Here is a 57,671-nt window from a genome sequence, read left to right on the forward strand (position 1 = left end):
AAATATAGAAATCTCAAAATAAATTAGTTATTTTGCAGAAAACAAAAAGTTGCGGTATGAAGTCACTGTGCATCAAGAACTACAAGAATTTTAAGTAAAAAAATAAGCCTCATTGGGGATAAAGACTGCATGGGAAAGTATTCTTTGTGCAGTCTTTTTTCATGATTTGTGATTGCATGTGAGCCTCAGAGGTAGGGTTCCTTTTCTGCATAAGCAAGCGGAGAATGACGGAATGATGAAGTGAGAAAAGAAATTAAGTGAAAAAATAGATAGGGTTCATCAGTTTGTACTATCTTTGCTCAATAGAACCAAAATATGTATTGATGATATTCGTAAATCATCCCGTGTGCGTCAGCATGTCAAGCAGATGGATGATGCAGAGTTGGCAGAGAACTATCCTAAAGAGCTGCTTCTTGATATAGAACAGAAGGCTGTTGAGTTGACTTATTCGTATGAGTTTCCGAATGGTTTGTTTCGTAAACAAATACGGCAATGTGCTGAGAACTCTAATCATGGAAGACTTGAGAGCACATCCTAAAAGTAAGATTTAGGAGATTGCGGGTCGGTTACCGGAAGTCGATTTACAGGAGTTGAGGAAGATGGTTTATTCGATGGTGGATGTGGAATTGATAACAGAAGGGGTTCGTACTGATAGACGTTATGTACTGAAATAAGTGGTAAAAAGAAAAAAATAAAAAAGAAATAGAAAAAGAAAAGGTTTAAGTGGCTGATTGTCAGCTTTGATTTTGTTTTCTATTCTTTTTATAAAAGATAAGAAAAGAAGTAAATATAGAATGGAACGAGAAGATTTTGATATACGCGATAATCAGTTGACCAGTAGGGAGCGCGATTTCGAAAACGCACTTCGTCCGTTATCCTTTGAAGACTTCAGCGGACAGGATAAGGTGGTGGATAATCTGCGTATCTTCGTTAAAGCGGCTCGTCTGCGTGGCGAAGCACTGGATCATGTTTTGTTGCATGGACCTCCGGGATTGGGTAAAACGACACTTTCCAATATTATTGCGAATGAGCTGGGAGTGGGCTTTAAGGTAACTTCCGGTCCGGTGCTTGATAAGCCGGGCGATTTGGCGGGGGTGCTTACCAGTCTGGAACCGAATGATGTGCTGTTTATCGATGAAATTCATCGTCTTTCTCCGGTGGTGGAGGAGTATCTGTACTCCGCAATGGAGGATTACCGCATTGATATTATGATAGATAAAGGCCCGTCTGCACGGAGTATTCAGATTGATCTGAGCCCGTTTACGCTGGTGGGAGCTACTACCCGTAGCGGTTTGCTGACTGCGCCTTTGCGTGCCCGCTTTGGTATTAATCTGCATTTGGAATATTACGATGATGATGTGCTGAGCGGTATCATCCGCCGTTCGGCAGGAATCCTGAATGTTCCTTGTTCTACAAGGGCTGCGTCAGAGATTGCTTCCCGTAGCCGTGGAACGCCGCGTATTGCAAATGCGTTGTTGCGTCGTGTACGGGATTTTGCACAGGTGAAAGGTTCGGGGAGCATTGATACGGAGATTGCCAACTTCGCTTTGGAAGCACTGAACATTGATAAATACGGTCTCGATGAAATCGACAATAAGATACTCTGTACCATTATCGATAAGTTCAAGGGCGGTCCGGTAGGGCTTACTACTATTGCTACGGCTTTGGGCGAGGATGCCGGAACCGTAGAAGAGGTGTACGAACCGTTCCTGATAAAAGAAGGCTTCCTGAAGCGTACTCCGCGCGGACGTGAAGTAACTGAATTGGCTTATAAACATTTAGGACGTAGTCTTTACGATAGTCAGCGTACGTTATTTAATGAATAACGAATAAAAATGAGTGGATTAAAAAGTTTAGCAAAAGAGACAGCTATTTACGGGGTAAGTAGTATTGTAGGACGTTTCCTCAATTATCTGCTGGTACCTGTATATACGATAGCTTTGCCTGCATCATCGGGTGGTTATGGTGTGGTTACGAATATATATGCCTGGGTGGCATTGATGCTGGTATTACTGACGTGCGGCATGGAAACGGGATTCTTCCGTTTTGCCAATAAAGGGCAAGATGATCCGATGCGGGTATATTCCACCACCTTGTTGAGCGTAAGTATCGGCTCAGTGGTATTCGTTGTTTTGGGATTGTTGTTTTTAGAACCTATTGCCGGATGGTTAGAATACGGAGAGCACCCTTGGTATATAGGTATGATGATGATTGTGGTGGCAATGGATGCTATTCAAAGTATTCCGTTCGCTTATCTGCGTTATAAGAAACGTCCCATTAAGTTTGCTGCATTGAAGTTGCTGTTTATCTTTCTCAATATTGCTCTCAATCTTTTCTATTACGTTGTTCTGAAAGGAAATGATGTAGGTTATGCTTTCCTTTTCAATCTGGTATGTACCTCTGTTGTCATGTTGTGCATGATACCGGAACTGAGAGGATTTACCTATGTGCTGGATAGAGAGTTATTGAAACGGATGCTTCGTTACTCCCTGCCATTGGTGATATTGGGTGTGGCAGGTATCTTGAATCAGGTGGCTGATAAGATTATTTTTCCTTTCGTTTATCCCGATGAGGCTGAGGCTACCGTACAACTCGGTATCTACGGAGCTGCCAGTAAGATTGCCATGATTATGGCTATGTTTACCCAGGCATTCCGCTTTGCTTATGAACCTTTTGTATTTGGTAAGAGCAAGGAGAAAGATAGCCGTGAAATGTATGCTCAGGCTATGAAGTTCTTTATCATCTTTACTTTACTCGCCTTCCTGGCAGTGATGTTTTATCTGGACATTCTGCGCCATATCATCGGGCGTGATTATTGGGACGGATTACGGGTAGTACCCATCGTTATGGCAGCGGAAATCTTTATGGGCATTTATTTCAACCTGTCTTTCTGGTACAAGCTGATTGATGAAACCCGTTGGGGGGCTTATTTTTCATTGACGGGCTGCACCATCCTGATATTGATGAATATATTTCTGATCCCGAAGTATGGTTATATTGCTTGTGCCTGGGCTGGATTTACAGGATATGGCGTTGCTATGTTGCTTTCTTACTTTGTGGGTCAGAAGAAATATCCGATACAGTATGATTTGAAGGCAATCGGTATGTATGTGCTTCTTGCTGCTGTGCTTTATCTTGCTGCCGAATATGTGCCGATAGACAATATCTACCTGCGTATGGCATACCGTACAGTTCTGCTGATACTGTTTATCGCCTACGTTGTGAAGCGTGATTTGCCGCTGAACCAAATACCAATCCTAAACCGTATCATAAGACATTAGAATAGTCCGCATGGCAAATTGTAAATTGTAAATCGTCAAATTGTAAATGATATGATGGAAACACCTGAACAAAACCGAAATGTTTTTGCCGTTAAAAAGTTCCTGAGCGAGTATCTTGATCTGAGAAAAGACAAGGACAATGAGCTGGAAACAGTAGACTCCATCCGCAAAGGAGTAGAGTTTAAAGGGGCTAACCTGTGGATTTTGATCTTTGCCATTTTTATGGCATCATTAGGACTGAATGTTAATTCCACGGCCGTAATCATCGGTGCCATGTTGATTTCTCCACTGATGGGACCTATCATGGGGGTGGGACTTTCTGTCGGTCTGAATGACTTTGAATTGATGAAACGTTCACTGAAGAGCTTTCTGATAACGACTCTGTTCAGTGTAACTACGGCTACTGTCTTCTTTCTTGTAAGCCCTGTTGCCGAAGGACAGTCAGAGCTTCTGGCACGTACTTCACCTACGATTTATGACGTATTCATCGCATTGATGGGCGGTCTTGCCGGTGTAGTTGCCCTGTCTACCAAGGAGAAAGGAAACGTAATTCCTGGTGTTGCCATTGCCACTGCTTTGATGCCGCCGCTCTGTACGGCAGGTTACGGGCTGGCAACGGGGAATCTGGTTTATTTCCTTGGAGCATTTTATCTCTACTTCATTAATTCGGTATTTATCAGTCTTGCCACGTTTGCCGGAGTGCGTGTGATGCACTTCCAGCGTAAAGAGTTTGTGGACAAGAAGCGGGAGAAGAAAGTACGCCAATACATAATACTGATTGCCGTGCTGACCATGTGTCCGGCTGTTTACCTGACGGTAGGGATCATTCAGAGCACTTTCTATGAGAGTGCCGCCAATCGGTTTGTTGCCGAACAGCTTTCTTTTGAGAATACACAGGTATTGGATAAAAAAATCCATTATCATGGCAGCAAGGACAATGAGATACGCGTGGTACTGATCGGACAAGAAGTTCCTGAGGCTTCGATTGCCATTGCCCGTAGTAAGATGAAGGATTACAAGTTAGGTGAAACCAAACTGATTGTTCTTCAGGGAATGAATAACGAAGCTGTGGATATTTCTTCTATCCGGGCTATGGTGATGGAAGACTTCTATAAGAACAGTGAAGAACGACTGGTGGAACAAACAAAGAAGATTACAGTGCTGGAACAGAGCCTGGCAAGATATAAATCTTTCGATGAATTGGGCAAAACGATTGTTCCGGAGCTAAAAGTTCTCTATCCATCAGTGAAAACCGTTTCTATCTCTCATGCCATAGAACTGACGATTGATTCGGTACGGACAGATACCATTACACTTGCCGTACTGAAGTTTGGCAAGCATCCCGACGCCCACGAGAAACAAAAGATTACCGAATGGCTGAAAGCACGTACGGGAGCGAAACAATTAAGACTGATTGCAGAATAATTTAATACGAAATAGAATGAAGCTAAAGTATATACTGATTGTTGCTTGCAGCCTCTTCACGTTGACGGGACGGGCGGACGAAGGTATGTGGATGCTGGGAAACCTGAATAAACAGACCCGTAAGGCTATGAAAGAACTTGGCCTGCAAATGCCTGCTGATAAACTATATAATCCGAAGAAGCCGTCGTTGAAAGATGCGGTAGTCAGTTTCGGAGGATTTTGTTCCGGAGTGGTAGTGTCGGAAGACGGGCTGGTGTTTACCAATCATCACTGTGGTTTCAGCAGTGTGCAGCAGCATTCATCAGTGGAGCATGATTACCTGAAAAATGGCTTCGTAGCCCATAGCCGGGCAGAGGAATTGCCTAATCCGGAGCTTTACGTTCGCTTTCTGCTTCGTACGGAAGATGTGACCAAGCGTGTGTTGGGAGCCGTTAAGCCTTCGATGAGCGAAATGGAACGTTCCAGTGCGGTAGACTCTATGATGATGGTAATAGGTGGTGAGGTATCCCTGAAAGACTCCACTTTGCTTGGCGTGGTAGATGCTTATTATGGAGGCAATGAGTTCTGGCTCTCCGTTTACCGCGATTTCAACGATGTGCGGCTGGTGTTTGCACCTCCTTCCTCTGTCGGTAAGTTCGGTTGGGATACGGATAATTGGATATGGCCCCGGCATACAGGAGATTTCTGTGTGTTTCGTATTTATGCAGACCGCAAGAACAGGCCTGCCGATTACTCTCCCGACAATGTCCCGTATCACCCGGAATATGTGGCACCGATTTCACTGGATGGCTATAAGGAAGGCTCTTTCTGTATGACGATAGGCTATCCGGGAAGTACGGAACGTTATCTTTCTTCATTCGGCATCGAGGAAATGATGAATAATTCCAATCAGGCACAGATTGATATTCGTGGTGTGAAGCAAGCTATCTGGAAGCGTGAAATGGACAGCAAAGACAGCATACGCATTAAGTATGCTTCTAAATATGATGAAAGCTCCAACTATTGGAAGAACAGTATCGGTGTCAACCGTGCTATTCGTAAGCTGGGAATCCTAGATAAGAAGCGTGAAATGGAGCAAGAAATCCGTCGGTGGATACAGCAGAACCCGGAAGAACGTGAGAAGCTTCTTCAACTGTTTACCGACTTGGAACTGAATTATAAGAACCGCCGGGAGGTAAACCGTGCGCAGGCTTACTTTATCGAGTCTTTCCTGTATGGACCGGAACTGGTGCAGCTTGCTCTGAAGATTCTGAACTTTGACTTTGAAGGAGAGCAAAAAGCTGTTATTGCTGGTTTGAAGGATATCATCGAACAATATTCTAATTTGGATCTGGATATAGACAAGGAAGTATTTACGGCGCTGCTGAAGGAGTATCGCTCAAAAGTGGATACCACTTTCCTGCCGGAAATCTACCATACTATCGCACAGAAATATGATGGTAATGAGAAAGCTTTCGTAGATAGCCTTTATGCAAGTTCTGAGTTGACTACTCCTCGTGGTTTGAAGCGTTTTCTTGAACGGGACACTACCTATCAGATTTTCGACGATCCGGCTATTTCATTGGGCATTGATATGCTGACAATGTTGTTCGATATGAATATGCAGACGCAGGCACCTACTACGGAAATCATTCGTGGAGAACGCCTTTTGAATGGGGCTATCCGTAGGATGTATGCATCTCGTAATTTCTATCCGGATGCTAATTCCACCATGCGATTGAGTTTTGGGACAGTATGTGGATATACTCCGTTTGACGGAGCGGAATATGATTATTATACAACGACAAAAGGTGTACTGGAGAAGGTGAAAGCTCATGTGGGAGATGTTGATTTTGCAGTACAGCCGGAGTTGGTATCTCTGCTCTCTTCCCGTAATTTTGGAAGATATGCCGATGAAAAGGGCGAAATGAAGGTTTGCTTTATTTCTAATAATGATATTACCGGTGGAAATAGCGGGAGTGCGATGTTTAATTCGAAAGGTGAACTTCTCGGATTAGCTTTCGATGGAAATTGGGAGGCTATGAGCAGCGATATTCTTTATGAACCGAAGATGCAGCGTACCATTGGAGTGGATGTGCGCTATATTTTGTTTATGATTGAGAAGTACGGGAAAGCAGGGAACCTGATCAAAGAATTGAATATTATCAATTAGTGGGCAGGTTCCCGCATTTCCTGGGGGAGACAATTATTTGTTTCCGGACAAAATACCTGTATCAGTATCCTTGTTATTGATTCTTCTGCCTTGACTGTTGCGCTTCTTTCCAAAGTCCAGATTGAAGGATACGTTTAGCATGAACAGAAGCCTTAAGTTCTTGGAATATGCTAACTGGCGATAGGGAGCCGATTTTGAGAGGTTCTCTATTTCCTGTTCATACTTCTTGGTGAACGGGTTCAGTACCCCGGCAGACAAGCTCCATTTCTCCGTATTGTATCCCGCCATGATGGTGTGCAGCTTTTCTTCCTTAGTCAGCGTTTCACCCCACAGGATGTGGTTGCTGGTATTCATTTCTGCCATCAGTACCCAATTCTTATACATTGCCATCAGGCTGCCTCGTAGTCCTGCATTGGTGTGTGTATGCGTGTAGGTGTTGCCGTGACTGATATAGCGGTTCAGGAACGGAGTAAACTTGATAGAGATATACTCCCTGTAAGGTCGTATCTGTATGGCTGTTTCCAGATTGATTCGGTGGAAACCTTTATGATTCTCGGTAGTGCGGATAAAATACCCGTCTTCGTAGTAGGTATTTTCCATAATTGGCTTACTGTCATAGCTATATCTTCCAAATAAATCGACAGATACATACTTGCTTTGCCAGCTGGCAGATAGTGTATTGGCATAGAATGTAACAGACTTTAAGTCGGGATTTCCTTTGCGTATCTGGTACTTATCCATTGCTTGCGAAATGTTGTTCAGGTCGGACAGGGAAGGAGCATACCCCGACACGTATCCGTTGTATCTGAAAAACCACTTCCGTTGATAGAGTACGACAGGCTTAAGGAAGGTTTGACTATATACTTCTCGGAAGAATACTGCTCCTGGCTGTTATAAGTTCTCATGGCTCCAATCCCTACAGTGTAGTTCAGAGCTTTTATCTTTGATTGATATTCGGCAAATAGGTACGTTTCGGCCGTATTCATCGTGATTTTATTCTCTATATTACCCGAATATCTATTTTGCAAATAGGCCTGTGTATGCTTGATACCTCCGGTAAACTTACCTGTATTGAATTGTTTTTCGTAGATACCTTCGCCGATGACGGAGTACTTCTCACCTTTGGTTTCTGAATAGATATCCGTATCGTTATTGTCATTATTAAGGGCTTTCTGAATAAAAGTCCGCTTGTTCTTGCTGTCCAGATAAGAAGCCACTACATCCGCATAGATTGTCTGTTTGTTTTTCAGATTTCTCTGGTAATAGATATCCAAAGAGGGGATCAGTACTTTGGAGGCAGAAAGGTCGGATATGGAGTAGGAGGCATCTCCTTCATACAATGTACTGATTCTGTCCGACATGGAACTGGGAGTATCACTGTATTGGTTTCTGAGAGCAATGTTGAGAAGTTGCTTGTCATGATCCTGGTAACTGTAATTGAGGTTGAAGTTAAGGTTATCGTACTTTACTTTTGTAGGTTCTCCTACCTCTCTATTCTCTTGATAAGCCTCCGGGAAGTGGAAACTTTCATAGTTTTCGCGTGTCCACTTCAGATCTCTCTGTCCCCAATATACGGTAGTACTGAGTTCAGACTTGTTGAAGTGGTATTTGGCAGCGAGGTTATGCTCGCCGTATCCTGTATCAGATACTCCGTTGGTGAGATCAGCAGAGATACTTCCTCCCGATTCCCTTCTCTTTACAATGTAGTTTAATACGGCACCTGCATTTCCGTAGCGTGCGCCGGGATTGTCTATATATTCGATGCGGATCACATCTGCCGGACGAATGGCAATGATTTCAGCTTGAGTCACTTCTACACCGTTCATCCTAAGTTGTACATTGTCTCCTCCGGGAACCGTGATGCTGTTGTCTATCGGATTGACCAGGATGCGCGACAGTTGCAGATTTCTCAGTAAGGAAACTCCGTTGGAAGCGGCTTTAGTCTGCATTTCGGTTGGGAGGATAATTTGCCGGTCAGTCTTTTTGATGATGGGGCTGGCTGTGACGGTAACTCCTTCCAACATTACATTATCGGGCGACAGGGGCAGCTCTCCCAGATTCAGGTTAGCTTGCAGGTTATGGATAGAGAGGTAGGAGTTTTCATATCCGATGCATGAGATACATAAGATATAATCTCCATCGTTTACTTCTTTCAGTAAGAAATAGCCGTCGTTGTTTGTGGCAACTCCGGTGATGAATGTCGAGTCCTGAGCCATCAGGCTGACATTGGCATACTCGATGTTCTGATTGTTATTCTCATCGATGATTTTCCCTGTGATTTTGTTTGTCGCCATCAGGGAGGTGCATAGGAATAATGCTCCTAAAATGATACTTAATCTTTTCATTTTTCTTATTATCTTTAGTGATTATTTCTGTTCTTTGAACATGACAAAGATAGAGCGATAGAAACAGAAAAGCGGTTTATATGCGGCACTAAATAAAGTGCAATGGCTTTTGCAACTATTTGAAAATTAAAGAGTTTTGAACTGCGCTTTATGAAAAAGTTTATATCTTCCCATTTCAGGTTTATATATAAAGAAAAGTGCAAAAAAAGGGAGACCGTAACTTCCGTTAATTGATAAATATCTATCTTTGCAAAGACTTAAAGCAAGAAGGAAGGACGGCATGAAAGCATTGAAACATGGTTTGATAGGTTGGGTATGCGTGTTGGTATTGGCAGCATGTACGGAAGTCCTGTCATTGCAACGCATCCAAATAGAAAAGGCGGAACAGATGTTACAGCAGAATGCAGAGGAGGCGATTGCTCTGCTTCGGTCGGTGAAAGATCCCGAAGTATTACCAGACTCGTTGCGGGCACGGTTTGCGCTGGCTATGGGGCAAGCCCACTATAATGCGCATTGGGTGATGAATGAAGATTCTTTGCTGTTATACGCTCTGGATTATTATGGAAGACCGGATGTGAGTGACACATTGCGCTTGTTGCGTACCTACAAACTGGCGGCGCATTACTTCTACGATAGCGAGAGATATAAAGAAGCTACTGAGATGATGGCTGAAGGGAATCGCATTGCAGCCTTGCGCGGCGATACGGCTGCCCGTCTTGATTTGCTGCGGTCTGTAGCGAATATAGGGGAAGGTAATGATGATTTTGAAGGGCTGATACGCTTACAGAAGCAGTTGATAGCTATAGAGCCTGATTCCACCCGACAATATAATAACTATAACAGCCTGGCGGTATCGTACTACTGTGCAAATCAGAATGATTCTGCGCTGCTGGCTCTTCGTAAAGCTACTGAATGCCTGTATACCTCCACAGACTCTTTGAAGGCATTGTACTATGTGATGCGCAACTACGCTGATATACTGAGTGATTCTGGCAAGAATCGGGAAGCCATCAATTTGCAGCGCCATAGTTTACAAGAATATAAAGAAACTAAACACCCTTTTGAGTCCTTATCTTATTATGCTCTTTCGCGTTATTTCCTGAATATGGGTCAGATGGATTCTGCCCGCTACTATATGCAAATGGGAGATAGCGTGCGTTCGCCCTACATTGATCAGGATTTGTCATTGGCTAACTTTTGGCTGGTACAGAAAACATTGATGGATTATATGGATAGCCGCTCTTTTACCATTCGGGATGTGGCGTTCTTCTCAAACCGGCTGTATAACAACTTTATCCGTGACCAGCGGGTGATAGCCCAAAAAGGAAAGGTACAACTGTTACTTCAACAGCAGAATATGAATCTGCAATTGGAAAAGCAGAAAGAACGGACCTTTTTTGTCGGATTGGTGGCTCTCTGTATTTTGTTGTTGCTGGCTATCGTCTGGTATTTGCAGCGAAGAAAGCATTTGCTTGTGGAAAAGGAAGAAGAACTGGAGGCCTTGCGCCGTCTGCTGCATGAGACGGAAGGCGATGAAAGCGGCAATAATGATAAGTTTGTCAAGAAGATGCTGCTCCAGCAGTTAGGTCTGATACGTATTGTGGCTACGAATCCCAGTTCCGATCATCAGGAGCTATTGGTACAGATGGGACGGATAGCCAATAAAGATGTAGCGGTGGACGATTTGCTGGTTTGGAGTGATTTATATAAGACTATTGACATGGTGCATGATGGCTTTTATACCCGTATCTATCAGAAGTATGGAAATATCCTGAATGAAAAGGAACTGCAACTCTGCTGTTTGTTGAAGTCGGACTTTTCAACGAAAGAGATTAGTGTGGTTATTCAGCAGAGCATACGGACGGTGTATCAACGTAAGACGGTGATACGGCAGAAATTGGGCATGGAAGAAAAAGAAGATATCGCTGAATTTCTTTCTAAGCGGATATGAACAAAGTGTGATAAGGTGGTAAGGTGATAGGGTGATAAAGTGATAACGGGATAACGCTCTGTGATATATAGCGCAGCTACTTTATCACCCTATCACCTTACCACCTTATCACTCCTTTCCTCCCTTTCTTTTATGCTAATGATTACTTTTGCAGTTTCATTAAATGTAATCTGCTTTATGCAATTCCCCGGATTCGGTCATCAAATGCCGACAGTGCCGCCTTCGCACCTTCACCCATTGCAATTACTATCTGTTTGTAGGGAACGTCCGAAACATCTCCTGCTGCATAAACGCCCGGAAGCGTGGTGCGGCAAAAAGCATCGATCTTGATTTCGCCTATTGGTGTCGTCTCCAGCATTTCACGGAAAGGAGCACTATTAGCTGCCAGGCCAATTTGTACGAAGATACCATCCAATGGGAAATCCCGTTCTTCACTACTTACACGGTCTTTGACGCGGATAGCTGTTACCTTATCACCGTTTCCCACTACTTTGGTAGTCTGCGAGGAAGTGAAGATTTCTACATTCGGTAAGCTTTGCGCCTTTTCTTGCAATACCTGGTCGGCTTTCAGCGTATCGGCAAATTCAAAGACAGTCACTTTCCGGCAGATACCCGCCAAGTCGATGGCTGCTTCTATACCGGAGTTTCCGCCACCGATAACGGCTATATCTTTCCCCTGATAGAACGGTCCGTCGCAATGCGGACAGAAGGCAACTCCTCTGCCTATATATTCCGTTTCACCTTCCACATTCAGTTTGCGCCAGCTTGCACCGGTGGCAATTATTACACTGGGAGATATGAATGCTTCACCGCCCACTACTGAAATCCTCTTTTCTTTTCCTTGAAGTTCCGCCTTCTCTATCTTACGGTCTTCAAACAAGTCGATGGGATAATGATTGATATGGCTTCTTAAATTGTCTGCTAACTGTGCACCTGTAGTCTGTGGCACGGAGATCAGGTTCTCGATTCCTACGGTTTCCTTTACCTGACCACCGATCTTTTCGGCTACAATGGCTACCCGTAATCCCTTACGGGCTGAATAGATTGCGGCTGAGGCACCTGCCGGTCCGCCACCTAATACGAGGACATCATAAGTACGTGAGATAGGCTCTGCATTCCCTACTGGTTCGGAACCGAACATTTCTTCCAGCTTTTGCAGAAGTTCGCCTAAAGTGCCACGTCCTACATGAAGCAATTTACCGTTGGCATAGACGGACGGTACGCCTTGAATTTTCAGTGCATCCACTTCTTCCTGGAAAAGGGCACCGTCTATCATTTCATGTGTGGCCTGTCCGTTCAGCAGAGCTATTATGTTCAGAGCCTGCACCACATCAGGGCAGTTGGTACATGTCAATGATACATAAGTCTGCAATGAAATGGGTCCTTTCAACGCCTGAATGCGTCGGTGGATGGCTTCATCGGGAAGATTTTTCCCCTTTCCATCGGCATTCAGTATTGCCAGAAGCAAAGATGTGAATTCATGGCCGTTCGGTATCCCGCGGAATTTGACACCGGTTTCTTTCCCGTTTTTCAGTAAAGAGAATTCCAGCTTCGGTTCTTCAGTTTCAGTTACCTCACAGGAGAGTTTATCGGAACATCCTGCTACATCTTTCAGCAACTCTGTCAGCTCCTGTGCGTTTCCGTGCCGGGGATGGCAGGTGATATGAAAAGTGTACTGTGCTTCTAGGTTTTGGAAGACACTGCGTACTTGATTTAAAATGCTTGTTTCTAACATAACAGTATATGTTTAATTCCAGCCATAAATGCATGCTTATCACATTGTATATTAGGAAAATGTAGTTTCCTGACTGTAGGAAACTGTAGTTTCTGCAGTTGGGAACAGGAGTTTCTGAACCTTGGAACTGCTGTTTCCGGCATTCAGAAACTCCTGTTTCTTATTGCAGGAACGATCGTTTCTTCTAATGGAAACTGTCGTTTCTTCAAAAGGGAACGGCCGTTTCCTCTAATGGGAACTGACAGCAATACATATATGGGACTGATTGATTACTAATGTAAGATAAAAGAGGTCCCCTCTATGTGTGCAATGGATAAAGGGGACCTCGCTAATAAAAAAGGGATGTGAACTTAAATTTTACCAACCAAATCTATACTTGGCTTCAGTGTTTCGCCGCCTTTCTTCCATTTTGCGGGACATACTTCACCGTCGTGCGTAGCTACGAATTGCGCAGCTTCCACCTTACGGAGGAGTTCGTCGGCATTACGTCCGATGTTATTGTCCTGTATTTCGGCAATCTTGATTTTGCCTTCGGGGTTCACGACAAATGTGCCGCGGTAAGCCATACCTTCTTCTTCAATCATTACACCGAATGCACGAGTCAGCACGCCTGTAGGGTCTGCCAGCATCGGATACTTGATCTTGCGGATACTTTCGGATGCATCGTGCCATGCTTTGTGCACGAAGTGAGAGTCGGTGCTTACAGAGTACACCTCTACACCCATTGCTTGGAATTGCTCGTATTTTTCAGCGATGTCCACCAGTTCGGTAGGGCATACGAAAGTAAAGTCTGCGGGATAGAAGAAGAAAATAGCCCATTTGCCTTTTACGTCTTCGTTGGTTACTGTTTTGAAACTTCCGTTCTGGAATGCCTGAACTTTGAATTCAGGAAGCTGGGAATTGATAATTGGTTCCATAATCTTTTTTGTTTTAAAAGGTTTAGTACTTTGTTTTTTCGATGATGCAAAGTTCATGCAAACCGAATGCAGAAGCAAGCTCGCTTGATTATGCTGAGGTACAGCTGATCTTCGCGTTTGCAAAAATATAGCATCTTTTGCCGATAGAACAAAAAAAACGATTGAAAAGATTTATGGGCCGATAGACGAAATCTATACAACGCACTGAGTTGCCCGCAGGGACAGCATTTCGCGGGGTACAGAGGCTTGTATTTCTTTTGTGAGTACCTCCAACAAAGTGTTTCGTATGAAGTGCTCGTTGGTGATGAGAATGATCTGCCGGGTAGGAGTGGGGATGGCAAAGGGGCGCACCAACTCTTTCTGTGTCTCGTTGAGCTGATCGATGGCAAGTTCGGGAATGAAGGTAACGCCTTTACCGCTTTCTACCATACGCATGAATGTCTCCATGCTGCCCAGATGATAAGCGATCTGGCTGGCTTGCGCCGCCTTCATCTGGCAGAAGCGGACTAACTGGTCGCGGAAGCAATGTCCCTCGTCCAGCATCCAAAGCTGTTCGTCGCTGAGATCGGAGGTGCGGATAATCTTATTATCGAACAGTTTGCTTTCGCGCGCGATGTACGCATAGAATTGTTCGTAGAATAAAGGTATCTGGCGGAAGTCATCCTTTTCGGGGAGGGTGGCGATAATGCCGGCATCTATCTCTCCTTTTATAAGAGCCTGCTTGATGTCCTTCGTCTTCATCTCCGTTACGCGGATATCCAGTTTGGGATATTTCTTCATCAGTTGCGGAAAGAAGCGCGGCAACAGATAAGGGGCGATGGTGGGAAGTATGCCTAACTTAAAGACACCCGACAAGGAGTGCTTTTCTTCTTCAATAATATCCTTTATGTGGCCTGCCTGTTCCAATACGATACGGGCTTGCTCTATTACAAGCCGTCCGACGGGAGTAGGGCAGATGGGTTGTTGGTTTCGGTCGAATATCTTGGTGTCTAACTCGTCTTCCAGTTTTTGTATCATGGCACTCAGAGTGGGTTGAGTTACGCGGCAATGTTCCGCAGCTTTGGCGAAATGGCGGAACTGATTAACGGCAAGAATGTATTCCAGTTGTTGTAAAGTCATGATAAATAAAGGGTTTGAACGGGTTATATAGATTCTGTCTATGCAAAGATAGAAATTATCTGTTTGACAAGCGTTGATTTGCCTCTTATCTTTGTACAAAAAACGAAGAAAGGCTGCATCTCAGCATAATCAAGCAAGCTTGCTTCTGCCTTCGATTTGCACTTTCTTTGCAACAGGAAAAAGAAAAACAGTATAAACTATTAAAACCATAAAATTATGAAGACTTTAAATTATATCAAGTTAAATGAATCGGGAGTAGCTAACGTAGTATCTGCATTGCATCAACTTTTGGCAGATTTCCAGGTGTATTACACGAATCTGCGCGGTTTCCACTGGAACATCAAGGGACATGGTTTCTTCGTATTGCACGAGAAGTTTGAAAGTATGTATGACGACGCAGCCGAGAAGGTGGACGAAATTGCAGAGCGTATCCTGATGTTGGGTGGTGTACCCGAAAACAAGTTCAGCGAATACCTGAAAGTTGCAAAGATCAAAGAAGTATCTGACGTGGCTTGTGGTAGCGATGCGGTCAGCAATATTCTTGAAACTTACGGATACCTCATTGGTGAGGAAAGAAAGATCATTGAACTGGCCAATGAAGCAGGTGACGACGTTACTGCCGACCTGATGACAGGCTATCTGAAAGAACAGGAAAAGATGGTTTGGATGCTGGTCGCTTTCAGTACAAAAGGATGCACAGACAAATAATATATAGGTTTAGGTGATAAATGATGGAAAGGTGATGAAGTGGTGGAGACACTGCTTTATCACCTTTTTCCTTGTATATTATTTCTTTTTCGGTGCCCGTCTTGCCCAACCTTCTTCACTGAAGTCAGGTTCTTTATCGCGGAACTCCTTGTTGTCATTTTGGAAGAATTGTCTCCAATCGTCTTTCTTGCCACGAGCGCTAGTATAGCCACGTTCTTCGCGGCTCGGTTTGCCTTTCTTTTTGTCAGCCGGAGCATTGTCAGATTTACTTCTACTGTTTCTGGGCGTATCGTTACGTTTTCCAGATGCATCGCTACGCTTTTCATCTTTGAAGCTACGCTTTTTGCCATCAAACTCCTTTTTGCTGTAACTGCTTCCTTCGCTTTTACGTCTGCCTTTAGGAGCTTCCTTGCCTTCTTCACCGGCAATCTCCACAGAAACCTTACGACCGTTCCAGTTGGCTCGGTTTAAAGCTTTTACTACATTTCCCGCTTCTTTCTCGTCTACCTCAAAAAATGAGAAGTTCTTCATCAGATCAATACGTCCCAGTTCCACACGACCACGGGTATTACTGTTCAGAAGACTGATCAGTTCATTGGGGAAGAAATTATCCATCTTACCCAGATTGATGAACAGGCGCGTAAATCCCGGTTCAGCTTTGCGGCTGCTACTTCTGCGGTCACCACTGCGTTCGTTGCCGCTTCGGCCGTTACGTTCACCACGGCTATCGGTAGGCATTTCTATTTCTTCGCGATTGCGGTAATATTCTGAGAAACGGTTGAACTCGTGGGAAACCATACGTTTGATAAGGTCTTCTTTGCTCAACCAGTCCAGTTTACGGTATATTTCAGGCATAAAGTCAGCCATGTCTTCTTCGTTCACTTTCACCTTTTCCAGATCGTCAATCACTTTCAGGAGCTGTTTCTCGCAAATCTGTTTGCCGGTAGGCATTTCACCAATAATAAACTTCTTGCTGATGATACGTTCTATTTCGCGCATCTTACCTTTTTCGCGCAAGTTGATGATGGCGATAGAAGTACCGGTCTTTCCGGCGCGTCCTGTACGTCCGCTACGGTGGGTGTAACTTTCGGTATCATCTGGCAGACCATAGTTGATAACATGTGTCAAGTCGTCTACGTCGAGTCCGCGTGCAGCAACGTCCGTGGCAACCAGGATTTGCAGATTACGGATGCGGAATTTCTGCATTACGGCGTCACGCTGCGCCTGACTTAATTCACCGTGCAGTGAATCGGCATTGTAACCGTCCTGCATCAACTTGTCGGCAATTTCCTGCGTTTCTTTGCGCGTACGGCAGAAAATGATACCGTATATCTGCGGATAATAGTCTACAATACGTTTCAGAGCCGCGTATTTATCCTTGGCATGAACGGTGAAGACTACATGCTTCACGTTGCTTGTACTTTCATTTTTCCGTCCGATAGTGATTTCTTTGGCGTCACGTAAGTATTTCTTTGAGATACGTGCAATCTCCGGGCTCATAGTGGCAGAGAATAATAACGTATTACGCTCCTGAGGCACATCGGCAAGAATAGCGTTAATACTGTCCGTGAATCCCATGTTCAGCATTTCGTCCGCCTCGTCCATCACTACATTCTGGATAGTGGTGAGCGATACAGTCTTACGTTCCATCAGGTCGAGTAGTCGTCCCGGGGTAGCAACGATGATATGTACACCTTGTTTCAGGGCACGTATCTGGCTATCTATGGATGAACCACCATATACGGGCAATACCCGCAATCCAGTGATGTATTTGGAATAGTCATTCAAATCACCTGCAATCTGCAAGCAAAGTTCGCGTGTAGGGCAAAGTATAAGGGATTGTGGAATCCGGTTCTTTACATTAATTTTTTGGATAAGTGGCAGGCCGAATGCGGCGGTTTTCCCCGTTCCTGTTTGTGCAAGTGCTACAACATCATTATTTTCTCCTAAAAGGTAAGGAATCACTTCCTCTTGCACCGGCATGGGACACTCATATCCCATTTCTTCAATGGCGCGGCGTATCTCCGGCGACAGACCGAGCTCTTCAAAATTCTTCATTAAATCTTTGTATATCTTTATATTCGGGCACAAAGATAGAACAATTTTAGTGATTAATTATCGTTTTTCACTAAAAGAATACTTTGCAGCTTCTTAATTTCTTCTTTCTTGAGTCCGATGCCCCTTTCCAGATAGGTCTCCACGTCACCGTACCTACGTTCTATTTCTTCTTTGGCAGCATTCAGGAAATCTTCTCTGGCTGAATAAACAGTCGTGATGGCTTCTTGCGAACGTGCAGGCAGATTGTAGGCATAACGTGAGGCGCTGGGAATATTAAAGTAGTCATTGCTGAGACGATAATCTTCCATGATAATATCGCTGTTCACACCAAGAGAAGCGAGTATCAGTGCCGAAGCAATGCCGGTGCGTCCCTTACCGGAGGAACAATGAATGACGACAGGATAGTTAGCACTGTCCAACAGGATATCGAATATCTGCCGGTATTCATGGTGGTAGTTCATCACTAACTCGCGATTCATTCGTTCCACCATACGGTATACAGTATCACTTTTTATTTTTTGTTCCTGGATACCTCTCAGAATATCTTCCATATCCCCCGTTTTTATGGGAATATGTACGACATTGAATCCTTCTTGTAATGGGGTATGTCCTTTTAACTCTGATTCGGAGCGCAGGTCTACAATAGTCTTGATGCCTATATTCTTTAGTTCTCTGCGCGAGTAGCATTCCAGACTGTCTATCTGGGCTGAGCGGTAAAGCATACCCCAGCGCAATTGTTTCTGGGTAGGATATGATGGATATCCTCCCATATCGCGGAAGTTCTGTATACCAGGGATATTGACATTACGGGTAGCAATCTTCACACGGTATTTATCATTAAATACAAGGGTATAGTAATACCGTCTGGTAGGGTCCGTGGTAACAATTGTCATTCGTTGGTCGGCAATATTTGCCATGGCCACCGGAGAATCTTCGGGAATATAGTTCGGGTCGGTAGAGGCATATACCTTTACGTTTCCTTTAATAAGAGGGGCCATTTCCCATTTGACGATACTATTTCCAACGTTGTTTTCTTCGCAAACGACGGAGATATGGGGAGCTGTGCCGCTACAAGCCGGTAGCAGTAATACACATGTTAGCAAGTTCAACAGATTTTTATACATAGTTTTTTGTCTGAGCGTATACTGCAAAGATATGTATTCTGCTGACTTTTGTTACTTCAAGGCGCAGAGTTTCACAGAGTTTTTTCTCCTTTAACGGGGATTTAGTTAATGGGAGGCAACTGGCGGGCAAACTCCGGTGATATGGAATTGTTAAAACTCCGGCATACATCTGCCGAGAACTCGATGCCGCAACGGATAATCTTGTCCCAGGTGGCTTCATCTATTTGTCCCAGATCGCAGTGGCGTACATTGTACTTCAGCAGGCCATAGATGATTCCGGCATTGAAATTATCACCCGCTCCAATAGTACTGACTGCCTCCAATGGCGGAATAGCATACTCTTTGGTAATGCTTTTCGTACGCAGTGAAATCTCTTTCGCTCCGGCAGTGCAAAGAAAGTTAGAGCAATAAAAACGAATCTTATCTTTGTAGACCTTATCCACTTCCTTTTGATTATACATATAGAAGAAATCTTCTATAGAACCGCGTACAATGTCGGCATATTCCAGATTCTCGATGATGGTTGATGTCAGTTTAATGGCTTCATCTTTATGCGAGGAGCGGAAGTTAGGATCGTAGTAGACAATTGCTTTCTTCTCACGTGCCTGCTCCAACAGATCCTGAACTTTATCGCGCAACACCGGGTTCAGGGCAAAATATGAACCGAAAACTACGATGTCGTCTTCTTCCAGTTTTGGGAAGACTACATCCAGCCGTTGCTTGGGATAATCCTTATAGAAAATATATTCCGCATCACCATGTTCGTTCAGGTAAGCCAGTGATACGGGAGATTTGCCATCGGGGAACACATTGACATATTCGGTAGACATGCCGCTATCCTGCATGAATTGCAGAATTGTGTTGCCCACCTGGTCGTTTCCCGTTTCGCTGATGAAGCTCACAGGTACGCCTGTCCGTGCCAATGACACGATGCCGTTAAATACTGAGCCACCCGGTACAGCTGCTGTCGGCTGCCCGTTGCGGAAAATGATGTCAAGGATAGTTTCTCCTATACCGATTACTTTTCGCATAATTTTCTTGATTTTTCACCCAAATACCCACCGTGATGACGTTTGGAGTAGTCTCCAATTGTAAAGCCGGTCTGTTGCATTACCTGTACTACAAGAATGTCACCGATGACGGTCATTACAGTAGTCGAGGTAGTGGGCGTCATTCCCAGAGCACAGACTTCCTTGGGCTTTCCTGTGCTGAGACATACATCAGACTCATGAGCCAACGGACTATCTGGATTTCCGGTAATAACAATAAATTTAAGCTCTGGGTTCAAATTATGAGCTAATTGTGTGAGTTCCACGATTTCGCGTGTTTTGCCGGAGTTAGAGATCAATAGCAGTAAATCGTTTTCCTGCAAGATACCTAAGTCACCGTGTTGAGCTTCGCTGGGATGCAGAAATACGGAAGGGATTCCGGTAGAACAGAACGTAGTTGCAATGTTCATGGCAATCTGTCCTGCTTTTCCCATACCCGAAGTTACCAGTTTCCCTTTCCGCCGGTGAATTTGTTCCACGATAAGTTCTACTGCACGCTCGTAAGCGTCTGTCACGGGGATGTTTAGAACAGCTTGTGCTTCTTTCTGCAAAAGCTCTTGAATGGATTCAATCATTATACTATTTTTGTTAGTAGTTAGGTTATAGCCTACAAATATCTGCAATTTTCCATAAATGGCAATAAGTTTTATTGTATTTTTGCTTTGTGAAGATAGGGGGAGCTCATCAAATTGAGTTATCTTTGCGCCCTCAATCAGTTTTGAACGTAAGAATGAAGAAGTTAGCACTTTTCCCTTTACCGGGACATAACGAATATACACTTGCCAACGGTTTGCGTATTATCCATCAACCGGCCTATTCCAATGTAGCTTATTGTGGTTTTGCTGTTGATGCCGGAACCCGTGATGAACTTGAGAATGAACAAGGCATGGCGCACTTTGTGGAACATCTTATTTTTAAAGGTACACAGAAGCGGAAAGCCTGGCATATTCTCAATCGTATGGAGAATGTAGGTGGTGACCTGAATGCTTACACCAATAAAGAAGAGACGGTTATCTATTCTGCTTTCCTTACTGAGCACTTCGGCCGGGCCTTTGAACTGCTGGCGGATATTGTATTTCATTCCACCTTTCCGCAACGTGAGATTGAAAAGGAAACGGAGGTAATCATTGATGAAATCCAGTCTTACGAGGACACGCCTTCCGAACTTATTTTCGATGACTTCGAGGATTTGATCTTCCGCGGACATCCGCTGGGACGTAATATTTTGGGTAATCCTGAATTACTGAAAACGTTCCGGAGTGAAGATGCTGCTGCTTTCACTTCCCGCTTTTACCATCCGGGCAATATGGTTTTCTTTGTTTGGGGCGATTTGGATTTCAAGCAAGTCATCCGTTGGGCAGAGAAACTCCTTATAGATGTCCCTGCGGTATCGGTGGATAACCGTCGTATGCCTCCTCCTCTTTATACGCCTGAGAAACTCACTATACATAAAGATACGCATCAGGCTCATGTCATGATTGGCAGTCGTGGATACAATGCCTATGATGATAAACGTACAGCCCTTTATCTGCTGAACAATATTCTTGGGGGCCCGGGTATGAATAGTCGTCTGAACGTTTCTCTGCGTGAACGCCGGGGATTAGTTTATAATGTGGAGTCCAATCTGACTTCTTATACGGATACAGGTGTCTTCTGCACTTATTTCGGATGCGATCCTGAAGATGTGGATACATGTATGCGATTGGTAATGAAGGAACTTAAAAGCTTGCGTGATACCAAGATGACTTCCCAGCAACTGGCTGCTACCAAGAAGCAACTAATTGGACAGATAGGTGTAGCGTCGGATAATAATGAGAACAATGCCCTCGGTATGGCAAAGACCTTCCTGCATTATCATAAATATGAAACATCCGAAGCGGTTTATCAACGTATTGAACAACTTACTCCGGAGATTCTATTGGAAGTGGCGAATGAAATGTTTGCAGAAGATTATCTGTCGACGTTAATCTATCGCTGAGTATCCTTTATTGATTGGCATAAGGCAACGTCTGCAATCACAACTCCATGAACCGGTCGTAGATGTAATAACCTTTGTCGGATTTGAATACATATTCCTTGTTTATTTATGTAGCATTTTTTATCAGTCCGGTTTTCCCCATGCGGCGTGGACTCATCAAAGTGATGTTGCGTCCATTCCTTAAGGCAGAAATTAACTTCTGTGTGTCCTCTTTCCGGTCACAAAAATAGTCTGGTCCGGCATAACCGTAAACCAGAAAAGGATTCGTTATTCTATTCATAAGCAAAAGTTTATGTGCAGCGTAAAAAGTGTAGCACTTTTTACGCTACACTTTTTACGCAATAACTTTCGACTTCTGCAAATGTTTCAGAGTAAATTATGAGAATTAGTGTGAATCTGACTCGTTTTATTTAAATACCTGCTTCATCGGTCTTCCAATCCAAACTTGCGGTTGTTTCAGTCCGAAGATGTAGGCAATGGTAGAAGCAACGTCATATTGCATCATACTTTCGTGGAATTCACCGCTCTTCTTTACATTTTTACCGGAGATGATGAAAGGTGTCTGCATCTCGTTCATAGTTTTGCCGCCATGTCCTTTTTCAATGCCACCGTGGTCGGCAGTGACGATAAAGATAGTTTCTTTCAGCATGCCGGCATCTTTTACGGCTTGAATAATACGGGCTACATAGGTATCCAGTTCTTTCAGTTTGGCATAATACTCAGGAGTGTCGTGTCCGGCCTGGTGTCCTACGTGGTCAGGATTATCAAAACAGACGGCGAGTAGGGTTGGCTGTTTCTCTTTGATATAAGTTTCCGCCATTGTGCACAGGGCTTTGGGATGCTTATTGTAATCGGGAGCCTGCGCATAGTGGCTCAAAGAAAGTGTATCCACCAGATATTTGATACCGTCCCATTCGTACAGGCAACCGATTTCGGCTTCGGGCTGTGCATCGCGCAATAATTGGAAGATAGTGGGGAAAATGCCATGCTGATTGAGTACACGCGAAGGTAATTCGGGTGTTTTAGATCCCCATTGTGTGTACCCGTGCAGTTCAGGACCGGCTCCCATAAACATGGAAGCCCAGTTGATGGCACTTGAAGAGGGAAGTGCGGACCGCTTTTCGAGCGTATAGGCTCCGTCAGCCATCAGTTGCTTGATAGTAGGAATATCTGCCTTGGGAACACTATAGGCTCCCCAGCCATCCAAACCGATTAATACGACATGTTTTGCTTTTCCTTTAGCATTACAAGGAGCGGCAACTAACAGCACTGCAAGGATAGAGAGTGCCAATGTGATAGTAAATTTCTTCATGTTTTTCTACTTTTTACGTTAACTGCCGGCAAAGTTACGGAAATTATTATGCTGTATCTGCCAGTTTTATACGCGAAAGATGCCTCTATTGTCCGTGTATGGTGAAAAGAATATGCACGATAACTTTTCATGTTTTCAAGTGTTTTAAAATTGATCTTGAAGATTATTATGAATATAATTATTATATTTGCAATAATTTAAAATGTAATAATCATGAAGAGTGTACAAACAAATCCTTTTGTTATTGGTGCTTATGCTGGCAGTCATTACTTCTGCGATCGTGAAAGAGAAACTGATGAACTGATTCAAGACTTGATGAATGGACGCAATGTAGTATTGATTGCCCAGCGGCGTATGGGAAAGACCGGATTAATACTGCATACTTTTCATCAGGAAAAAATCAGTAAACATTATAATGTTTTCTTTATAGATATCTTTGCAACAGCCTCTATCCGTGAATTTATATATGCTTTCGGCAATGCTATTATTGACCAGTTGAAGCCGCGTGGCAGGAAATTCCTGGATCAGTTTCTGCAAACCATTACTTCCTTGCGCCCTGCTGTGAAAATAGACGCTTTGACAGGTGAACCCACTTTAGAGATAGGTCTAAGCGTATCTTCAGTCGATACGACTTTAGATGAAATCTTTGCCTATCTCAATGCTGCTGATAAACCCTGTATTGTTGCTTTTGATGAGTTTCAGCAAATAAACCACTATGCCGAAAAAAACATGGAAGCCTTGTTGCGCACGCAGATACAGCATTGTCCGAACGCGCGTTTTATTTTTGCCGGTAGCGAACCGAGTTTATTGGTCGATATGTTTAATAGTGCCAATCGCCCTTTTTACCAGAGTACCTTTACCTTGCACCTCGAAAGCATACCTTTGGAAAAATATATCGAATTTGTCAAGATGCATTTCTGTGAGCATGGGAAAGTTGTAGATGCTGCCTTGGTGGAAATAGCTTATCATAGTTTTGAAGGTATTACACTTTACCTGCAAATGCTGATGAACGAAGTGTTTTTGCTCACTGAAAAGGGAGGAACTGCTACGGTGGCTTATTTTGAAATTGCTTTGACTTCTCTTATTAGAAAACAAAATTTCATCTATCAATCTATTTTTGCCGACTTAACCGAACGCCAGCGCGAAATCATTCGTGCGATAGCTGCTGAAGACATAGCAGTCAATGTAACTTCCGGTGAGTTTGTGCGAAAGTATCATTTGAAATCACCCAGTTCCGTACAATCTGCCTTGAAAGGGCTTTCCGGTAAAGGAATGGTGAGTAAGACTCTTGATGGATATGTTATTAATGACCGGTTGCTTAAGTTCTGGGTAAAACGATATTCGGTCTGATGAAGTCCACAGAGGAGAATTTTTTATATCGGGTTCATCAAATGTTGTTTCAGGCACTGTTACAGTCAGGCGAATGCTGTTGGCTGACAACTTCCGTCGGTACTGCAAAAGCTGAGATAAGCAATCAGTTCATTGTTCTGCTAGTCAGCCGGAAGTTGCAGTACGGCATGACAACCGGAACGTAGGGCGGCTTCCGTATCGTAAACGGCTGTTTCTTTATTTTTGTTATACACCAGTACATAGCTATATCCGTATCTTCTGCATTCCCCATGCCGCTATTGTCCTGCCAGTTAAAGTACATTTGATCCTCATTCTGTGTGGCTGTTCCCTCGAATGCGGGCATTAGGGTTCCTATGGAGACCAATGCCCGGTTAAAGTCAATCGAGGTTTCTTTCCCATTGCCCGTCACGGCTCTTTTCAGTGTATAGGACATGGCAGCATTGAATGCGGGCTTTTCCTGCGTAAATTCCTTATAGCCGATACGAATAAAAGGTTTTATGGCTTTCAGGAAACTGAATGCCGTGGCAAACTTACCTCTCTGTTCCTGCTGTTTCGGTGTGCGTGGATTACTGACTTTGGCCGCCCGTGCACGTATGTAGTATTTTGATTTCCAGTGAAACCCTACTATCGGTCCCACTTTGCCGGAGAAGCCTCCGAGTATGCCTTGATTGATAATTCCCATGGTGTCGCATTTTAAATTGGTTATTCTGTTTCTGACGTAAAGGTATACATTTTTATTTCCTTCAGCCAAACGATTTTAGCGGTTTGTCTTCATGAATGTGATATTTGCGTCCGTTTGCAGCGATTTGCTTAGTTGGCTATTCTTGCTTGGGATCGATGGCCTAAAATATCTGCTTCTTATCTGGGATATACTTGCTCCGTATCAAATCCATACTTTCTCCACATAGAAGTACCTCTGAGTGGAGATTGTACGGAGCAAGTATGTCGCAGATATGTCTTGAGTAAGGTAAAGGGTAAGAGTTTAGAAGTCAATTTTTATTCTTCAGTCTGTTTTAGAGGGTTCAAGTCTTCGCATACTGAATTCACAACCGCAATATTGCTGGTTATAGAAATCATGCTCTTTGAGAAGCTGGTTTCGTCGGTCTTGTAATCCTCCTTTTCGCCAGTTTTGTTTCCAGAAAGTGGTTCCGGGGTAAAGGGCGGCGGCTCTACGTCCCGCTTCGTTGATCTGATCGAGGCTTTTCCAGCGGGAAGAGGCAAGGGTAGTGGTGAACAGGGTGAAACCGTGCTTGGAGGCATAACGGGCAGTTTCAGCCAAACGAAGGTTGAAACATTTCAGGCAACGGCCACCTCGTTCGGGCTCATCCTCCATTCCTTGCATGGAGGTGCGCCAGAATGAGTAATCGTAGTCGCCATCTATAAAGTCAAGTCCTAACCCCTGAACATAACGGATGGCCTCGGATTTCCGGATTTCATATTCGGTCTGAGGGTAGATATTGGGGTTGTAATAAAACACGGTGGGGCGGATGCCGTTAGCAAGCAGGCATTCGATAATGGCAGAAGAACAAGGTGCGCAACAAGAGTGGAGCAGCACCTTGTCTTCATGGTTAGGAGTTTGAAGCTTTAACATCATCTTTTCGTCTTTTTAGGTACGTATTTATACCTTCAGTTTTATTTTAGCCTTCACCAGTAGTCCGGTCAGTTGGACAATGATGAGGGAGAATATGAGTGATCTTAATAAGCCGGGGGCATCTGCATTCAGAAACTCGGGGTAGTGCCAATCCAATAATTGTTGGGCGGCGTACCATACGTATGGAATGATATAGCACGTCAGCGTAGCGGTTCCCGCAGGTTTGATGATATCGAACCAGGGTGTTTTACCTTTTACATCCGTCAGCCAATAGAACAGGCCGAACAACGGGAAGAATGCGGCAAGACAATAGAACAGCCAGCTCGGAGTGGCCTGTATCTTTGAGATAATCCAGTGGGGGTGCGAGCAAAGTGCAGCGATGAGCATGATGACACCTAAGGCACAAAGGATAACAATGAATTTACGCGGATGTTCCCGGTCGGCATATTTCTGCATCAACAGGGAAGTGAGTACCCCCGACATACCGAATGCATGCAGCGTCCAGTCACTGGGGATGAAAGGCAGAAGGATGATGCGTAAACCATATTCCTGTGGGATCAGGTTAGAGTGACTGATCACCGCAAGGGGCATGACGACCAGCCATGCTATGACATTTTTGCGCAAACTTTCGCGGGTGAACAGGTAGATACCGGCACACACGACATACGTCCAGCCGATAAGTCCCAGAATGCCCCACCAACCTTGATGGAAAGGTTTCCCGTTTAAATCTTTATATAGAACGAGGAATGCCAACAAGGCAATACCAAGCACCTTCATTGCGATGAATAGGTACTTTTTTGCCCCTTCAGCCTTCGGATAAACGGCCCAGACCAGGAAAAAGCCGATAACCATCAGGATGCAGAACCACTGGTGGGAAATGCCACCTGCTATGCCACCCGAATTAAGTGAAAATAGCCCCATAGCGATGAGTGCCACCGTACGCCAGAAGATATGGGCAATGACCTGAAGTGTAGTATCTCCTTTTCGGTAACGGTTCTGGATGGCAAAAGAGACAGACATGCCCATGCAAAACAGGAATGCGGGAAAAATGGTGTCGGAGAATCCCATCATATCTTCGTTGATGTCGGCATGTTCAAGCCAGTGGGGGATGTTCTTCAGACCGGGGATGTCATTCACGAAGAGCATGAGAAACATGGTGAGTGCGCGGAATACATCAACCGCGGCCACTCGTTGAGGTGCTAAGTTTTTCATTATAGAATACATTTGGGGGTTAATGCTGCAAATATAGGAAACTAATTTTTTATATTTGTCCCCATGAAGGTAAAACTGCTGATATTTCTCGGACTGGTTTTAGTAGGCATTCATGGAATGTCTGCTTCGGTGGATATTCCTGCAATGGATAGATGGTCTGCTGCCTTGGATGAGGCTATCGGGGCGCATCAGGAATATGTGGCAGTGCGGGAAGCTCGTATTGAAGCTTTGAGGCAGCAATTGTTGCAGACAGATATGGAGGCGTCGGAGTATTTCCGTCTGAATGGAGAAATGTTTCAGGAATACAAGGCATATATATGCGATTCAGCCCTTCTTTATCTGGGCCGCAATTTGCGCTGGGCGCAGCGCCACGGTGAACAGGAAACAGTGGATGAAACCCGCATCCGACGGGCGCACCTGATGTCTTCGGCAGGTATGTATAAGGAAGCTTCTGAGGATTTGGAACAGATAAATCCTTCCGGACTCTCTTCCCGTCTGTTGCCCGATTATTACGAAAATTACCGTCATTTATACGGTGAATTGGGGGCATATACGCAAGATGCTTTCCGTCGTAACCGCTATTATGGTTTGTCTGCCGCTTATGAGGACTCACTGATGCAGGTGCTTTCCCCTGCCTTCGCCCTTTATCCGGAACGCAGAGAGATGCAGGCAGCTGCTGCCGGTAGGTTAGAGGAAGCTTTGAAGATAAACGATGACCGCTTGGCAAGTGTGCGCCCCGATACTCCGGAGTATGCGTTGATAACGTATCACCGTTCTTTGCTGTATCATCGCCTGGGGGACCTGGAGAAAGCAAAATATTATCTGGCTTTGTCCGCTTTGACGGATATCCGCCTTGCGATTACAGACCATGCCTCCCTGTGGACTTTGGCACAATTGCTCTATGAGGAAGGAGACATCGAACGTGCTTATCGCTATATCCGTTTTTCGTGGAATGAAACCAATCATTACAATGCCCGTAGCCGCAGTTTGCAGACAGCCGGCATTCTATCGCTTATAGATCTTACCTATCAGGCTATGCAGGAGAAACAGAATGAACGTCTTCGTTTTTATCTCTGGATGATTAGTATTCTATCTCTGCTGTTGGTCGTAGCTGTTGTCTGGATTTACAGGCAGATGAAGCATCTCTCTGTCGCCCGGGCTCATTTGGAGCAGGCGAATGAACAGTTGCAAATGTCTAATCATATCAAAGAAGAATATATCGGGCGCTTCCTGAAACTCTGTTCTACCTACATCGACCGACTGGATGCTTACCGGCGCATGGTAAACAAGAAGCTTATCGGCGGGCAGATGGAAGAACTCCTGAAAATGGTACGTTCACGAGATGTGCTCGACACGGATCTGAAAGAATTATATGGGAACTTTGATACGGCTTTCCTGCACCTTTTCCCTGATTTTGTAGGAAAATTCAATGAACTGCTTCAACCGGAAGAGCGGATCATACTCCGCAAAGGCGAACTTCTGAATACTGAATTACGTATTTTTGCTTTAATCCGATTGGGCATTGACGATAGTTCGCAGATTGCCGAATTTCTCCGTTACTCCGTCAATACAATCTATAATTACCGCGCCAAAGTGAAAAACAAAGCTTGTGTTTCGCGTGATGACTTTGAAACATGCGTTATGAAGATACGCTAAGCATACGTCATTACCTTATTTCCTATCCACTTTTTTACTTTCTCTATTGATTTTTATCTGCCTGTTCTTTAGAGGGTTATCTTCGCTGTATATTTCATCTTATCCACATATTCATAATGCGGAGGTACGTAATGTCTTTATCTTGCCTACCTTTGGGGGAGATTAATTAACCCTTGAAAAACATACATGAATTTGAAATTACCTCTTTTATTAGGATGCTGTTTGTTGGTTGCTACTACAACCTGTGCCGGGACTTCCGGTTCATTGGGTGAGGATGCTCCGGGAAAAAACAAAGCGGAAGTTTACATTACGACTGCCGATCGGCAGCAAAGCTTTAACCACATTACTCAAGAGCTTTCCAAAGTCTCTGCATCTGAGTCTGTAATCACTATAAATCCTACGGTGCGGTATCAGGAGATGGATGGTTTCGGAGCTGCTGTTACAGGTTCTACCTGCTATAATCTGATGCAGATGACACCGACCGACCGTACGAAATTCCTGACTGAAACGTTTTTTGATAAAAATGGGCTGGGATTTAGTTATATCCGCATTTCTATTGGTTGTTCCGACTTTTCACTGAGCGAGTATACCTGTTGCGATACAAAAGGAATTGAGAATTTCGCTCTGCAAACTGAAGAGAAAGAATATGTAATACCTATTTTAAAAGATATTCTTGCTCTTAATCCCACTATCAAAATATTAGGTTCTCCGTGGACATGCCCCAAGTGGATGAAGGTGAATAACCTGGAAGAAAGGAAACCATTTGATTCCTGGACAAGCGGACAATTGAATCCGGATTATTATTCTGATTATGCTACTTACTTTGTGAAGTGGATACAGGCATTCCGTGATGAAGGTATTGAAATCTACTCCGTCACTCCACAGAATGAACCGTTAAATAGGGGTAATTCTGCTTCTTTGTTCATGGGTTGGAAAGAAGAACAAGCTTTTGTCCGCGATGCTCTCGGTCCTGCTTTCAAGGCTGCCGGACTGGATACGAAGATTTATGCTTTCGACCATAATTACAACTATGATAATATGGCCGATCAGCAGGAGTATCCTGTTAGAATGTATGATGATGAAGTGGCTGCTGCTTTCCTTACCGGAGCTGCTTATCACAACTATGGAGGCAGACGTGAGGAATTGAATAACATTCAGCAGAAACGTCCCGATAAAGAACTTATCTTTACGGAAACTTCTATCGGCATGTGGAATGACGGACGCAACCTGGAAAGGCGTTTGATGGAGGATATGCGCGAGGTGGCTCTTGGTACGGTAAACAATTGGTGTAAAGGCGTCATTGTCTGGAATCTGATGCTGGACGATGAACGTGGACCCTGGCGTGAAGGTGGTTGTAAAACCTGCTACGGAGCTGTTGATATTAATCGTGGGGACTATAAGACGATGACTTACAATTCTCATTATTATATTATCGGGCATCTGTCGTCCGTAGTAAAACCGGGTGCAGTTCGTGTGGAAAGTAAAGGTGTTGACGAGAAAGGATTAATGTACTCTGCATTTGAAAATCCCGATGGAACCGTTGCTTTTGTACTCTTGAATGAGGGAAATGAGGAAACTCGCCTGACTGTAACGGATGGAAAGAATTATGTAGATTGTGTGGTGCCTGCCAAAGCAGTAGCCTCTTATCGCTGGAAGAAATAATCTTATAGTATTAGAATATCATGTTGAAATCGATTTTAGTGGGTACATCCCTTTTAGCAGCTTCTCTGATGTTGGGGAGTTGTGGTGAAAAGGCAGAAAAAATACAGGATTTTGCTGAGTTTATAACCATTCAGGGGCAAGACCTGATAAAACCTGATGGTACGAAACTCTTTATCATGGGTACCAATCTGGGCAATTGGCTGAATCCGGAAGGGTATATGTTTAAGTTTAACAAAACGAATTCTCCCCGGTTTATCAATGAAATGTTCTGCCAATTGGTAGGACCCGACTTTACTGCTGAGTTTTGGAAAGCTTTCAAAGACAATTATATCATTCGTGAAGATATTCAGTTTATTAAGAATACAGGTGCGAATACCATTCGTCTTCCATTCCATTATAAGCTTTTCACGGATGAGGACTTTATGGGGTTGACTGCCGGTCAGGATGGTTTTGCCCGTGTAGACAGTGTTGTGGAATGGTGCCGTGAAGCCGATCTTTATCTGATTCTTGATATGCATGATGCTCCGGGTGGACAAACGGGTGATAATATAGATGATAGCTACGGATATCCTTGGTTGTTTGAAAGTGAAGCCAGCCAGCAATTGTATTGCGATATCTGGCGCAAGATTGCAGACCGGTATAAGAATGAACCGGTGATTCTCGGTTATGAGCTTTTCAATGAACCTATCGCTCCGTATTTTCCGAATATGGAAGAATTGAACGGTAAACTGGAAGATATTTATAAGAAAGGGGTAGCTGCTATCCGCGAGGTGGACAATAACCATATTATTCTGTTGGGTGGCGCTCAGTGGAACGGTAACTTCAAGCCGTTCAAGGATTCTAAGTTTGATGATAAAATAATGTATACTTGCCATCGTTATGGAGGTGATCCTACTAAAGATGATATTCAAACTATAATAGACTTCCGCGACAGTGTGAACTTACCAATGTATATGGGTGAGATAGGACATAACACGGACGAATGGCAAGCTGCTTTTTGCCAGACGATGCGTGAGAATAATATCGGTTATACCTTCTGGCCGTATAAGAAGATGGATGGTTCCAGCTTTGTAGGTATTACTCCGCCGGAAAATTGGGCGAATATCCTTTATTTCTCCGAATCTCCACGCACATCTTATAAAGAAATCCGGGATGCCCGTCCCGACCAGATGATGGTACGCAAGGCAATGATGGATTTCATTGAGGCTTGCAAACTGAAGAACTGTGTGGTGCAGGAAGGGTATATTCAGTCGTTAGGTATGAAATAATCACTAATAAACTAATTATTTATCCATATGAAAAAAGTATTATTCGGTTTGGCATTCACTGTTGCTCTTCCACTCTTGGTGCAGCAGAAACCCGTATATCTGGATGCTACCAAACCTATCGAAGAAAGAGTAGAAGATGCGTTGCAAAGGCTGACTTTGGAAGAAAAGGTAGCTATGGTACATGCACAAAGTAAATTCAGTAGTGCAGGAGTGCCCCGCTTGGGTATTCCGGAAAATTGGATGACAGATGGTCCTCATGGTATCCGTCCCGAAGTACTTTGGGATGAGTGGGATCAGGCAGGGTGGACCAATGACTCTTGTGTAGCTTATCCGGCATTGACTTGTCTGGCTGCTACATGGAATCCCGATATGTCCCTGCTTTACGGAAAAAGTATCGGTGAAGAGGCGCGTTATCGCAACAAGAATGTTCTTTTGGGACCTGGTGTCAACATTTACCGTACTCCGCTGAATGGACGTAACTTTGAGTATATGGGTGAAGATCCCTATCTGGCTTCTCGTATGGTGGTTCCTTACGTGCAAGGCGTACAGCAAAATGGTGTAGCTGCCTGTGTAAAGCATTATGCGCTGAATAACCAGGAAATCAACCGTCATACCACCAATGTTATAGTGGACGACCGTGCTCTTTATGAAATCTATCTGCCGGCTTTTAAAGCTGCTGTTCAGGAAGGTAAAACTTGGGCCATAATGGGGGCTTATAATCTCTATAAAGGACAGCATGCTTGCCATAATCAGTATTTGTTGAATGATATTTTGAAAGGTGAGTGGGGATTTGATGGTGTTGTGGTTTCCGACTGGGGTGGTGTGCATGATACGAATCAGGCCATTAAGAATGGTCTCGATATGGAATTCGGTAGTTGGACGGATGGTCTTGCAAATGGCAGCAGTAATGCTTATGATAATTATTATCTGGCTATGCCTTATCTGGAGCGCATTAAATCCGGGAAAGTGGGTACGAATGAATTGGATGATAAGGTGCGCCGCATTTTGCGCCTGAGTTTCCGTACAACAATGGATATGAACCGTCCTCTGGGTTCCATGCTTTCTCCAGAACATTATGAGGCTGCCCGCCGTATTGGTGAGGAGGGGATTGTGTTGTTACAAAATAAGGGTGCTTTGTTGCCTATTGACTTGAATAAAGCAAAGAAAATTGCCGTTATCGGCGAGAATGCTGTGAAGATGATGACTGTAGGCGGTGGTAGTTCTTCTTTGAAAGTTCAGCGTGAGTTGTCTCCATTAGATGGTATTAAGAAGCGTGTAGGGGATAAAGTAGAAGTCGTTTATGCTCGTGGTTACGTAGGTGATGCCCGTGGTGAATATAATGGTGTGGTAACAGGTCAGAATTTGAAAGACGACCGTACACCGGAGGAATTGATTGCCGAAGCTGTAAAGGTTGCAGAAGATGCTGATTATGTAATTTTCATCGGTGGACTGAATAAGAGTAATAATCAGGATTGTGAGGATACTGACCGTGTCGGTCTGGATTTACCCTATGGACAGGATCATGTTATTTCGGCTTTGGCAAATGCTAATAAGAATCTTGTAGTTATTAATATCTCCGGTAATGCCGTAGCTATGCCTTGGGTTGCGGAAGTTCCTTCTGTGTTGCAGGCCTGGTTTTTGGGTTCGGAAGCAGGGAGTTCCATTGCAGCTATATTGATGGGTGATGTCAATCCTTCCGGTAGACTACCTTTCACTTTCCCTGCACGTTTGGAAGATGTTCCGGCTCATAGTGTAGGTGAGTATTTCGCTGACCGTAGTAAGAAAGTAGTGGATATGAAGTATAATGAAGGCATCTTTGTAGGTTATCGTTGGACGGACAAACAGAAGAAGGTGAAACCATTGTTCCCTTTCGGGCATGGATTGTCTTATACGACATTTGTTTATAGCAGGCCTATTGCTGACAAGAAGATAATATCTGTTAATGATGAGATCAACTTTACTGTAACTGTGAAGAATACAGGTGAACGTGAAGGTCACGAAGTCGTACAGTTATATATCAGCGATAAGAAATCTTCTTTGCCTCGTCCGGTAAAGGAACTGAAAGGTTTCAAAAAAGTGAAACTGGCTCCGGGCGAAGAGAAAGATGTCACATTTACTATAGATAAAGAAGCTTTGAGTTACTTTGATGATATTCAGCATACCTGGGTAGCTGAACCGGGTAAGTTTGAGGCGATTATTGCTGCTTCGGCAGCGGATATAAAAGGTGTAGTACCTTTTGAATTAAAATAGACGTGCTGAAAGAAGATTCTTCTTTTCATTAGTTATTATCAAGGATAGAGTAGAACGATAGGGCGAGACCATGAGGTTAACGCCCTATTTTATTTTTATAATGGAGGTGAGAATATAAAGTGTATAATGTCGTAATTAATACAAAATTATTTCTTATAAAAAATTGTATTGATATCTTGTAATAGCCTTTAGAAAAGTGTGTAGGGCATGCTTGATCTGTAAACTTGTATATTAGCGATTGTATAACTTGTATATAATGATAATCTATTGTCTTTTCATATATTAAATAATTTGAATTTGTTTCTCTCATAAGTTTCGGATATTGAAACAATTATATTTTTAATATTCATATATTGAAACTGATGTTCTTAAAAAACTCCTTTTTCTTGTTTCAGCAACTTATCTACTAAACAATCACTTAAATAGTAGTCTTCCTACTTTTTTAGTGCCTATAACAGAAATAGATACAATTTACTGTCTCCCTTATTACTCCGATATTTGCATACTGAGATTTTAGGCTATTTTCGGTTCGTTTCGGGCTGTGACACGGATTTGGCCGATAGAATGATTTTAAAATAAAAATGAGAATTAGATGAAGAAAATACTAGTATGCATATTATTCATATTGGGATTATTTCCAGCCGAGAGTAAGGCTCAGAAGATTGCTTTTTACAGCAATCTTCTTTACGATGCCACTACTACCATGAATCTTGGTTTGGAAGTGGCTTTGGTACGTAGGTGGACATTGGATATTCCGGTGAATTATAATCCATGGAAGTTTGATGAAACTCGCTTGAAGCACTGGGGCATACAACCGGAGCTTCGTTACTGGTTCTGCGAAAGTTTCAACCGCACGTTCATTGGGTTGCATGCTCACTATGCCGACTTCAATGTAGGTGGGTTGCCCGACTGGCCGCTTATCAGCGAAAATATGCAGAATATGCGCTATCAGGGACATCTGTATGGAGGCGGTATTTCGATAGGACACTCATGGATATTGAAGAAGCGCTGGAGCATTGAGGCTTCCCTTGGGTTGGGGTATGCACGCATCATATATGAAAAGTATCCCTGTGCAACGTGTGGCACTAAACAGAAAGATACCAGTAAGAACTATGTGGGACCTACAAAAGCGAGTGTATCACTTATTTACGTAATTAAATAGAAATGAGAATGATGAAAAGAAATATGTCATTTATCGTGTTGGTGCTGGTTGTCTTGTGCCTGAATACGAACAGAGCCATAGCCCAGGATCGTTCTTATGAAGGAACCATCACCATAGTACCTGTGCGGTTGGAGCAACTGGGAGAAACTGTTCATATAGATTTTGATATTCTGATGAAAGATGTGAAGGTGAAATCGGCGCATGGAGTGGACCTTATTCCGCAGTTAGTTTCTCCTACTACTACTTACGAGCTTCCACGGGTTTCCATCAAAGGGAAAAACGAGTATCTGGTTCATGAACGCAGACTGGCAGTGATGAGTGCTAAAGCGAAGAGAAACTATAAGGCACCTTATCTGATAGAGAAAAATCAGAAGAAGAAAAGTGGCGTTATTTGCTACAGATATACATTGCCTTACGAGCCTTGGATGGCGGATGCCGGGCTGAATGTGCAGCGCGACGAGTGTGGTTGTGGCGAAAGTGCGCTGATGAACGTGGAGCATACCTTTGATAAGGTTACGCTCGAACGTATGCTGGTGCCGTATGTGGTGACTCCTCATCTTTCGTATGTGGAGCCTAAAGTAGAGGAAATAAAGAGTCGTGATATACAGGCGGAATGTTTTCTGGACTTTGAGGTGAACAAGGTGGATATTCGCCCTGAATACATGAGCAATCCCCAGGAATTAGCAAAAATCCGTGCGATGATTGATGACCTGAAGTCTGATGCCAATGTGAACGTGAAGCGTCTGGATATCATAGGTTATGCTTCCCCTGAAGGAACGCTGGCTGCAAACAAACGTTTATCCGAAGGGCGTGCTATGGCATTGCGCAACTATCTGGCTGCCCGGTATGATTTCCCGCGTAATCAATACTATATCATATTCGGTGGTGAAAACTGGGATGGATTGGTGGAGGCGTTGGATACGTTTGAGATGGATTATAAAGAAGAGGTTTTGGATATCATCACGAATGTTCCTATTGAGAAAGGAAGGGAAACGAAGTTGATGCAGCTTCGTGGTGGTGTGCCCTATCGGCTTATGTTGAAGGAATTATTTCCAAGTCTGCGCGTAGCTATCTGTAAGGTGAGCTATGATGTCAGAAACTTCAATTTGGAAGAGGCGAAGGAAGTGATAAAGAAACGTCCGCAAAATCTGAGTTTGAACGAGATGTTTATGGTGGCTAATACCTATCCGAAAGGTTCACAGGAGTTTATCGATGTTTTTGAGACAGCAGTCCGCCTTTATCCGGAAAGTGAAATAGCTAATATGAATGCGGCTACCGCAGCTCTTTCACGCAATGACCTGATTTCTGCGGAACGCTATTTGGAAAGGGTGAAGTCGGATGACTGCCTACCTGAATATAACAATGCAATGGGAGTATTATCATTAATGAAAGGAGATTATGAATCGTCGGAGAAGTATTTGAAGGCTGCAGTGCAGTCAGGGCTGGGTGCAGCCAAGGAAAATCTGGAAGAATTAGCTAAAAAGAAGGTTAATGCTGCCGAAATTGAGAAGAAGAATAAATAAAATCAGTAATAAATAAAGCAGCACTAACTGAGCTGTAACAAAGAGAATAAATATATCTATTAATTTCTAATAAAATGTTTGTATTATGCTAAAGATTAAATCAATTTTAGTGTCGTTGCTGGCTATTGCGGCATTGGCAAGTTGTTCAACGGATGAGGCCGATTCTATTGTACAGAATCCCGATTTGGATGTGGCCTACATGTCGTTACGGATCACCTTACCTACCCAAAAGCCGGGTACTCGTGCTGTTGCCGGGAGTTCTGAAGAGAAAGGCCCTGTTGGGGAAGAGGGTACGGTTAACTCTCTTTATATTATTACATTCGACAGCCAAAAGAGACTGGTACACCATGCCAAAAAGAATCCTGTTACCATTCTGGGCTCAGGAGATTTATCATTACAGGCTAGTGGTAACCAAGGTACGACAGATGCAATTATGGTAAGTGCCAGTACTGAGTATCTGCTCGTTATTGTTAATCCGGGTACGGCAATGAAAGCACGATTGGGTAATTTGGCTGCCGGTGCTTCGTACGATGATATCAATGTAGCCATTAATCTAACTCTTGCAAGTGGTAGCAAACCCGAAACACTTGTAGGCGAAATCGCCGATCCTGCGGTCGCAGGTGCTGGTTTCACAATGATTAATGCCGGTTCCTACGATAAAAGTGGTGATAAGTGGAACGAGGGATGTCTGCTCTACGTAAAAGATAATGTTATTTCTGTTGATGGCGCTGCTATTAAAGATGAAACTGCCGCCAAAGAGGAAGCTGAAAAAACAGCAAACAGAGCATCGCTTCAGATTGAACGCTTGGCTGCAAAAGTAGAAGTAGCTGTTAAGAGTGGCGGCCCGGAAGTATTGCCTGCTGGTGCAACATTTGAATTTACCGGTTGGACACTCGACTATTACAACAGTACTTTCTATCCGTTTGCAGAGAAGTCTACGACTAAGGCAACCCACGCTACAGTTTTTTATGAAAATAACTTCTACACTACGGACCCGAATTTCAAGTCTCCCGATCATAGAGTTGGGATTACTAAAAATGCACTTGTTAATCGTGAACCCATTGTTACTTGGAAACTTGCAAGCACCACTCCGGCTCCGACTGCTGAATATTGTATTGAGAACACAATGGCTGATGCTGACCAGAAGTTTGGTGCAGCTACGCGTGTAGTGATTAAAGCAAAATATGCTCCAAAGGACTATACACTTGGAAACGACTGGTTCTCGTTCGCCGGTGTAAATTATAAGCAACTTTCAGATCTTCAGACAGCTTATAGCAATGCTAAATCCGCGATTGACGCTAAGGCTGCAGAACTGAAATTAGCAGGAGAATCCGAGTCTGAGGCAGCAGCTAACGCGAAGCTTTTCTACCCTGAAGAAGCATTGTTTATGACAGCTTGTGAGAATTTCTTAGATGCAGTAGAAGCTGCTTTGTCTACTACAATCGCTGATTTTGCAAGCCTTGCCCAGGATACCCATCTTGATAACATCTCAGATGGTGGTGAAATCGTGAAAATAGAAAAGTGCATCAAGTGGTATCCGAAGAGCGTGAACTATTACTATTACGAAATCCGCCATGACAATACCGACGACGAATACATGTACTTCGGTAAATATGGTGTGGTGCGTAATAACTGGTATAACCTCACTTTGAACAAAGTTAATGGTTCCGGTACGCCGTGGTACCCCAACGAAGGACCAGAAGATCCCGATCCGGAAGATCCAATTGATGAAAAGCCTGGATTCCTTGCTTTCGACATTGAAGTTGCTCCGTGGGTATACTGGGAAACCGGTTTCGAAATCTAATATAGTGTAAGTTCGTCATAAGCAAAAGTATCCTCCTACTGAGAGGAGGGTATTTTTGCTTATATCGAACTCATATTATTATCTCCCTATATTAAGAAAATTATCTCGTGCGGAACTGACCGCCAGAAAACCTAAAAACGAGCCGGTGACAGGCTTTCCAAAAACAGCACTGCCCCTTTGCGCACTCAGAATAGTATGAATATAGAGAAGCGCCCCTAAAAGTGAAAGTAACCGGAGGTCACTAAACATGTCCTCTGACAATATAAACGGCAGTTAAAACAATGCTGCCCCCTAAAAAGAAAAAAGATATGTTCGGAAAAACTAAGTTGTTCCTTGTCGTCGCCTCGATGCTGTGTATAGCCTCGTGTGATACTATACGCGAAGACTTGCCCCGGTGTGAACTTTGGCTGGAATTTACATTCGACTATAATATGGAATATGCGGACGCATTCAACCCGCAGGTCAAATCGGTGGATGTATTCGTGTTCGGCAGCGATGACAAACTACTCTTTTCCAAAAGAGCCGAGGCTACCGCACTGATTGGCGGCAATCGGATGTCGCTGACCAATGAACTCGATTTCGGAAACTACAAGGTGCTGACCGTTGGCAGTTTGTCTGACAACTTTCAGGCTTTGGACAATGCAGGCCGTGAACTGGTTCCGGGAACAACAACCCTTCAGCAGCTCACTGTAGCCTTGAAGCGTGCATCGGATGTTGTAGACTTTGAGTTTCAACATCTCTACTTCAGCGAAGTGGTGAAGGTGGACCATTTGCCCTCCAATACCGACCACAAGGTTTACCCGGTAAACCTGATACGCAATACTAATCGGTTTAATATCGCCTTGATGAAGTATGGAGAAGGCCAAAAGAACGGAACACAATATACTTTTGAAATTCAGGCACCGGAAAGTGCAACCTATTCTTGGGAGAACGAACCTACACACCAAGGACCGGTTCATTACGTGCCTCATTATACAGGTCAGGGAGAAACTTCCGACGTGTTTGTATCCGCACGTCTCAACACCATGCGCCTGTTCAACAGGGATGGATGGGATTACCAGTTCATTATAAAAAATGCGGATACCGGAGCCAAAATATGGAGCTACGACCTGATGAAGTTGCTGAGTATTGCCCGACCGACTTCCCGTCATGACGGAACAGAACTTCCTTTCCAAGAATACCTTGACCGCCAGAGCGAATGGAACCTGATATTCACTGTCACCGAGAAGCCCGGAGGAGGAGAATTTATCCAGATCGGACTTGTGGTAGGCACTTGGATTTACTGGCTTCATGGAATTGAAATTTAAGAATGATAAAAAGACTATTATATATCATATATCTGGCATTCACAGCCCTTTTGTTCTCGTGCAGCAGTGATGTTGCCGACGAGCTACCCCTGCTTACCCGGGCGCAGCTTAGCATCAGTTTGGTGGACGATGGGGATGCAGACCGGCAGGAGGAGATAAAAACCATCCGGTTCGTCGTATTCAGTAACGCGTCCGGTGATGTGAAACTGAATGTGAATGAACTCATCCGGTTGGATACTCCGGGCACGGCCACTGACATTACCGCACAGGTTCTCAAGGTGACTCCCGATGATGATATGATAGTTATGGTTGTTGCCAACGAACCGCAGGGACTTACATATGCTCTCAACAGCGTCGCCAGTCCGTCGCAATTGCGAGAGATAAACTATAACATTGCTACCATACTGGACGGTGATGGCGAGATTGTTTCTACGACTGGGATGCCCATGACAGGCGTGATGCGGGGTATATCTGTAGTGCCCGATCAAACCAAGGCCGTAAAAATGGTTATTGAACGTGCCGTTGCCCGGGTAGATATATTTCTCGAAGCCATAGATGGTGGAGCGATGACCGGATATACTGCCGGCAGCACCAGTGTCACTTTGCACAATTTCACCCGTGACAGCTATTTTGTGATGGGAAACGAGGCGAATGGTACACGCGATAATGCTAATCCTTCGAAAAATTTCGGGAAAGTGAAGGGCAACGTACCGGACGGTGACTTATTAACGGAAACCTGGACGGCGGCAACCTCGGAAATGTGGGCATATTCGTCTGCTACCGGAGCTAAGAACCGGAAACTGCTTAGTTCGTTCTATGTTGCCGAGCGCATGTTCAGACCGGACTATTCCGACCGGTTGGCTGTCAGCATGACCAACGTCCTGAAGGGACCTCCGGATGTCACCGGAGTAACTGGGATAGTGATAGAGACAATAACAAAGGTTGATGATAAAGGGACCCCAGTAGCACAACCTTTTACGGAAATACGGAGGAATAATGTGTATCAGATAACGGCCCGGGTAGGGAAAATCGGTATTCAGATATTGACGATAACGGTGGAAGACTGGGGTGAAGTAAAAAACATCGATTTGAATATGGATTTATAATACATTTCACTGGATGTTTTGTTTATGTCGGAAAAGAAATTACGATGATAAAGTTTAGAAATATTATCAAGATGACTGTAATGGCGGCTATCCTTCCGTTCATTCTCTTTTCGTGTATCGGCGAAGAGATGATGCCGTGTGGGAAGTTGATTGTCGTGCAACGTATCGGAGAAGGTGGAAACGCCGGAACCCGTAGTACGGTTATCTCTTCGAATACTGATCTGAAAGGGGAGACTTTCGGCTTTTTTGCTTCCCTGACGCCTGCCTCATCTGCTCCGGAACAATACTTCAATGCAAGCGCCGGAGTGAACCCCGACCTCACGGCAACCATATCGCCTGAGCAATATTGGCCGGCGTTGCTGGGTGCCAGCATGAAGTTCTTTTCGTGGTATCCATACAGTGGTACTGATGCACCCACTGCGAACTTTTCCGATCCTAAGCAGATGGTACTGAGTTATACGGCACATACCGATGCCGCCCGTCACGTTGATGTACTGGCAGCCCTGTCGGAGCCTGCATGGGGTACAGGTGTAAGCATACATTTCTACCACACGTTGACCAAGGTTACCTTCACGTTTAAAAAGGTAGATCCGGTGCCCGATATGGTAACCATCAAAAAGATAGAGTTCCAAAATGTAGGGAAAAGTGGGAAGCTTACTATTCCCAATATACCGGCTGTCACTACCGAACATAACAAGCCTGTTTTCGTGTGGAGCGACGTCACGACGGGCAACGTTGCTTCTACTCTCGCCGACAATAATATGGTGACTGAAGAGGCCGCTCTGCTTGGTGGTGCGTTTCTCATGTTGCCCACTGATGCCAAAGACTTCCTCGCGACTGCCAAGATCGTTATTACTACCAATTTTGGCGAACGGGAATTCCTGCTTAAGGATATTATTTATGCCAATCCACACTCTTGGGAATCAGGGGAATATATTAACTATAACCTCACAATATCGAACGAGAACTATCAGCTATCAGCCACTCCGCTTGAGTGGGACGAGAGTCCGGTGAATGTGATTTTTGACAAGCAGTATTATCTTAAATTGTCGCAGACCAAGGTGCAGACAGCCGGTGATGCTGCCACTGTCAACATAGAAGTGAAAACGAACTATGATGCGGAACCGTCTATAGGCTATGGTCCGGGTGCGACATTAGAACTGAATGGTATGGAAGATTGGGCAACGGTCAGTATGACACAGATATCCTTTTTGGAAGGTGTGTATACCTATAATGTCAATGTCTCAATACCCGAATTTAATTCCGGCACCGGAGAAGAACGGTGGACGAGATTTTATATTAATGCAGGCAATCTGCATCACTTGGTGGCTTTACAGCAATGGAAAGAAGACGGAGCGTGGATGAACTATGATGTACAACTGGATAACAGTGATGGAGGAACCGGGATCATGCAACGTCGCAAGATTGTTTTTACCTCGGGCAATCCGGGTTGGTGGGAGTGGAAAATAACCCAAGTGGATGATACTGATAATATTCTGCTCAATACTGAAACTATAATAGAGTCAGTAGGTAAGAGTGGAGGTGCGGTTTATTTCTACTTCAAGGCGAACGCTGTGCCCGGTAAGAAGGCCACGCTTACACTGAGCAATACAAACGGAGACAATCCGGATATACTGGTAGAATTGACTGTACCGAGTATATGATATCTATAAGAAAGGAAATAAAAATATGCAATATAAGACCTCAATATTTAGAAAGAACTTTCTTTTGGCCGCCCTGTTGGTATTAGTGTGGCTTACTGGTTGTGTGCAAGAGGAGTTTGAGTCAAAACCTCCTCAAACAGGAAATGGTGTCCAGTTCACTCTGACGGTTCCCGACATTGAAATGCCATCTGTATCTTCACGTACAATGACCGGAACGGGAGCAGCCAAGAAAGAAGATGAAATAAAGACCGTGGATATACTTGTTTTTGATACGTCAAAAACACCTGCGGTATTTTTGGAATGGGTTAGTGGCACGGGAGTTACACAGGATTTGGCTAATAATAACTCTACGGTGAATTTCTCTGCCGTACTTTCTCCCACTACCGCATCAACCTGTATCGTGGTTGTGGCGAATAGGGAACTTGACGGTATTGCATCGGAATTCAGGAAAGGAGAAACCACTAAAGTTGAGGCGATGGAAGATCTGCTTCACACACACATCGGCAAATGGACGGCAGACGGTTCCTCGGCTGATGGTTACACACGGATTCCTATGTACGGCGAGAAGGAAATAGCGAAAATTGCTCCTTCGATGAATCCGATAACCGGCATCAATATGAAGCGTATGTTGGCGCGTATCGACATCCGTAATTCCGCATCTAACTTTATGGTGGAGGAGGTTTATCTGGCCAATTACAATACCACAGGATACATTGCTCCGGCATGGGATGCGGACGGAAAGGTTGGTGACCCGGCTTCGGATGTTCTGAACCTTCCGGCCGACGGTGGCAAAAAGACGGATGAAGGGAATGCAATCCTTTATTCCGTGGGTGGAAACACATCCTATAACGGAGAGATTTATACATTCGAGGCACCTGCTGCAGTGGATGCCGGTGGTGTGGGACAAGATGGAGCTTTGAGCCGTAAGGAAGCTGTTTGCCTGATTGTGAAGGGAAAGATCGGTAGCGGTAAATCAACTTTCTACCGCGTGGATTTCACAAAAACAGGAGAAACAGGAGAGGAAGTTGAATATCTGTCTTTGAAGCGAAACTATAAATACATCATTACCGTAACGGAAGCTTCGGGCATTGGCTATGAAAGTTTCAGTGAGGCACTGGCATCCTATACAGTCATGTCCAATCTTAAGTTCCGGGTGATACACTATGACCGGGAGAAGGTCAAGGACGTAGTCTACAACGGACAGTATATGCTTGGTGTGGGTGAATCGGAAATCTGTGTGACGCAGCACCAGAACAACGGTTACTCTATCAACGTCTTTACAGACCACCCCAGTGGCTGGAAGGCTACTGTTACGGAAGGGAGCGATTGGCTTGGTTTTTCCGGGGGAACGGCTACAGCGTCAGGTGTTGCGAACGAGGATACACAACTTTTGCTGAGAATTCCTTATTATCATAATGGAATCATCGGAACCACCCGCACGGCGACCGTCACTCTGACAGCCGGCCGGTTGACTTACGATATTAAAGTGACGCAGGGAGTGATAGACCCGGGGATTATCAAATTTGTCGATGCATACGGGAATGAACTGGAAAATGGCCTTTTCTTCCCGATCAGAAACCCTGACAGTGATGATCTTCCTATTGAGGCGCAGACGGTATATGTAATGTTTTCTGTGGATAAGATTGACGTTCAGCTTTATGGGAGTGTGGAGCAAGCCAGAATCCAGTATCCTGCCGGTGGTCTGATCCCACAATTGTATAGAGATAGCAGGAGGGCATTCACTGAAAAAGTACAAGCGTTTACCGTACAGCCCAATCCGAGGCGCGCGGGTGATGGAACCAGTGAGAATACAGATGGCTGGTGGTGGCGTTGGGATAACCTTGTTTTCAATCTGTTTGATAAGGACGGCAGCTACCTTAATCAAGTATTCCTTCCCATCAATCAGGGCGAATTGCAGTTCTCATTCCGATATTACTCTACTCTTGGCAATAGCCGCACCTATAAAGTACATTTAGGTGCGGAGCAATATCTGCAACTGTTTGTTAATAATAACTGGGCAATTGAGAATGTCGAGATACTGGATGTTATCGGTGATGACGGTACCGGATTAATCCGGCCCGACGTGGATAATGATATAGTAGTGGGCAGAACAAATGCAGAACCGAAGATGTATCTGGAATCAATTGTAGATCCTGATAATAATGGCAATGGAAATGATGTTGTGAACCGTGGATATGACTTTAGATTAAAACTCAATCCCGGAAAGTGGAAAGAGGGGAAAAACGGAACAATAAGAATTACGTTCAGGAACGTAATGCATACAGTGGCGGATGCGCATTTTCCTTTCTATAGCACGATTGATCTTCAGATGGTGTCCGAGAAGAAGTCCTATACGGCTGCCGGCGATCCTCTTTTCTATCTTTATCCGATCCGGCACGACAATCGACTTCTTGTTACGGGTGATCAGTATGAGGGACGTAAGGCAAGTGTTGCCGATGCACAAACTATATGTGAAAACATAGGTGATGGCTGGCGTCTGCCCACTGCAAGTGAGCTGCTACTATCATTTGCCTATCTGGATGCTGTGGGTGGTGATGCAACAGGAAGCAATGCTGGGTATCAGCAGGATATACAGGGATGGTATCGAAACTGGAGTGGCAACTACTGGTCCTCGTCCTATTATTCGGAAGGAAATCCTGGTGCATATTTTGAACTGGGCTTTACGGTAGGGTATCCGCAATCCGGATCTACCACCAATTATTTTCGCTGTGTGAGAGATAACGGCAATAGCGGGACAACAAAGTACCCTTATATCTCAGTGGGTACTTCAGGGGTCACTGTTGTTTCCCAAGATGCGAATGGAGGAGTGGACCCTTCGGCGTTGCTTGCTTCAGGGGTAACTCCGGATAAGACTGAAGCGATGAACAAGGTTGCTCCGATGTTTCAGATAGAGAATACCAGTGTTTACGGTAAGACCTGGCCGGAGGCAAAAGCTGCATGCGAGGCTAAGGGGAATGGCTGGCGTCTGCCCACCCAGCGTGAGTTGTATTTGGTTCACAGTTTGGGAGGATCGCTCCTTAGTCCCGATAATCAAGGTTTCGGTAGTAAGATAAATTGGGGAACCGATTATCAGAAAATGGCTGCTGTGCATTGGGCGTTGACCGAACGGGAAGGTAACTATTGGTTAGTTGGATATAACTGGACTGAGGCCCGTCAGCGTAATGAGTTTAGTGCATGGACAGAGGGGGGATCGACGAACTGGGCTTGGCACCGTTGCGTGAGGACAGTAACGTCAATACCATAAGACTAACTAAATGAGCTGTATCAGAAATAACTTAAATAAGTATTCTGATACAGCTCATTTTCATGCTACTTCGACGCTGCTTCTTTTTATAGCGTCTCAATAAAACTCTTCTGCTTCTCTAGAAAAGCAATTCTCTGCGCCTCTCCACTTCCCGAAATCAATGTAGAATGTCTTTTCAAAGACTGAATCCAGTTCTTCTGCATCTGGCAAATCTGCGGACTTTGCGAGTCCATAGAGTTGATAGAATACACCCTGAAAAGACTGATTTGGAAATCCTTGTTACTCACATATGTATAGGTTGCTTCAAAATCAATGTTCGACAGGTAGATGAATAACTCGTGTCCCTCACTATATTCCCCCTTCACCGATAAGTGTTCCAAGTCGATGAGCAATTGTTGCAACTCATTCTTCATATACATCACGTCCGAAGTGGATATCAAGTTCAGCCCTGCAAAATACTTTATTTCCTTCACAAAAGATTGGAAGATGTCGCTATCCCATATGAAGAAAGTCTTTCTGGGTCTCTTCAGTCCCTCGCTTAACTTCTTGTGAGCGGTAATTATTTTCTCAGGTACATGCATATCACTTAGAGAATTCGGAGTCTTCACTTTCCCATTCTGATAAATCCACCGGCACAGACGGAATTTGGACAGATACTCATAAGACGAGTAGAGAGTGAAAGGAATAGTATTCGTCGCAGAATATATTTCGGCGTTGCCATCCTCTTTCATTGAACTGAAAATCCGCAGATAGCGCTCAACGATTTCATGGTAACTTTCATATAGGTTGGGCGAGTGCAGTAAGTTCAGGTCGAAAGTGACTCGGTTCGATAGATGATTTCCGATAATCTGGTCGATGGAGATGCCCAGGTTATGAGAAATTACGGCTATTTCATCAAAGGTAAATGCGACTTCTCCTCGCAATCTGCGGTATACGGCTTCTTTCCCCATATATAACGTATCTGTCAGATAATTGGCTAAGTTCTGCCCTTGGGGAATCCTCTCCTTCATTTCATTAATCAACTCTTTTACAATGTAATTCTTTGCCATAGCCTCTTCTTTTTTGTTAATAATCAAATGTCATAGGTCGAATTTGTGACATATACAAATATAGAGCTTGTTAATGGAACTTTTGTGATTGAAATCATGTGAAGAAAACGCGGGTATTTTCTATTTGAAAAGAATAGGATAGTGAATGGTTGAATGATGAAAAAAAACAGATAGGAGTTCTATCTGTTTTCGATATTAGAGAATAATTGCGTGAACAATTGCATTATACGGAAAGAGTGGTTACAATGTGTCGATAATTTCTCGCTGTTGTTTAAAGAATTGAATACGTTGCATCTCACCGCTTTCCGATATTAGAGTGGAGAACTTCTTTAATGACTGAATCCACTCCTTCAGGCCGCGGAACATTTCGCTATCCTGTGTAGTGATGGAATTGATGGAATATATTCGGATCAGGCTGAGCTGTATTGTGTCCGTCTCCAGATAACTGTAAGTAGCCTCGAAGTTGATATTTGAAATATAAATTTTGACGTCGTTGCCCGTCTTGCTTTTTCCACGGGCGGCCAGTTCTTCCAGGTCGTTCACCACCAAGAGCAGTTCCTCCTTAAGGAGGTTCTTGTCTTCATCGGATATGAGGTGTACGTCGCAGAAGTACTGGATGTCATTGACCAGATGGCTGAAAATCATATTATCCCAGATGTAATCTACGGAACGGATATGAGCTACTGCATGGGCATACTCCTTTTGCTTATCCACTATTTGCTGCGGGATTTCCATTTCTTCAAAGTGCCTGCACTTAATGTTTTGATTCTGATACATCCATTTGAATAGCCGGAATTTGGAGAGCATATTATAGTTCAATGAGAGGGTGAGCGGAATGATGTTGGATGAAGTCCCGATCTCCGAGTTCTCTTCTTCTTTCACTTTCCGGAACAGCTTCACCTGCTTTTCCAGGATGGAGTAGTAAGTTTCGAGCGGCTGGCTGCTATCCACTATATTCATGTCGAATACGGCATTGTTCTGGAAGCTCACGCCTATCATCTTATCCAGCGATATGCCCAGTTTCCGGGATATAATGGCTGCTTCGGTCAGCGTGAAAGGTACCTCACCGCGGAGTCGGCGGTAGATAGCTTCTTTACCTATATAAAGAATATCCATTAAAGTATTGGCAAGATTTTCTTTGGATGGGAGTTTCTCTCTGACGGCATTAACTAATCCTGTGTTTAACTCGTTTGTTATCATAATCTTCTTTCTGAGTTAGAGGTTTGTCTATTTAACACTTTTGGAGGGCTACTTGTTTCGAAAATCGTAACATTTATTTTTAGAAGTATCCCATTTCCGAAAAAGGTGCTGCGATTGATTAGAATCGTCATATATAGAAAGTCTGAGTGCTTGATCTTTCTTTTTCTTGTCACAAAAGTATATGGATTGCGGTGTAATTTTGTAGTGCAGTTTAGGAGACTGTAATGATTAACTAAAATGGAATAGGATAGATGACGAAAGATAGAAAAAAAATAGCGGTTGAGTGGCATCATAAGAATCAGGAAAGGAATGAATATCCAATGATTTTTGGAAAGAAAGTTCCTGTTATCAAAGATGTATATGATCCATTGACGGGCTTGCGTGATGGAACTATTACCCCGAATGCGCCGGTCGTAATTACAGGTGAGAATCTGTGTCTATCTTCGCTTGGAACAATTTACTTGGGGCTTTCTCCCGTCTCCGATAAGGGCACATTGATACATGTGAAAAGAGTGTTTAAGTATACTGACACAGAGGTGTTGGTGATCCTGCCTGTTTTGGAGCCGGGAGAATATTCTCCGATAATGATGATTCACGCAGGTGGGAAGATTGACTTTACTTATACCTTGCCAATAAGGTTGAAAGTGCTTGAAGAGAGATATGCAAGTTTGTTTGCCAGAAGGAGTTGCAGTGATTTGATATAAGCTCTCTATTTTGATTTAAGTTCTCTATGAAATGAGCGAAGGGTATGCCGGAGATGTGCTTTTCTCCTTAGGCATACCCTTATTATTTTATTCTGAACTATGTGGTTTGAGAATCTATTCTTTGAGGATAGATTTTGCTATACCCATTTCCAAACCTCTTAATTCTGCTAATCCGCGCAGGCGACCGATGCAGGAGTATCCCGGATTGGTTTTCTTCTTCAGGTCGTCTACCATCTGGTGGCCGTGGTCGGGACGCATAGGAATGGATACTTGTCTTTTTTGCTGTAATTCGAGGAAAGCTTTCATAACGTGGTACATGTCTACATCACCTTCCAGATGGTTGGCTTCGTAGAAATTACCTTCTGCATCGCGCTGTGTGCTGCGGAAGTGTACGAAGTTAATGCGGTCACCGAACTGTTTCATCATACCTTCCAGATCGTTGGAACTGCTGACTCCGAGAGAACCGGTACAGAGACAAAGACCATTGCTCTTATTAGGAACAGCGTCAATCAATGCCTGGAAATCGGCAGCACTGCTCATGATACGCGGCAATCCAAGGATAGAACAAGGAGGATCGTCCGGATGGATAACCAACTCTACACCGGCTTCATCGGCAACAGGAGTGATTTCTTGCAGAAAATAAATCAGGTTGGCACGCAACTTTTCCGGAGTGATGTCTTTATAGCGATCAAGCTCTTGCTGGAATTGTTCCAGTGTGAAGCTCTCTTCCGAACCGGGCAGTCCGGCAATCATGTTGCGAACGAGTAGTTGCTTGTCGGCATCCGTCATTTGTTCGAAGCGGGCTTTTGCCTTTGCTTTTTCTTCGTCGGTGTAGTCATTTTCAGCACCGGGACGCTTTAACAAGAAAAGGTCGAAAGCAATGAAAGCGGCACGTTCGAAGCGCAGGGCGCGGCTACCATCAGGCAGTTCATAAGCGAGATCGGTACGCGTCCAGTCCAGTACGGGCATGAAGTTGTAAGTTACGATGTTCACGCCACACTTGCCGAGGTTGCGCAGGCTTTCTTTATAGTTATCAATGTATTTCTGGAATTCTCCCGTCTGGGTTTTGATATGCTCATGTACAGGTACGCTTTCTACTACAGACCAGCGCAGACCGACAGCTTCGATCATTTCTTTGCGTTTCATGATTTCTTCTACTGTCCATACTTCGCCATTGGGGATGTGGTGCAGGGCGTTCACGATACCGGTTGCACCGGCTTGTTTGATGTCCCACAGGCTGACCGGATCGTTAGGACCGTACCAGCGCCAGGTTTGTTCACATAATATCATAATGAATAGGCTTGATTTATTGATTTGTACTACGTAAGTGTTTCATATTCTATTCACTTTGTAAGTGTTAGATAGAGAAAGCGTCAAAACCACCGTCTACTACAGACAAGGCACCCGTTACGAAGCTGGAAGCATCGCTGATGAGGTAGTGGATGGTTCCGAACAATTCTTCCGGTTCGGCAAAACGTCCGCATGGGGTGTGGGCGATGATGGTCTTTGCACGGTCGGTATAAGACCCGTCCGGGTTAGTCAACAGGGCACGGTTCTGGTTTGTTAGCAGGAAGCCCGGAACAATAGCATTTACACGAAGCTCAGGACTGAATTTAGTGGCCAGTTCCGTAGCCATATAACGGGTATAGTTGGCTATGGCAGCTTTGGCAGAACCATATCCTACCACACGTGTAAGAGGGCGCAGAGCTGATTCAGAGCAGAAGTTTACGATAACTCCTTTTTTATTCTTTGCCATCACGTCTACAAATGCCATTGTAGGCAATACCGTACCGAAAAGGTTCAGGTCTACTACTTTTCTGAAAGCATCTACTTCCAGGTCGAGAATCGTTTTATCCGGGGCGATAGTAGCACCAGGCATATTCCCACCTGCGGCATTCAGTAATATATCGATGGTGCCGAAACGTTTCAGGATCGCTTTTTTGTTTTCTTCTAATATTTCTTTATTCAGAACGTCTGTTACAAGGAACATAGCTTCTGTCTTTTGACTGAGTTCTGCTTCCAGTTCCTTACCAATTTCTTCTACACGGTCAAGGATTACGATTTTGGCACCTTGTTCTGCAAGATAGTTAGCAATACTTTTACCCAGGATACCGCAACCGCCGGTAACGATAATCACTTTGTCTTTAATGTCGAATAAGTTTTTCATGTCTTTTCATTTATAAGTTTATTCTAAATCTCTGTGCTACAAAAATAGTGGAAAAGTAGCTTGTTTACTATAACAAACGTCTCAAAAAGGTGAACTCCTATATCAAAAAGTATTAATTATTGCTTAAAAGCGTCTTTTCTGGCCAATGCTTCCAGGTAATAATAGTCTGCATAGTTGAGAGGAACATCGATTTCATCACCTCCCGGATGGTGTCCGGTGGAGTGTAGCAACAGGAAGCCATAGTTTGTTTCCGGTTCAGCTTGGTAGTGTTTGTTGAGGCTATCTACGATCTTGTCGGCAATGCTTTGATAACGGTTGCTATCTTCTGCTGAAACATAGGTCCGGAGTTCGTACAGGGCTGAAGCCATGATGGCAGCAGCAGAGGCATCGCGGGGGACGTTGGGAATACCAGGCGCTTTCATATCCCAGTAAGGAATAAAGTCTTCCGGCAGGTTCGGTAAGCCAAAAAAGAAGTCTGCAATATGGCGTGCCTGTTGTAGATAGGCTGGATTCTTTGTGAAACGATAGCACATGGTACATCCGTATAATCCCCATGCTTGTCCACGGCTCCAGAAAGAATCATCGGCATAGCCTTGTGCTGTCTGTTTGGCACGCACTTCTCCTGTTTCGGGGTCGTAATCTACTACATGATATGAAGAGTAATCCGGACGGAAATGATTCTTCATGGTAGTATTGGCATGGTTTACAGCAATTTTCCAGTAGATGGAATCGCCGGTTTCTTGGGTAGCCCAGAATAGCATTTCCAGGTTCATCAGGTTGTCGATGATGACGGGATACTTCCATTTATCACGGTTATGATCCCATGAACGAATGCTCTTTACTTTGTCATTGTAGCGGGTAATCAAAGTCTTGGCGCTTTGTAATACTACATCTTTATAAGAACGTTCACCTGTTAGTTGATAAGCTTTGCCAAAGCTATTGTTCATCATGAAACCCAGGTCGTGAGTACCTTTGTGCCACTTAGCCTCTTCTATCATCCAGGTATTGCTGATAGCTTCCTGACGCCAGAAATCATCGTTTGTATAAGCATATACTTGCCATAATGAACCGGTGAAGAAGCCCGAACACCAGTCGTGCGGATGTATCATTCGCAGTGAACCGTCTTTGTTGATACTCCGGGGAATTACGCGGTGTTTGCATTGATTCTCAGCTTCTTTTCTGGCCTTATTTGCACATTTCATGGCAAATTGCAGTTGGCCACAAGCAAAAGCATATGCATTGTCTACATCATCAGGTTTTACCCACAATAGATTGAAACGATCCTTCCAATCAATGGTGCGATGTGCTCTATAAAGTTTCAGATAGTCTGTACGTTCCGGATTTAACAGGAAAACACGGTACAGGTCTTTGCAGAATTCTTGTTGTTTGTAATCCCATTCGCTGATTTGCTGGTAGGGCCAGTCTTTTACATCTTTGCCAACGTATGGGGCTAAGAAGTCCATTGCCTTGTAGAAATTGCGGCCGTCCGTTGATGTGGCGTTATCAATTGAAATACCAATCTTCTGAGCCATAAGAAAAATATCGATGAAATGGGACAGATTGAACTGTGAATAGCCAAATGCAAGGGTACGGCGCAACTCATGTGGTTGCCTGCCATCCGGCTCGATCTGAGTGAAGATACGTCTTTGGGGGATAGCATTGATGACTTCCTGTGCCACTTTCACATTCCCTGCATATAGGGCGAAAGCAATAACTTGTGCATCATGTGCTGTACTGTGGTTATTAGCCTGATTAGCTTCTTCCTGTCCTTGCGGACTATTCAGTATCCATGTCAGCAGTTTGCCAAACCATGCTTTCAGTTGTTTACTGTCTTTGGGTGTGAAAGCCTTCGACTTCTCCAATAGTTGTACGGCATCCAGCATCTCAACGAACGAATAAGTATCGATGACACCATAACAGCGGCCTTTGTTGTTATGATGTCCCGGTATCATCTGGGCATATTCCAAATTCGGGTTCATGCGCGTATCTTTATTAAAGAACCATACACGAATCAGTTCAGTAGCCTTTTGGGCATACTTCTCGTCATTGCTGAAATACCACGCAAGTGCAAGAGTGGTGACGCGCTGGGCAGTTGCTCCAAGACGGTTTCGATCCAGCTTATTCAGTTCCGGGTTCGACTCACCGTCACGGCTGATGTAGGGTAGACCGTCAGGTTTGGAGGGATCGGGCCAATAATAGCGTGCCTGACTCATGTAATCGTGTTTATCTCCGCTGCCGGGCGTCTTCTCTTTCATCACGACGGATAGAGGTTGTACATCCAGCAATTTTTCAGCTTCTGCTACCAACTCTTGATATGTGGTAGAGAAGTAAGGTTGATGTAATGATTGTTTTACTTTTTGCAGATGTGCTCCATCCCAAATAGATTGTGCATGAATATGGCCTACTGCAAGTAATAAACAGGTAATGACTAAGTTAATTCTGACTCTCATGGTGTTTTTGTTTTGAAGTTAATAAAGTTTCCTGAGTTTTATACCGTTCAGAAAGCTTTTTCCATTCCGAACAGAGAAGCGTATTTCAATTTTATTCCGAAAGTTTGTAATATTGTATCTTTTCCGCAGAGCATGAAAATAATCACTTTCGCGACAAGAGGAAAAGCTTTCTTCGATAGTTTGATCATTGATTATTATGTCGAATCTGTTTTCACGGTTTTCCACATCAGAATTACGACCTAATTGGTAGACTGTTGTTGCATTCTCGCGGAATATATCTGTAAAAAGAAATTCTATTTCATAAACTCCGTTGGGAACATCGAAACGGTAGCCTTCAATTCCGTTGCGAAGAGTCTGAAATAGAGGTCCGTCATTGGTATTCTTTATTTGTATCTGGCTACTTTTACTTTCTCCGCCAATATATCCCCAGCCATTTTCAGTATAAGGCTGATCGGGCAGCCAGGTGAGATTACTTTCGTCAGAAGTATAGAAACAATAACTTCCTACATTGATGGCAAGTTCTAAGTCCCGTAGATTTGTTCCATTTAAATTTGCAGGGATAGGGGTAAAGTTTAAGCGGATTCCGTCTTCTACAAAAGAGATATCTTGGACGGCTTTTCTATTTTCTGCTTTAGCAGCGATAAAGTGTTCTTTTTGGCAGAATGGCACCTCAAATGTTACTGCAAAATTCTTGGTTTTCTGTTTGCCCAAAGACTTCCCATCAATAAAAAGCTCTACTTCAGGAAGGTTAGTATATATTTTAACCGGTAATATGACCGGCTCTTTCCCATGCTGTATACCGGAACGATGTGTCCAGTCGCGGCTGGCGATATGTAATACTGGAATGTCTTGACGCCAGGCAGCTTTATAATAATAGTATATATCTTTAGGAGTGCGGTTTGAGTATACCAATCCTTTATTGTTGATCCGTGGCATAGACTCATCACGCAATGCGGAAGAGAAATCGATGAAATTCCAGTGTGTTCCACCACAGATGTAAGATGTTTCCTCCAGTACAGGCAAGTAATGCTCCAGATACTTCTGCTGGTATTCGATACTGAAATCAAATGCATGAGGTTGTAGCGAATGTAAGCGCTTGTCAGATCCTGCACCGTATTCGCTGACAATCATGGGGTGGGAAGGATACTTTTTGTGTTGTTCTTCCAGATACTGTTCGAATCCGGTGAGGTTACCTCCATACCAGCCTTGGTAAAGATTCCAGCCGACAATATCGGTAATACTGCCTAAGCCAACTTCGTTATAGCTATTGCTACCATGGAATGCCATAGTGCTGACGCGGGTTGTATCTTCTTCTTTTAACACTACTTCCAGTCGATTGGCCAGTGCCAGTGTTCGTTCCAGTATGGGCTTTAATTCTTCTTCTTTTTTATAGAGTCGTTGAGTGACGAGTAAGATTTCGTTCATATATCCCCAGGTGATGATTGAGGGATGATTATAATGCTGGCGTATCATCTCCCGCAGATTTCGTTCACAGTTTTCCGTATAACCGGGGGTATCGGGTACAATGTCAATGATGGGTATTTCTTCCCAAGCTAACATGCCGAGTTTATCGCACATTTCCAGTAAAGCGTCATCTTGTGGATAGTGAGAGATACGGATGAAGTTGGCTCCCATTTCCTTCATCAATTTTATGTCGCGACGATGCATTTCATCCGTTAGTGCCACCCCAATAGGTTTCTGGTCCTGGTGACGGCAAATGCCACGTAGCTTATAAGGCTTTCCGTTGAGGGAGAATCCTCTTTCACCATCAAAACTAAACCAGCGGAAGCCGGTATAGTGGTTACTTTGGTCAAGAACCGTTTTAGTCTTTTTATCACGTAGGATACTTTCCACTCTGTAAAGATGAGGTGTTTCCGGAGTCCATAACTGAGGAGATAAGATTGGAGAGGTCTCAGAACGGAAAGAATACTGTTCTCCGGCCTTGATTTGTATGGACTGTTTCAGGCTCTGGGCAATGCTTCCATTAGGGTGATATATGATGTGTTCCAGTTCGAGTAATGCTTTCTGGGTAGCGTCATTCTTTATATCTCCACGGATAAGTATTGTTCCTTTTTCCTCGGATACCTTGGGGGTACTGATGAAAATTCCTTCCGAGCCATAATTCGTCAGATGGAAATGTTGTTTCGAGACAGCTGTGAGCCATACATCCCGATATATGCCGCCAAAGAATGTAAAGTCACCTGAAATAGGAGGGATATCCTGACGGGAATTATCTACACAAACAGCAAGAGAGTTGGGAGTATTCAATGAGCAAAATGGGGTAATATCGAGTGTGCAGGCGGTATATCCTCCGGTATGTTCACCTACCTTTTTCCCATTGATATAAATGGTGGCTGCTTTGCTGGCAGCATCCAGTTTTAGAAATATCTGTTTTTCTTTCCAACTTTGCGGTATTGATATTTGCCGGCGATACCAGCCTGTTCCCCGATAGTAATCCTTTTCAGTGTAAGCATCCGTATTCCAGGTATGTGGCAGATGGACGGATGTCCAGTTTGCATCATTGAAAGCACTATCTATTGCTGTAGGGCATTCTCCTTGTAAGAATTTCCAGCTGTCATTGATGGTTTTACTTTCTCGTTGTGCCTGTACAGTTGTCAGGAATAATAGAGATAGGGCGGTAGTAGCTATCCTGTGGAAAGCTGTCTGTCTGGATGTGTTTTCTTTCTTTTTCATGGTAAGATAATTAACCTTATTGCTAACTTAGTCTGGATGGGAAAAACTTGTTATTTTAATCTTACTTGATAAAGTGAGGATATTGCTGTAATATAGAGCTTATCCCCGCTTATCAATAAGGATGTCGGGCGTTCGGGCACCTCTATTGTTCCTATAGGTTTGCTTGTAGAATCGAAAATAGAGATATCTCCGTTTGCTACATATACATTGCCGGTTTGGTCTGTTACTACACTACGGTCACCTCCATCTGCAAATACATGACTATGTTGTAAGAAACCTTGGGCATCTGTTTCCGAATGAATAACTCGTTGGTGATACTCATCCAGTGTATAGATTGTTTCTCCCGGAACGGCTTCCACTATAGATGAACAACGGAACAGGTCTTCATAATATGGAATAATAGTTACTCCATCCGGAGCCACAAAGCAGTGAGTTGGTTTTCTACCACCGTAATATTCATTTTGGGTAATAGTCCGGTTGGCTAAATAACATACCTTCTGAGGCTTCTGTACTTGTGACATGTCTACTAAAGGAAGTACCTGAAAGCTATCATCTGCATTTTCAGGGCGGATTGAATAAAGCTTGGGAACATAGGTGAATCCCCATAAGCCACCCGATCCACGCCATCCGAATAATGGCTGGTTGTCATTGCGTGTATCATCGTTTTTATAACCGGGTTGGGATATGTATTTGGTGACAACAATCAGGTTGTCCTGCGTATCACAGGTCAGTGCCACTGCATTCCAAGGGAAATCGGCAATGGAAGTCACTTGCCCACTTTTAATATCCAGTTTGTAGATACGTCGTATGCGATACTCGCAGAAATAGATATTGCCCTGGCTGTCTTTGGTCAATCCGTCAATAAATTCAAAGCCGGTGACTATAATCTCAGCTTTTCCTATTACATTGTTCAATGAGTATTTTCGCTTCTCTTTACCTGTCAGTTGCAATCGTGCCAGTTCCCAACGACGTGCTTCATGCCGGCTATTTACATCATACAGACTGGCATTGGACGTAAACTTCGCGCGGGCATGGGCATAATTATGCAGATTGAGAAATTCAATATCTTTGCAATTCCAGGTGCGTATGGCCGATGGATAAGACTTCAACATACGTGATACACGGTAAGAATAGAAATTAGCGAAAGTCAGGTTCCGGCAATCAATCAAATCCAATGGCTGTGTGTCGACACCTTCAGCTTCTACCTCAAACTGAAAATCATAGATTTTCCAGTTGGCAACGTTGCGAAAGATCGCTTCATTACGTAAGTGATGTTCCAGCGACATTCCATAGATGCGTCCGGGCGTTTCAGTATGGCTCACATAAAGACCTGCCGAGCTATATTCGTTAGCCGTCCATAAATCCCGGAAAGTACCTCCGCCTCCATTAGTTATCCATAAACTCCAATGCTGGTTATCCCAGGCACGGGTTAT

The 57,671-nt window shown here is 44.0% G+C and carries 42 protein-coding genes (1 of these 42 only partly in view); 21 read left to right on the plus strand and 21 right to left on the minus strand.

Translation table 11 applies throughout. From position 1 onward, the window contains the following. The first annotated feature begins 295 nt into the window (after positions 1-295). From BACINT_RS24510 to BACINT_RS05955, 5 genes are all read left to right on the plus strand, one after another. Positions 296-538, plus strand: a complete 243-nt coding sequence (locus BACINT_RS24510; protein WP_044154800.1) for a hypothetical protein — start codon at positions 296-298, stop codon at positions 536-538. A 256-nt stretch (positions 539-794) separates the two neighbouring features. Further along, on the plus strand, positions 795-1,826 hold the full coding sequence (gene ruvB, locus BACINT_RS05940) for a Holliday junction branch migration DNA helicase RuvB (RefSeq protein ID WP_007661363.1): 1,032 nt from the start codon (positions 795-797) through the stop codon (positions 1,824-1,826). A 9-nt stretch (positions 1,827-1,835) separates the two neighbouring features. Next, positions 1,836-3,281, plus strand: a complete 1,446-nt coding sequence (locus BACINT_RS05945; RefSeq protein WP_007661364.1) for a lipopolysaccharide biosynthesis protein — start codon at positions 1,836-1,838, stop codon at positions 3,279-3,281. Between the two features lie 54 nt (positions 3,282-3,335). After that, on the plus strand, positions 3,336-4,706 hold the full coding sequence (locus tag BACINT_RS05950) for a TIGR00341 family protein (protein WP_044154900.1): 1,371 nt from the start codon (positions 3,336-3,338) through the stop codon (positions 4,704-4,706). 16 nt (positions 4,707-4,722) lie between these two features. Further along, positions 4,723-6,858 (plus strand): S46 family peptidase, encoded by a 2,136-nt coding sequence (locus BACINT_RS05955; RefSeq protein ID WP_007661367.1) that lies wholly within the window; start codon positions 4,723-4,725, stop codon positions 6,856-6,858. Between the two features lie 33 nt (positions 6,859-6,891). On the opposite strand, the gene BACINT_RS24515 is transcribed toward BACINT_RS05955, so the two are convergent. Both BACINT_RS24515 and BACINT_RS05960 read right to left on the minus strand, forming a co-directional pair. Next, positions 6,892-7,650, minus strand: coding sequence for an outer membrane beta-barrel protein (locus BACINT_RS24515; RefSeq protein WP_232288745.1), 759 nt, complete (start codon positions 7,648-7,650; stop codon positions 6,892-6,894). Next, positions 7,617-9,203, minus strand: coding sequence for a TonB-dependent receptor (locus BACINT_RS05960; RefSeq protein ID WP_232288746.1), 1,587 nt, complete (start codon positions 9,201-9,203; stop codon positions 7,617-7,619). The genes BACINT_RS24515 and BACINT_RS05960 overlap by 34 nt, the downstream gene beginning before the upstream one ends. Positions 9,204-9,483: 280 nt before the next feature. Here BACINT_RS05960 and BACINT_RS05965 point away from each other — a divergent pair, with 280 nt between their 5' ends. Next, positions 9,484-11,154 (plus strand): tetratricopeptide repeat protein, encoded by a 1,671-nt coding sequence (locus BACINT_RS05965; RefSeq protein WP_007661371.1) that lies wholly within the window; start codon positions 9,484-9,486, stop codon positions 11,152-11,154. A gap of 175 nt (positions 11,155-11,329) precedes the next feature. Here BACINT_RS05965 and ahpF read toward each other — a convergent pair whose 3' ends face one another. The 3 genes from ahpF to BACINT_RS05980 all read right to left on the minus strand — a co-directional run bounded on the left by ahpF (position 11,330) and on the right by BACINT_RS05980 (position 14,925). After that, complete coding sequence (ahpF, locus tag BACINT_RS05970; RefSeq protein ID WP_007661376.1) at positions 11,330-12,889, minus strand: alkyl hydroperoxide reductase subunit F; 1,560 nt, start codon at positions 12,887-12,889, stop codon at positions 11,330-11,332. A gap of 350 nt (positions 12,890-13,239) precedes the next feature. Then, the gene (ahpC, locus tag BACINT_RS05975) at positions 13,240-13,806 is read right to left on the minus strand and encodes an alkyl hydroperoxide reductase subunit C (protein WP_007211096.1); all 567 of its coding nucleotides are present in this window, start codon (positions 13,804-13,806) and stop codon (positions 13,240-13,242) included. Positions 13,807-13,998: 192 nt separating this feature from the next. Next, complete coding sequence (locus tag BACINT_RS05980; RefSeq protein ID WP_007661379.1) at positions 13,999-14,925, minus strand: hydrogen peroxide-inducible genes activator; 927 nt, start codon at positions 14,923-14,925, stop codon at positions 13,999-14,001. Between the two features lie 216 nt (positions 14,926-15,141). Between BACINT_RS05980 and BACINT_RS05985 the strand changes: the two genes are divergently transcribed. After that, a complete protein-coding gene (locus BACINT_RS05985) occupies positions 15,142-15,633 on the plus strand; it encodes a Dps family protein (protein WP_007216682.1) in 492 nt (163 codons plus the stop codon). Between the two features lie 78 nt (positions 15,634-15,711). Here BACINT_RS05985 and BACINT_RS05990 read toward each other — a convergent pair whose 3' ends face one another. The 4 genes from BACINT_RS05990 to BACINT_RS06005 form a co-directional block, all read right to left on the minus strand. Further along, positions 15,712-17,691 (minus strand): DEAD/DEAH box helicase, encoded by a 1,980-nt coding sequence (locus BACINT_RS05990; protein WP_007661380.1) that lies wholly within the window; start codon positions 17,689-17,691, stop codon positions 15,712-15,714. A gap of 53 nt (positions 17,692-17,744) precedes the next feature. Then, positions 17,745-18,815 carry a tyrosine-protein phosphatase gene (locus BACINT_RS05995; RefSeq protein ID WP_007661381.1) on the minus strand — a complete coding sequence of 357 codons (1,071 nt, stop codon included), beginning with the start codon at positions 18,813-18,815 and terminating at the stop codon, positions 17,745-17,747. Positions 18,816-18,916: 101 nt separating this feature from the next. Beyond that, positions 18,917-19,846: a carbohydrate kinase family protein gene (locus BACINT_RS06000; protein WP_007661382.1), complete on the minus strand. Its 930-nt coding sequence runs from the start codon at positions 19,844-19,846 to the stop codon at positions 18,917-18,919. Next, positions 19,834-20,439, minus strand: coding sequence for an SIS domain-containing protein (locus tag BACINT_RS06005; RefSeq protein WP_021967858.1), 606 nt, complete (start codon positions 20,437-20,439; stop codon positions 19,834-19,836). The genes BACINT_RS06000 and BACINT_RS06005 overlap by 13 nt, the downstream gene beginning before the upstream one ends. 155 nt (positions 20,440-20,594) lie before the next feature. Here BACINT_RS06005 and BACINT_RS06010 point away from each other — a divergent pair, with 155 nt between their 5' ends. Beyond that, a complete protein-coding gene (locus BACINT_RS06010; protein WP_007661383.1) occupies positions 20,595-21,842 on the plus strand; it encodes a M16 family metallopeptidase in 1,248 nt (415 codons plus the stop codon). A 106-nt stretch (positions 21,843-21,948) separates the two neighbouring features. Here BACINT_RS06010 and BACINT_RS06015 read toward each other — a convergent pair whose 3' ends face one another. Beyond that, positions 21,949-22,122 carry a hypothetical protein gene (locus tag BACINT_RS06015; RefSeq protein WP_007661385.1) on the minus strand — a complete coding sequence of 58 codons (174 nt, stop codon included), beginning with the start codon at positions 22,120-22,122 and terminating at the stop codon, positions 21,949-21,951. Between the two features lie 126 nt (positions 22,123-22,248). Beyond that, complete coding sequence (locus tag BACINT_RS06020; RefSeq protein ID WP_007661386.1) at positions 22,249-23,154, minus strand: alkaline phosphatase; 906 nt, start codon at positions 23,152-23,154, stop codon at positions 22,249-22,251. A gap of 213 nt (positions 23,155-23,367) precedes the next feature. Between BACINT_RS06020 and BACINT_RS06025 the strand changes: the two genes are divergently transcribed. Next, positions 23,368-24,504, plus strand: a complete 1,137-nt coding sequence (locus tag BACINT_RS06025; protein ID WP_007661388.1) for an AAA family ATPase — start codon at positions 23,368-23,370, stop codon at positions 24,502-24,504. A gap of 124 nt (positions 24,505-24,628) precedes the next feature. Here the strand turns inward: BACINT_RS06025 and BACINT_RS06030 are convergent, their stop codons facing one another. From BACINT_RS06030 to BACINT_RS06040, 3 genes are all read right to left on the minus strand, one after another. Next, entirely contained in the window at positions 24,629-25,186 is a 558-nt protein-coding gene (locus BACINT_RS06030) for a DUF6266 family protein (RefSeq protein WP_007661390.1), read from the minus strand. 321 nt (positions 25,187-25,507) lie between these two features. Further along, positions 25,508-26,095, minus strand: coding sequence for an epoxyqueuosine reductase QueH (locus tag BACINT_RS06035; protein WP_021967861.1), 588 nt, complete (start codon positions 26,093-26,095; stop codon positions 25,508-25,510). Between the two features lie 27 nt (positions 26,096-26,122). Continuing rightward, positions 26,123-27,307 carry a DUF5009 domain-containing protein gene (locus BACINT_RS06040; protein ID WP_007661392.1) on the minus strand — a complete coding sequence of 395 codons (1,185 nt, stop codon included), beginning with the start codon at positions 27,305-27,307 and terminating at the stop codon, positions 26,123-26,125. 63 nt (positions 27,308-27,370) lie between these two features. Here BACINT_RS06040 and BACINT_RS06045 point away from each other — a divergent pair, with 63 nt between their 5' ends. From BACINT_RS06045 to BACINT_RS06095, 11 genes are all read left to right on the plus strand, one after another. Then, positions 27,371-28,963, plus strand: a complete 1,593-nt coding sequence (locus BACINT_RS06045) for a DUF6377 domain-containing protein (protein ID WP_007661394.1) — start codon at positions 27,371-27,373, stop codon at positions 28,961-28,963. 186 nt (positions 28,964-29,149) lie between these two features. Next, positions 29,150-30,625: a glycoside hydrolase family 30 protein gene (locus tag BACINT_RS06050; RefSeq protein ID WP_007661396.1), complete on the plus strand. Its 1,476-nt coding sequence runs from the start codon at positions 29,150-29,152 to the stop codon at positions 30,623-30,625. 20 nt (positions 30,626-30,645) lie between these two features. Beyond that, positions 30,646-31,893 carry a glycoside hydrolase family 5 protein gene (locus BACINT_RS06055; protein WP_007661397.1) on the plus strand — a complete coding sequence of 416 codons (1,248 nt, stop codon included), beginning with the start codon at positions 30,646-30,648 and terminating at the stop codon, positions 31,891-31,893. A gap of 27 nt (positions 31,894-31,920) precedes the next feature. Then, positions 31,921-34,143, plus strand: a complete 2,223-nt coding sequence (locus BACINT_RS06060; protein ID WP_007661399.1) for a glycoside hydrolase family 3 C-terminal domain-containing protein — start codon at positions 31,921-31,923, stop codon at positions 34,141-34,143. A gap of 592 nt (positions 34,144-34,735) precedes the next feature. Beyond that, complete coding sequence (locus BACINT_RS06065; protein ID WP_007661401.1) at positions 34,736-35,305, plus strand: DUF3575 domain-containing protein; 570 nt, start codon at positions 34,736-34,738, stop codon at positions 35,303-35,305. Between the two features lie 8 nt (positions 35,306-35,313). Further along, positions 35,314-36,828 (plus strand): DUF3868 domain-containing protein, encoded by a 1,515-nt coding sequence (locus BACINT_RS06070; protein WP_182424525.1) that lies wholly within the window; start codon positions 35,314-35,316, stop codon positions 36,826-36,828. Between the two features lie 85 nt (positions 36,829-36,913). Continuing rightward, entirely contained in the window at positions 36,914-38,632 is a 1,719-nt protein-coding gene (locus tag BACINT_RS06075) for an Mfa1 family fimbria major subunit (protein WP_007661405.1), read from the plus strand. Positions 38,633-38,940: 308 nt separating this feature from the next. Then, a complete protein-coding gene (locus BACINT_RS06080; protein ID WP_044154904.1) occupies positions 38,941-39,939 on the plus strand; it encodes a FimB/Mfa2 family fimbrial subunit in 999 nt (332 codons plus the stop codon). Between the two features lie 2 nt (positions 39,940-39,941). Beyond that, entirely contained in the window at positions 39,942-41,045 is a 1,104-nt protein-coding gene (locus BACINT_RS06085) for a fimbrial protein (protein ID WP_007661408.1), read from the plus strand. 44 nt (positions 41,046-41,089) lie between these two features. After that, on the plus strand, positions 41,090-42,709 hold the full coding sequence (locus BACINT_RS06090) for a fimbrillin family protein (protein WP_007661410.1): 1,620 nt from the start codon (positions 41,090-41,092) through the stop codon (positions 42,707-42,709). Positions 42,710-42,734: 25 nt separating this feature from the next. After that, positions 42,735-45,974 carry a fimbrial protein gene (locus tag BACINT_RS06095; protein ID WP_007661411.1) on the plus strand — a complete coding sequence of 1,080 codons (3,240 nt, stop codon included), beginning with the start codon at positions 42,735-42,737 and terminating at the stop codon, positions 45,972-45,974. A gap of 86 nt (positions 45,975-46,060) precedes the next feature. On the opposite strand, the gene BACINT_RS06100 is transcribed toward BACINT_RS06095, so the two are convergent. Both BACINT_RS06100 and BACINT_RS06105 read right to left on the minus strand, forming a co-directional pair. Continuing rightward, positions 46,061-47,023, minus strand: coding sequence for a hypothetical protein (locus tag BACINT_RS06100; RefSeq protein ID WP_021967866.1), 963 nt, complete (start codon positions 47,021-47,023; stop codon positions 46,061-46,063). Positions 47,024-47,263: 240 nt separating this feature from the next. After that, entirely contained in the window at positions 47,264-48,223 is a 960-nt protein-coding gene (locus BACINT_RS06105) for a hypothetical protein (RefSeq protein ID WP_007661415.1), read from the minus strand. A 251-nt stretch (positions 48,224-48,474) separates the two neighbouring features. On the opposite strand from BACINT_RS06105, the gene BACINT_RS06110 reads away from it, so the two are divergent. Then, entirely contained in the window at positions 48,475-48,927 is a 453-nt protein-coding gene (locus BACINT_RS06110) for a DUF4469 domain-containing protein (protein ID WP_007661417.1), read from the plus strand. Between the two features lie 114 nt (positions 48,928-49,041). Here the strand turns inward: BACINT_RS06110 and uxuA are convergent, their stop codons facing one another. The 5 genes from uxuA to BACINT_RS06135 all read right to left on the minus strand — a co-directional run. Beyond that, positions 49,042-50,217 (minus strand): mannonate dehydratase, encoded by a 1,176-nt coding sequence (gene uxuA / locus BACINT_RS06115; RefSeq protein ID WP_007661419.1) that lies wholly within the window; start codon positions 50,215-50,217, stop codon positions 49,042-49,044. 67 nt (positions 50,218-50,284) lie between these two features. Next, positions 50,285-51,094 (minus strand): SDR family oxidoreductase, encoded by an 810-nt coding sequence (locus BACINT_RS06120; protein ID WP_007661421.1) that lies wholly within the window; start codon positions 51,092-51,094, stop codon positions 50,285-50,287. Positions 51,095-51,210: 116 nt separating this feature from the next. Next, on the minus strand, positions 51,211-53,544 hold the full coding sequence (locus BACINT_RS06125; protein ID WP_007661422.1) for an alginate lyase family protein: 2,334 nt from the start codon (positions 53,542-53,544) through the stop codon (positions 51,211-51,213). A gap of 18 nt (positions 53,545-53,562) precedes the next feature. Continuing rightward, complete coding sequence (locus tag BACINT_RS06130) at positions 53,563-56,238, minus strand: glycoside hydrolase family 2 TIM barrel-domain containing protein (protein ID WP_007661425.1); 2,676 nt, start codon at positions 56,236-56,238, stop codon at positions 53,563-53,565. A gap of 50 nt (positions 56,239-56,288) precedes the next feature. Continuing rightward, positions 56,289-57,671, minus strand: the end of a protein-coding gene (locus tag BACINT_RS06135) for a glycosyl hydrolase family 28-related protein (RefSeq protein ID WP_044154906.1). 1,596 nt of this gene lie beyond the right edge of the window; only the last 1,383 of its 2,979 coding nucleotides appear in the window; its start codon lies off the right edge, out of view; it ends in the stop codon at positions 56,289-56,291.

Origin of the sequence: Bacteroides intestinalis DSM 17393 (genome assembly GCF_000172175.1) — a bacterium.
Classification (GTDB): Bacteria; Bacteroidota; Bacteroidia; order Bacteroidales; family Bacteroidaceae; genus Bacteroides; species Bacteroides intestinalis.

Excerpts from the sequence above, each read along its gene's own strand:
- BACINT_RS06085 (WP_007661408.1), top strand. The coding sequence starts at position 39,942 with ATGATAAAAAGACTATTATATATCATATATCTGGCATTCACAGCCCTT.
- BACINT_RS06005 (WP_021967858.1), bottom strand. The coding sequence starts at position 20,439 with ATGATTGAATCCATTCAAGAGCTTTTGCAGAAAGAAGCACAAGCTGTT.
- BACINT_RS06075 (WP_007661405.1), top strand. The coding sequence starts at position 36,914 with ATGCTAAAGATTAAATCAATTTTAGTGTCGTTGCTGGCTATTGCGGCA.
- BACINT_RS06000 (WP_007661382.1), bottom strand. The coding sequence starts at position 19,846 with ATGCGAAAAGTAATCGGTATAGGAGAAACTATCCTTGACATCATTTTC.
- BACINT_RS06105 (WP_007661415.1), bottom strand. The coding sequence starts at position 48,223 with ATGATAACAAACGAGTTAAACACAGGATTAGTTAATGCCGTCAGAGAG.
- BACINT_RS06020 (WP_007661386.1), bottom strand. The coding sequence starts at position 23,154 with ATGAAGAAATTTACTATCACATTGGCACTCTCTATCCTTGCAGTGCTG.
- BACINT_RS06125 (WP_007661422.1), bottom strand. The coding sequence starts at position 53,544 with ATGAGAGTCAGAATTAACTTAGTCATTACCTGTTTATTACTTGCAGTA.
- BACINT_RS05965 (WP_007661371.1), top strand. The coding sequence starts at position 9,484 with ATGAAAGCATTGAAACATGGTTTGATAGGTTGGGTATGCGTGTTGGTA.
- BACINT_RS06025 (WP_007661388.1), top strand. The coding sequence starts at position 23,368 with ATGAAGAGTGTACAAACAAATCCTTTTGTTATTGGTGCTTATGCTGGC.
- BACINT_RS06100 (WP_021967866.1), bottom strand. The coding sequence starts at position 47,023 with ATGGCAAAGAATTACATTGTAAAAGAGTTGATTAATGAAATGAAGGAG.
- BACINT_RS06045 (WP_007661394.1), top strand. The coding sequence starts at position 27,371 with ATGAAGGTAAAACTGCTGATATTTCTCGGACTGGTTTTAGTAGGCATT.
- BACINT_RS06110 (WP_007661417.1), top strand. The coding sequence starts at position 48,475 with ATGACGAAAGATAGAAAAAAAATAGCGGTTGAGTGGCATCATAAGAAT.
- BACINT_RS05955 (WP_007661367.1), top strand. The coding sequence starts at position 4,723 with ATGAAGCTAAAGTATATACTGATTGTTGCTTGCAGCCTCTTCACGTTG.
- BACINT_RS06015 (WP_007661385.1), bottom strand. The coding sequence starts at position 22,122 with ATGAATAGAATAACGAATCCTTTTCTGGTTTACGGTTATGCCGGACCA.
- ahpF (WP_007661376.1), bottom strand. The coding sequence starts at position 12,889 with ATGTTAGAAACAAGCATTTTAAATCAAGTACGCAGTGTCTTCCAAAAC.
- BACINT_RS06030 (WP_007661390.1), bottom strand. The coding sequence starts at position 25,186 with ATGGGAATTATCAATCAAGGCATACTCGGAGGCTTCTCCGGCAAAGTG.
- BACINT_RS06130 (WP_007661425.1), bottom strand. The coding sequence starts at position 56,238 with ATGAAAAAGAAAGAAAACACATCCAGACAGACAGCTTTCCACAGGATA.
- BACINT_RS06035 (WP_021967861.1), bottom strand. The coding sequence starts at position 26,095 with ATGTTAAAGCTTCAAACTCCTAACCATGAAGACAAGGTGCTGCTCCAC.
- BACINT_RS06010 (WP_007661383.1), top strand. The coding sequence starts at position 20,595 with ATGAAGAAGTTAGCACTTTTCCCTTTACCGGGACATAACGAATATACA.
- ahpC (WP_007211096.1), bottom strand. The coding sequence starts at position 13,806 with ATGGAACCAATTATCAATTCCCAGCTTCCTGAATTCAAAGTTCAGGCA.
- BACINT_RS05995 (WP_007661381.1), bottom strand. The coding sequence starts at position 18,815 with ATGTATAAAAATCTGTTGAACTTGCTAACATGTGTATTACTGCTACCG.
- BACINT_RS05945 (WP_007661364.1), top strand. The coding sequence starts at position 1,836 with ATGAGTGGATTAAAAAGTTTAGCAAAAGAGACAGCTATTTACGGGGTA.
- BACINT_RS06090 (WP_007661410.1), top strand. The coding sequence starts at position 41,090 with ATGATAAAGTTTAGAAATATTATCAAGATGACTGTAATGGCGGCTATC.
- BACINT_RS05950 (WP_044154900.1), top strand. The coding sequence starts at position 3,336 with ATGGAAACACCTGAACAAAACCGAAATGTTTTTGCCGTTAAAAAGTTC.
- BACINT_RS06055 (WP_007661397.1), top strand. The coding sequence starts at position 30,646 with ATGTTGAAATCGATTTTAGTGGGTACATCCCTTTTAGCAGCTTCTCTG.
- BACINT_RS06080 (WP_044154904.1), top strand. The coding sequence starts at position 38,941 with ATGTTCGGAAAAACTAAGTTGTTCCTTGTCGTCGCCTCGATGCTGTGT.
- BACINT_RS06065 (WP_007661401.1), top strand. The coding sequence starts at position 34,736 with ATGAAGAAAATACTAGTATGCATATTATTCATATTGGGATTATTTCCA.
- BACINT_RS05985 (WP_007216682.1), top strand. The coding sequence starts at position 15,142 with ATGAAGACTTTAAATTATATCAAGTTAAATGAATCGGGAGTAGCTAAC.
- BACINT_RS06095 (WP_007661411.1), top strand. The coding sequence starts at position 42,735 with ATGCAATATAAGACCTCAATATTTAGAAAGAACTTTCTTTTGGCCGCC.
- BACINT_RS06070 (WP_182424525.1), top strand. The coding sequence starts at position 35,314 with ATGATGAAAAGAAATATGTCATTTATCGTGTTGGTGCTGGTTGTCTTG.
- BACINT_RS05990 (WP_007661380.1), bottom strand. The coding sequence starts at position 17,691 with ATGAAGAATTTTGAAGAGCTCGGTCTGTCGCCGGAGATACGCCGCGCC.
- BACINT_RS05980 (WP_007661379.1), bottom strand. The coding sequence starts at position 14,925 with ATGACTTTACAACAACTGGAATACATTCTTGCCGTTAATCAGTTCCGC.
- BACINT_RS05960 (WP_232288746.1), bottom strand. The coding sequence starts at position 9,203 with ATGAAAAGATTAAGTATCATTTTAGGAGCATTATTCCTATGCACCTCC.
- BACINT_RS06120 (WP_007661421.1), bottom strand. The coding sequence starts at position 51,094 with ATGAAAAACTTATTCGACATTAAAGACAAAGTGATTATCGTTACCGGC.
- BACINT_RS06060 (WP_007661399.1), top strand. The coding sequence starts at position 31,921 with ATGAAAAAAGTATTATTCGGTTTGGCATTCACTGTTGCTCTTCCACTC.
- BACINT_RS06050 (WP_007661396.1), top strand. The coding sequence starts at position 29,150 with ATGAATTTGAAATTACCTCTTTTATTAGGATGCTGTTTGTTGGTTGCT.
- BACINT_RS06040 (WP_007661392.1), bottom strand. The coding sequence starts at position 27,307 with ATGAAAAACTTAGCACCTCAACGAGTGGCCGCGGTTGATGTATTCCGC.
- ruvB (WP_007661363.1), top strand. The coding sequence starts at position 795 with ATGGAACGAGAAGATTTTGATATACGCGATAATCAGTTGACCAGTAGG.
- uxuA (WP_007661419.1), bottom strand. The coding sequence starts at position 50,217 with ATGATATTATGTGAACAAACCTGGCGCTGGTACGGTCCTAACGATCCG.